This window comes from Streptomyces sp. NPDC031100, from assembly GCF_055570785.1.
Genome location: NZ_JBVIGN010000004.1, coordinates 501250 through 556070, shown reverse-complemented (window position 1 = coordinate 556070; position 54821 = coordinate 501250). Strand labels below are relative to the sequence as shown.

At 70.8% G+C, this 54821-nt stretch carries 53 protein-coding genes, 3 pseudogenes and 2 riboswitches (1 of these 58 running past the window's edge); of the genes and pseudogenes, 26 read left to right on the top strand and 30 right to left on the bottom strand.

What is annotated here, in order from left to right; all coding sequences use genetic code 11:
- Positions 1–463: the 3' portion of an alpha/beta fold hydrolase gene (locus ACZ5DS_RS14440; RefSeq protein WP_468237583.1), read on the top strand. 320 nt of this gene lie to the left of the window's left edge; 463 of the gene's 783 nt are visible here — the last part of the coding sequence; its start codon lies beyond the left edge, outside the window; its stop codon occupies positions 461–463.
- A gap of 30 nt (positions 464–493) precedes the next feature.
- Here the strand turns inward: ACZ5DS_RS14440 and mnmA are convergent, their stop codons facing one another.
- Complete coding sequence (mnmA, locus tag ACZ5DS_RS14435; protein ID WP_468237580.1) at positions 494–1624, bottom strand: tRNA 2-thiouridine(34) synthase MnmA; 1131 nt, start codon at positions 1622–1624, stop codon at positions 494–496.
- Between the two features lie 60 nt (positions 1625–1684).
- Between mnmA and ACZ5DS_RS14430 the strand changes: the two genes are divergently transcribed.
- Entirely contained in the window at positions 1685–2356 is a 672-nt protein-coding gene (locus ACZ5DS_RS14430) for an N-acetylmuramoyl-L-alanine amidase (RefSeq protein WP_468237577.1), read from the top strand.
- Positions 2357–2404: 48 nt separating this feature from the next.
- Here ACZ5DS_RS14430 and ACZ5DS_RS14425 read toward each other — a convergent pair whose 3' ends face one another.
- From ACZ5DS_RS14425 to ACZ5DS_RS14415, 3 genes are all read right to left on the bottom strand, one after another.
- Positions 2405–3574, bottom strand: coding sequence for a cysteine desulfurase family protein (locus tag ACZ5DS_RS14425; protein ID WP_468237574.1), 1170 nt, complete (start codon positions 3572–3574; stop codon positions 2405–2407).
- A gap of 103 nt (positions 3575–3677) precedes the next feature.
- Positions 3678–3950: a DUF4190 domain-containing protein gene (locus ACZ5DS_RS14420; RefSeq protein ID WP_468237572.1), complete on the bottom strand. Its 273-nt coding sequence runs from the start codon at positions 3948–3950 to the stop codon at positions 3678–3680.
- 32 nt (positions 3951–3982) lie between these two features.
- Entirely contained in the window at positions 3983–4150 is a 168-nt protein-coding gene (locus ACZ5DS_RS14415; RefSeq protein WP_468237569.1) for a hypothetical protein, read from the bottom strand.
- Positions 4151–4295: 145 nt separating this feature from the next.
- Here ACZ5DS_RS14415 and ACZ5DS_RS14410 point away from each other — a divergent pair, with 145 nt between their 5' ends.
- Positions 4296–4922, top strand: coding sequence for a TetR family transcriptional regulator (locus ACZ5DS_RS14410; RefSeq protein WP_468237567.1), 627 nt, complete (start codon positions 4296–4298; stop codon positions 4920–4922).
- 51 nt (positions 4923–4973) lie between these two features.
- Here ACZ5DS_RS14410 and ACZ5DS_RS14405 read toward each other — a convergent pair whose 3' ends face one another.
- A complete protein-coding gene (locus tag ACZ5DS_RS14405; protein WP_468237565.1) occupies positions 4974–5363 on the bottom strand; it encodes a hypothetical protein in 390 nt (129 codons plus the stop codon).
- Positions 5364–5503: 140 nt separating this feature from the next.
- On the bottom strand, positions 5504–6484 hold the full coding sequence (locus ACZ5DS_RS14400) for a helix-turn-helix transcriptional regulator (RefSeq protein WP_468237562.1): 981 nt from the start codon (positions 6482–6484) through the stop codon (positions 5504–5506).
- 104 nt (positions 6485–6588) lie between these two features.
- On the opposite strand from ACZ5DS_RS14400, the gene ACZ5DS_RS14395 reads away from it, so the two are divergent.
- On the top strand, positions 6589–7170 hold the full coding sequence (locus ACZ5DS_RS14395; RefSeq protein WP_468237560.1) for a TIGR03086 family metal-binding protein: 582 nt from the start codon (positions 6589–6591) through the stop codon (positions 7168–7170).
- A gap of 82 nt (positions 7171–7252) precedes the next feature.
- Positions 7253–7843: a TIGR03086 family metal-binding protein gene (locus tag ACZ5DS_RS14390; RefSeq protein ID WP_468237557.1), complete on the top strand. Its 591-nt coding sequence runs from the start codon at positions 7253–7255 to the stop codon at positions 7841–7843.
- Here the strand turns inward: ACZ5DS_RS14390 and ACZ5DS_RS14385 are convergent.
- Positions 7830–8720, bottom strand: a complete 891-nt coding sequence (locus ACZ5DS_RS14385; protein WP_468237554.1) for a thioesterase family protein — start codon at positions 8718–8720, stop codon at positions 7830–7832. The genes ACZ5DS_RS14390 and ACZ5DS_RS14385 overlap by 14 nt on opposite strands.
- A gap of 196 nt (positions 8721–8916) precedes the next feature.
- Here ACZ5DS_RS14385 and ACZ5DS_RS14380 point away from each other — a divergent pair, with 196 nt between their 5' ends.
- Positions 8917–10179: an alpha/beta hydrolase gene (locus ACZ5DS_RS14380; RefSeq protein WP_468237552.1), complete on the top strand. Its 1263-nt coding sequence runs from the start codon at positions 8917–8919 to the stop codon at positions 10177–10179.
- Here the strand turns inward: ACZ5DS_RS14380 and ACZ5DS_RS14375 are convergent.
- The 10 genes from ACZ5DS_RS14375 to ACZ5DS_RS14330 all read right to left on the bottom strand — a co-directional run bounded on the left by ACZ5DS_RS14375 (position 10088) and on the right by ACZ5DS_RS14330 (position 21398).
- Positions 10088–10747 (bottom strand): trimeric intracellular cation channel family protein, encoded by a 660-nt coding sequence (locus ACZ5DS_RS14375; protein WP_468237549.1) that lies wholly within the window; start codon positions 10745–10747, stop codon positions 10088–10090. The genes ACZ5DS_RS14380 and ACZ5DS_RS14375 overlap by 92 nt on opposite strands.
- 47 nt (positions 10748–10794) lie before the next feature.
- Complete coding sequence (locus ACZ5DS_RS14370; protein ID WP_468237547.1) at positions 10795–12186, bottom strand: M1 family metallopeptidase; 1392 nt, start codon at positions 12184–12186, stop codon at positions 10795–10797.
- 99 nt (positions 12187–12285) lie between these two features.
- Positions 12286–13653 (bottom strand): ABC transporter ATP-binding protein, encoded by a 1368-nt coding sequence (locus ACZ5DS_RS14365; RefSeq protein WP_468237544.1) that lies wholly within the window; start codon positions 13651–13653, stop codon positions 12286–12288.
- A complete protein-coding gene (locus ACZ5DS_RS14360; RefSeq protein WP_389182036.1) occupies positions 13650–14738 on the bottom strand; it encodes an ABC transporter ATP-binding protein in 1089 nt (362 codons plus the stop codon). Before ACZ5DS_RS14360 ends, ACZ5DS_RS14365 begins: the two co-directional genes overlap by 4 nt.
- Positions 14735–15745 carry an ABC transporter permease gene (locus ACZ5DS_RS14355; RefSeq protein ID WP_389182033.1) on the bottom strand — a complete coding sequence of 337 codons (1011 nt, stop codon included), beginning with the start codon at positions 15743–15745 and terminating at the stop codon, positions 14735–14737. Before ACZ5DS_RS14355 ends, ACZ5DS_RS14360 begins: the two co-directional genes overlap by 4 nt.
- A 90-nt stretch (positions 15746–15835) precedes the next feature.
- Positions 15836–17584, bottom strand: a complete 1749-nt coding sequence (locus ACZ5DS_RS14350; RefSeq protein WP_468237540.1) for an ABC transporter substrate-binding protein — start codon at positions 17582–17584, stop codon at positions 15836–15838.
- 29 nt (positions 17585–17613) lie between these two features.
- Positions 17614–18612 carry an ABC transporter permease gene (locus tag ACZ5DS_RS14345; protein ID WP_468237537.1) on the bottom strand — a complete coding sequence of 333 codons (999 nt, stop codon included), beginning with the start codon at positions 18610–18612 and terminating at the stop codon, positions 17614–17616.
- Positions 18613–18910: 298 nt separating this feature from the next.
- Positions 18911–19678 carry an enhanced serine sensitivity protein SseB C-terminal domain-containing protein gene (locus tag ACZ5DS_RS14340; RefSeq protein WP_468238230.1) on the bottom strand — a complete coding sequence of 256 codons (768 nt, stop codon included), beginning with the start codon at positions 19676–19678 and terminating at the stop codon, positions 18911–18913.
- A gap of 186 nt (positions 19679–19864) precedes the next feature.
- Positions 19865–20656, bottom strand: a complete 792-nt coding sequence (locus tag ACZ5DS_RS14335) for an enhanced serine sensitivity protein SseB (protein ID WP_468237535.1) — start codon at positions 20654–20656, stop codon at positions 19865–19867.
- A 73-nt stretch (positions 20657–20729) separates the two neighbouring features.
- Complete coding sequence (locus ACZ5DS_RS14330) at positions 20730–21398, bottom strand: AAA family ATPase (RefSeq protein ID WP_468237532.1); 669 nt, start codon at positions 21396–21398, stop codon at positions 20730–20732.
- 177 nt (positions 21399–21575) lie between these two features.
- Positions 21576–21676, top strand: a riboswitch (glycine riboswitch).
- A riboswitch (glycine riboswitch) is annotated at positions 21677–21789 on the top strand. It abuts the riboswitch before it with no gap.
- A gap of 41 nt (positions 21790–21830) precedes the next feature.
- On the opposite strand from ACZ5DS_RS14330, the gene gcvT reads away from it, so the two are divergent.
- From gcvT to ACZ5DS_RS14300, 6 genes are all read left to right on the top strand, one after another.
- Entirely contained in the window at positions 21831–22949 is a 1119-nt protein-coding gene (gene gcvT / locus ACZ5DS_RS14325; protein WP_468237530.1) for a glycine cleavage system aminomethyltransferase GcvT, read from the top strand.
- A 115-nt stretch (positions 22950–23064) separates the two neighbouring features.
- The gene (gene gcvH / locus ACZ5DS_RS14320; protein WP_468237527.1) at positions 23065–23442 is read left to right on the top strand and encodes a glycine cleavage system protein GcvH; all 378 of its coding nucleotides are present in this window, start codon (positions 23065–23067) and stop codon (positions 23440–23442) included.
- Between the two features lie 14 nt (positions 23443–23456).
- Positions 23457–24722: a serine hydroxymethyltransferase gene (gene glyA / locus ACZ5DS_RS14315; protein WP_468237525.1), complete on the top strand. Its 1266-nt coding sequence runs from the start codon at positions 23457–23459 to the stop codon at positions 24720–24722.
- A gap of 84 nt (positions 24723–24806) precedes the next feature.
- A complete protein-coding gene (locus tag ACZ5DS_RS14310; RefSeq protein WP_468237523.1) occupies positions 24807–26174 on the top strand; it encodes an L-serine ammonia-lyase in 1368 nt (455 codons plus the stop codon).
- 253 nt (positions 26175–26427) lie between these two features.
- A complete protein-coding gene (locus ACZ5DS_RS14305; protein WP_468237521.1) occupies positions 26428–26700 on the top strand; it encodes a hypothetical protein in 273 nt (90 codons plus the stop codon).
- Positions 26697–27089 carry a type II toxin-antitoxin system VapC family toxin gene (locus ACZ5DS_RS14300; protein WP_468237519.1) on the top strand — a complete coding sequence of 131 codons (393 nt, stop codon included), beginning with the start codon at positions 26697–26699 and terminating at the stop codon, positions 27087–27089. Before ACZ5DS_RS14305 ends, ACZ5DS_RS14300 begins: the two co-directional genes overlap by 4 nt.
- Before the next feature lie 127 nt (positions 27090–27216).
- On the opposite strand, the gene ACZ5DS_RS14295 is transcribed toward ACZ5DS_RS14300, so the two are convergent.
- Complete coding sequence (locus tag ACZ5DS_RS14295) at positions 27217–27612, bottom strand: immunity 7 family protein (protein ID WP_468237516.1); 396 nt, start codon at positions 27610–27612, stop codon at positions 27217–27219.
- A gap of 7 nt (positions 27613–27619) precedes the next feature.
- Positions 27620–28585: pseudogene (locus tag ACZ5DS_RS14290) on the bottom strand (restriction endonuclease fold toxin); the annotation flags it as partial.
- Here ACZ5DS_RS14290 and ACZ5DS_RS14285 point away from each other — a divergent pair.
- The 3 genes and pseudogenes from ACZ5DS_RS14285 to ACZ5DS_RS14275 all read left to right on the top strand — a co-directional run.
- A pseudogene (locus ACZ5DS_RS14285) lies at positions 28576–28785 on the top strand (roadblock/LC7 domain-containing protein); the annotation flags it as partial. The pseudogenes ACZ5DS_RS14290 and ACZ5DS_RS14285 sit on opposite strands and share 10 nt — an antisense overlap.
- A 117-nt stretch (positions 28786–28902) precedes the next feature.
- Entirely contained in the window at positions 28903–29934 is a 1032-nt protein-coding gene (locus tag ACZ5DS_RS14280) for a phosphatidylinositol-specific phospholipase C domain-containing protein (protein WP_468237513.1), read from the top strand.
- Between the two features lie 106 nt (positions 29935–30040).
- Positions 30041–30595 carry a GH25 family lysozyme gene (locus ACZ5DS_RS14275; RefSeq protein ID WP_468237510.1) on the top strand — a complete coding sequence of 185 codons (555 nt, stop codon included), beginning with the start codon at positions 30041–30043 and terminating at the stop codon, positions 30593–30595.
- Between the two features lie 15 nt (positions 30596–30610).
- Here ACZ5DS_RS14275 and ACZ5DS_RS14270 read toward each other — a convergent pair whose 3' ends face one another.
- The 3 genes from ACZ5DS_RS14270 to ACZ5DS_RS14260 form a co-directional block, all read right to left on the bottom strand.
- The gene (locus ACZ5DS_RS14270) at positions 30611–31273 is read right to left on the bottom strand and encodes an NADPH-dependent F420 reductase (RefSeq protein WP_468237507.1); all 663 of its coding nucleotides are present in this window, start codon (positions 31271–31273) and stop codon (positions 30611–30613) included.
- Positions 31274–31420: 147 nt separating this feature from the next.
- Positions 31421–31633, bottom strand: coding sequence for an EF-hand domain-containing protein (locus ACZ5DS_RS14265; RefSeq protein ID WP_468238228.1), 213 nt, complete (start codon positions 31631–31633; stop codon positions 31421–31423).
- 59 nt (positions 31634–31692) lie between these two features.
- Positions 31693–32607, bottom strand: coding sequence for a MerR family transcriptional regulator (locus tag ACZ5DS_RS14260; protein ID WP_468237504.1), 915 nt, complete (start codon positions 32605–32607; stop codon positions 31693–31695).
- A gap of 46 nt (positions 32608–32653) precedes the next feature.
- Between ACZ5DS_RS14260 and ACZ5DS_RS14255 the strand changes: the two genes are divergently transcribed.
- A complete protein-coding gene (locus ACZ5DS_RS14255; protein ID WP_468237501.1) occupies positions 32654–33313 on the top strand; it encodes a GNAT family N-acetyltransferase in 660 nt (219 codons plus the stop codon).
- Here ACZ5DS_RS14255 and ACZ5DS_RS14250 read toward each other — a convergent pair.
- The 6 genes from ACZ5DS_RS14250 to ACZ5DS_RS14225 all read right to left on the bottom strand — a co-directional run bounded on the left by ACZ5DS_RS14250 (position 33280) and on the right by ACZ5DS_RS14225 (position 39799).
- Positions 33280–34470, bottom strand: coding sequence for a YVTN family beta-propeller repeat protein (locus ACZ5DS_RS14250; RefSeq protein WP_468237498.1), 1191 nt, complete (start codon positions 34468–34470; stop codon positions 33280–33282). The genes ACZ5DS_RS14255 and ACZ5DS_RS14250 overlap by 34 nt on opposite strands.
- Entirely contained in the window at positions 34470–35261 is a 792-nt protein-coding gene (locus ACZ5DS_RS14245) for a polysaccharide deacetylase family protein (RefSeq protein ID WP_468237496.1), read from the bottom strand. The genes ACZ5DS_RS14250 and ACZ5DS_RS14245 overlap by 1 nt, the downstream gene beginning before the upstream one ends.
- A 264-nt stretch (positions 35262–35525) precedes the next feature.
- Positions 35526–36029, bottom strand: coding sequence for an ATP-binding protein (locus tag ACZ5DS_RS14240; RefSeq protein WP_468237493.1), 504 nt, complete (start codon positions 36027–36029; stop codon positions 35526–35528).
- Positions 36030–36315: 286 nt separating this feature from the next.
- Positions 36316–37083, bottom strand: a complete 768-nt coding sequence (locus tag ACZ5DS_RS14235) for an enoyl-CoA hydratase/isomerase family protein (RefSeq protein WP_468237491.1) — start codon at positions 37081–37083, stop codon at positions 36316–36318.
- A 106-nt stretch (positions 37084–37189) separates the two neighbouring features.
- Positions 37190–38419, bottom strand: coding sequence for a L,D-transpeptidase (locus tag ACZ5DS_RS14230; RefSeq protein ID WP_468237488.1), 1230 nt, complete (start codon positions 38417–38419; stop codon positions 37190–37192).
- 156 nt (positions 38420–38575) lie between these two features.
- Complete coding sequence (locus ACZ5DS_RS14225; RefSeq protein WP_468237486.1) at positions 38576–39799, bottom strand: L,D-transpeptidase; 1224 nt, start codon at positions 39797–39799, stop codon at positions 38576–38578.
- A 219-nt stretch (positions 39800–40018) separates the two neighbouring features.
- Between ACZ5DS_RS14225 and glgX the strand changes: the two genes are divergently transcribed.
- From glgX to ACZ5DS_RS14180, 9 genes and pseudogenes are all read left to right on the top strand, one after another.
- Positions 40019–42265: a glycogen debranching protein GlgX gene (gene glgX, locus ACZ5DS_RS14220; RefSeq protein WP_468237483.1), complete on the top strand. Its 2247-nt coding sequence runs from the start codon at positions 40019–40021 to the stop codon at positions 42263–42265.
- A gap of 114 nt (positions 42266–42379) precedes the next feature.
- Positions 42380–42886: a SigE family RNA polymerase sigma factor gene (locus tag ACZ5DS_RS14215; RefSeq protein ID WP_468237480.1), complete on the top strand. Its 507-nt coding sequence runs from the start codon at positions 42380–42382 to the stop codon at positions 42884–42886.
- Positions 42887–42896: 10 nt separating this feature from the next.
- A complete protein-coding gene (locus ACZ5DS_RS14210; RefSeq protein WP_468237478.1) occupies positions 42897–43436 on the top strand; it encodes a hypothetical protein in 540 nt (179 codons plus the stop codon).
- A gap of 129 nt (positions 43437–43565) precedes the next feature.
- A pseudogene (locus ACZ5DS_RS14205) lies at positions 43566–44285 on the top strand (dolichyl-phosphate beta-glucosyltransferase); the annotation flags it as partial.
- A gap of 29 nt (positions 44286–44314) precedes the next feature.
- On the top strand, positions 44315–45559 hold the full coding sequence (locus ACZ5DS_RS14200; RefSeq protein ID WP_468237475.1) for a hypothetical protein: 1245 nt from the start codon (positions 44315–44317) through the stop codon (positions 45557–45559).
- On the top strand, positions 45531–45722 hold the full coding sequence (locus tag ACZ5DS_RS14195) for a putative leader peptide (RefSeq protein WP_468237473.1): 192 nt from the start codon (positions 45531–45533) through the stop codon (positions 45720–45722). The genes ACZ5DS_RS14200 and ACZ5DS_RS14195 overlap by 29 nt, the downstream gene beginning before the upstream one ends.
- Positions 45723–45806: 84 nt before the next feature.
- Positions 45807–47213, top strand: a complete 1407-nt coding sequence (locus tag ACZ5DS_RS14190; RefSeq protein ID WP_468237470.1) for a sulfatase family protein — start codon at positions 45807–45809, stop codon at positions 47211–47213.
- Positions 47214–47379: 166 nt separating this feature from the next.
- On the top strand, positions 47380–48282 hold the full coding sequence (locus ACZ5DS_RS14185) for a hypothetical protein (protein ID WP_468237467.1): 903 nt from the start codon (positions 47380–47382) through the stop codon (positions 48280–48282).
- Positions 48267–49376: a zinc ribbon domain-containing protein gene (locus ACZ5DS_RS14180; RefSeq protein ID WP_468237465.1), complete on the top strand. Its 1110-nt coding sequence runs from the start codon at positions 48267–48269 to the stop codon at positions 49374–49376. The genes ACZ5DS_RS14185 and ACZ5DS_RS14180 overlap by 16 nt, the downstream gene beginning before the upstream one ends.
- Here the strand turns inward: ACZ5DS_RS14180 and ACZ5DS_RS14175 are convergent.
- Both ACZ5DS_RS14175 and ACZ5DS_RS14170 read right to left on the bottom strand, forming a co-directional pair.
- On the bottom strand, positions 49355–51232 hold the full coding sequence (locus ACZ5DS_RS14175; RefSeq protein ID WP_468237463.1) for an ABC transporter ATP-binding protein: 1878 nt from the start codon (positions 51230–51232) through the stop codon (positions 49355–49357). The two genes, ACZ5DS_RS14180 and ACZ5DS_RS14175, sit on opposite strands and share 22 nt — an antisense overlap.
- Positions 51229–53025, bottom strand: a complete 1797-nt coding sequence (locus ACZ5DS_RS14170; RefSeq protein WP_468237460.1) for an ABC transporter ATP-binding protein — start codon at positions 53023–53025, stop codon at positions 51229–51231. The genes ACZ5DS_RS14175 and ACZ5DS_RS14170 overlap by 4 nt, the downstream gene beginning before the upstream one ends.
- A gap of 161 nt (positions 53026–53186) precedes the next feature.
- Here ACZ5DS_RS14170 and ACZ5DS_RS14165 point away from each other — a divergent pair.
- Positions 53187–54821 (top strand): ABC transporter ATP-binding protein (locus ACZ5DS_RS14165; RefSeq protein ID WP_468237459.1); only part of this gene is annotated, 1635 nt, incomplete at its 3' end.

Genomic DNA, 54821 nt, shown 5'->3' with positions numbered 1-54821 from the left:
GCTGCCGGTCCGTCAGGTGGCCGTGTATGAACCGCCGTTCGCCGTCTACGAGGGCGGTGCCAAGGAGCGCGCCGAGTACACCCGGAACCTGACCGAGGCGCTCGTGCAGGGGCGCCGTGGCGACGCGGTGGAGCACTTCCTGCGGCTGACCGGCCTGGCCGAGGAGATGATCCAGGGCGCCCGCCGGTCCCCCATGTGGGCCGGCATGGAGGCGATCGCGCCCACGCTGGCGTACGACAACGCCGTGATGGGCGACGGTCTGGTGCCCCGGGAGCGGCTGGCCGCGATCACCGTGCCCGTGCTCGCCGTCGCAGGCGGGGAGAGCCCCGCCTGGCTGCGGGAGGCGGCCCAGGCCGTGGCAGAGACGGCGCCCCAGGGGACGTACCGCGTCCTGGACGGTCAGAACCACATGGTGGACCCGGACGTCCTCGCGCCCGTGCTCACGGAGTTCTTCGCCCCCTGACGAAAACCCGCCCGTGGACCGCCGCTGCCGCTAGACCGCCGCTGCCGTCGCGCGCGTGGTCGAGGCGATCGTCGCCGAGCCCACCACGCGCGTGCCGTCGTAGAGCACGATCGCCTGGCCCGGGGCCACGCCGCGGACCGGCTCGGTGAACCGGACGCGCAGTTCGCCGTCGACCAGTTCCGCAGTGACCTCGGTCTCGCCGCCGTGGGCGCGGAGCTGGGCGGTGTAGGTGCCGGGGCCGACCGGGGCGGTGCCGCACCAGCGCGGCTTGATCGCGGTCAGCGCGGTGACGTCCAGGGCGGCGGCCGGGCCGACGGTCACCGTGTTGGTCACCGGGGAGATGTCGAGGACGTAGCGCGGCTTGCCGTCCGCGGCGGGGGTGCCGATGCGCAGGCCCTTGCGCTGGCCGATGGTGAAGCCGTAGGCGCCCTCGTGCGTGCCCACCTTGGTGCCGGACTCGTCGACGATGTCGCCGTCCGCCTTGCCGAGCCGCTGGGCCAGGAAGCCCTGGGTGTCGCCGTCGGCGATGAAGCAGATGTCGTGCGAGTCGGGCTTCTTGGCGACGGCCAGACCCCGGCGCTCGGCCTCCGCGCGGATCTCCTCCTTGGTGGTGACCGTGTCGCCGAGCGGGAACATCGCGTGGGCGAGCTGCTTCTCGTCCAGGACGCCGAGCACGTACGACTGGTCCTTGGCCATGTCGGAGGCGCGGTGCAGCTCGCGGGAGCCGTCCTCGTGCGTGATCACCTTCGCGTAGTGACCGGTGCAGACGGCGTCGAACCCGAGGGCCAGCGCCTTGTCCAGCAGCGCGGCGAACTTGATCTTCTCGTTGCAGCGCAGGCAGGGGTTGGGGGTGCGGCCGGCCTCGTACTCGGCGACGAAGTCCTCGACGACGTCCTCACGGAAGCGGTCGGCGAGGTCCCAGACGTAGAACGGGATGCCGATGACGTCGGCCGCGCGGCGGGCGTCGCGCGAGTCCTCGATGGTGCAACAGCCCCGCGCGCCGGTGCGGAAGGACTGGGGGTTCGCGGAGAGCGCGAGATGGACGCCGGTGACGTCGTGGCCGGCTTCCGCGGCGCGCGCGGCGGCGACGGCGGAGTCCACCCCACCGGACATGGCGGCGAGGACGCGGAGGGGGCGGGGGCGCTGCGAGGTGTCAGTCATAGCCCTTCCAGAGTACGGGGGCGCGGGAACCGGGGCCGCCGGATATCCGTTGACGATCACATGGGGGCGACGAGTGGGACGACTGAGGCGGCAGCGAGGGACGGGGACCGGCGGCTGGGGCGGCGGGCCCTGCTCGTCGGCGGGGCCGCGGCCGCGGTGGGCACAGCCGTGCTGGCCCGCGGGGAGCTGTCCCGTCTGTGGTGGCGGCTGCCCGGGGTGGAGAAGCCACGGGTGGCGGGGGCCGTCGACTTCCGGGGCGCACGCTGGGTGGCGGCCGCGCCGGAAAACTACCGGCGCGCGGACCGGCCGGACGACTATCGGATCGACCGGGTCGTCATCCACGTCACACAGGGCGACTACGGCTCGGCGGTGAAGGTCTTCAAGGACCCGGCGCACGGTGCCGCGGCGCACTACATCGTGCGCAAGGACGGCCGGATCACGCAGCTGATCCGCGAGCTGGACGTGGCCTTCCACGCGGGCAACCGGGAGTACAACGAGCGCAGCGTCGGCATCGAGCACGAGGGCTTCGTGGAGGACGCCTCCTGCTTCACGGACGCGATGTACGCGGCCTCGGCACGGCTGACGGCCGCGATATGCGGACGCTACGGCATACCCCCCGACCGGGAGCACATCATCGGGCATGTGCAGGTGCCGGGCACGGATCACACGGACCCCGGGCCGCACTGGGACTGGGGGCGCTACCTGGGACTGGTGGGGCAGGCGCGGACCTGAGGCGGCGCGCGGCAGCCGGAAACTGCCGCACAGGCCCTACGACAAGCCCTACGTCAGGCCTGCCGCCCGGGCCCGCTCCACCGCCGGTCCGATCGCCTTCGCCACGGCCTCGACGTCCGCCTCCGTGGAGGTGTGGCCGAGGGAGAAGCGCAGGGTGCCGCGGGCCAGGTCCGGGTCGGTGCCGGTGGCGAGCAGGACGTGGCTGGGCTGGGCGACACCCGCGGTGCAGGCGGAGCCGGTGGAGCACTCGATGCCCTGGGCGTCCAGCAGGAGCAGCAGGGAGTCGCCCTCGCAGCCGGGGAAGGTGAAGTGGGCGTTGGCCGGGAGGCGGCCCTCGGGGGCCGGGTCGCCGCCGAGGATCGCGTCCGGGACGGCCGTACGGACGGCGTCGATCAGCCGGTCGCGCAGGGAGCCGATCTCGCGGGCGAACCACTCGCGCTGCCCGGCGGCGTGCCGTGCGGCCACCGCGAAGGAGGCCACGGCGGGGACGTCGAGGGTGCCGGAGCGGACGTGGCGCTCCTGGCCGCCGCCGTGCAGGACGGGTACGGGGGTGTACTCGCGGCCGAGGATCAGCGCGCCGATGCCGTACGGGCCGCCGATCTTGTGGCCCGACACGGTCATCGCGGCGAGGCCGGAGGCGCCGAAGTCGACCGGGAGCTGGCCGATGGCCTGGACCGCGTCGGCGTGCAGCGGAATGCCGAACTCGGCTGCTACATCGGCGAGTTCACGGACCGGCATGACCGTGCCGATCTCGTTGTTGGCCCACATCACGGTGGCCAGGGCGACGTCGTCGGGGTTGCGGGCGATGGCCTCGCGCAGGGCCTCGGGGTGGACGCGGCCGTAGGAGTCGACGGGGAGGTACTCGACGGTGGCGCCCTCGTGTTCGCCGAGCCAGTGCACTGCGTCGAGTACGGCGTGGTGCTCGACGGGGCTGGCCAGGACGCGGGTGCGGGCCGGGTCGGCATCGCGGCGGGACCAGTACAGGCCCTTCACCGCGAGGTTGTCGGCCTCGGTGCCGCCCGAGGTGAGGACGACCTCGCTGGGCCGGGCGCCCAGCGCTTCCGCGAGGGTTTCGCGGGACTCCTCGACCGTACGGCGGGCTCGGCGGCCCGCGGCGTGCAGGGAGGACGCGTTGCCGGTGATGCTCAGTTGGGCGGTCAGCGCCTCTGCCGCCTCCGGGAGCATCGGGGTCGTGGCGGCGTGGTCGAGGTAAGCCATGGTGTGGCCGATTCTACGGGCCCTTGCAGTCGGCGTTGGCTGCGCGTGGGTGCCTATGGCGGGATGGCTGTGCCCCGTCGTCCTCGGGGCTCTCAGCCGTTGGTCACAGACTCCAGGACACCGTGTGGGACAGCTGCATGGCGATCACCAGGACTGCCAGGTCGGCCACGCCCAGGGCCAGGCCCAGGTACGCGCGGCCGCGGCGGGTCGTGCCGCGCCAGAGGGCGACGGCGGCGAGGACGATGGCGACCGGGCCGAGGAAGACGTTGAGGACGAGCAGGCCGAGGAGGCCGAGGATGAAGGACGCCACGGCCATGCCGTCGGCGTCGCGCGGACGCGTTTCGGTGCGGCCCGTGGCCGGTGCGGTCAGTTGCATGGTGCTCAGCTCCTGGAAGTCGTGTCGGACGGTCAGTTGGCCGAGGCGCGGCGACGGCGGCCGTGGCGCTCGCGCAGTGCGAAGACGGCGAGCCAGACGGCGATGCCTGCGGCGGCGGCGAGGGTGACGGGCAGCGGCGCGTGGGCGACGGTGCCCAGCACGACGCCGAGCAGCATGAGTGCGGCGACGAGAATCACCATGGGATCAGATCCCCCCTCCGAGATGCCTGATGTTGGGACTGTGTGAAGTCTCGGTGAACAGTTGTAGTAACAGTCGTTCACTGACTTCGAGTCTAGCGCCTCGTGCGACTTTCCAATTCCAGAGAACAGTTGTTAACTGGATGATATGAGTCACACCCTCGGCATCCGGCAGGCCCAGAAGCAAAAGACCCGGCAGGCTTTCCTGGACGCGGCGCTCGCGCTGCTGGCGGAGCAGAGCCTGAGCAGCCTCGGCCTGCGCGAGGTCACCCGCGCCGTCGGTGTCGCCCCGACCGCCTTCTACCGGCACTTCCGCTCCACCGCCGACCTCGGCGTGGCCCTGGTCGACGAGGCGCTGGGCAGCCTGCACCCGATGGTGCGCACGACGGTGTCCACGGCGGGCGACAGCGAGGAACGGATCACGCGCGCGATCGAGCTGATCGCGCGCCACGTGGACACGCATCCCGCGCACATCCGGTTCATCGCCCGCGAGCGGAACGGCGGGGTCCAGCCCGTGCGCGAGGCCATCCAGGCCCAACTGGCCCGGTTCGCCGAGGAGGTGAAGGCCGAGCTGGCCAAGGACCCGCAGGCCGAGGGCTGGAACGAGGACGACCTGCTGATGCTCGCGCACCTCTACGTGGACCAGATGCTCATCACCGCCTCGCTCTTCCTGGAGGCACTGGACGGCCCCCGGGAGGAGCGGGAGCGCATCGCCCAGCTCGCCACCCGGCAGATGCGGCTCATCAGCATCGGCCGCAAGCACTGGCTGGACTGACACGCTCCCGTCGTCCTCCGGCGCCCCCGTCGCCCCTGCACTCCCGTCCCGTCAGCCCTGCTGGGCCTGGCCCCCCACCTGGCTCCCCGCCTGACCCCCGGCCCGGCCGCCCCCGAAACCGCCGCAGCCCCCGCCCTGACCGCCACCCGGACCGCCCTGGCCGCCGCCGGGCGCGCCGCTCGGCATGCCCGAAGGCGCCCCGGACGGCCTGCCGCTCGGCTTCACGGTGGACCCGGCCGAGGGCGCGCCGGACGGTGCCCCGCTCGGACGGTTCCGGCGGCCGGACGCACCGCCGGTCGGCATGCCGGACGGCGCCTGGCAGGCCTGCTGCCCGGAGGTGCCGCCGGTCGAGGAGGACGAGTCGCCCGAGCCGCACGCGGTCAGCAGCAGCGGGGACAGGGCCAGCAGGGCGACGGCGGGGACGAGACGTGCACGCTTCATGAGAGTCAGCTCCGCGGAAGATGAGGGAATCCTGAGGCGGGCACTCAACCAACGGCGGCTGGGGCGTCCTTGGGACCGCCCTGTCCCACGCCTGTCAATCGGGTAAAACGCACCTCAAGTACCGCTGCCCACCTGGGATTTCACCCGTCGCTGCCGGCCGTCCCCTGGTACAGGGCCGTGACAGAGCGGATCCCCCGCACCAGCTCCGCGCGCGCCTCGGGCGGGTCGAGGACCTCCACCTGGTCGGAGAACGCGAGCAGTTGGCGCACCGCGCGCAGCACCGGGTACGAGAGCCGGGCGGTGACCCAGTCGCTCTCGCCGTCGTCGTCGGGGAGTTCGGTCAGCTGCGCGGCGACCATGCGCTGGAACATGTCGAGGCGCTCACGCCGGATCCGCACCGTGACGTCGATCCCGTCCTCCGGCCGCTCCTCCACCTGGCGGCGCAGCACCTCCCAGGCGTCGGCGAGTTCGACACCGGGACGGCGCCGCACGGGATCGTCGAGCAGCCGTGCCGAGCGCACCCGGTCGGCGCGGAACAGCCGCGGTGTGCCGCGCCGGTCGGCGACCAGGTACCAGACCCCGGCCTTGGCGACCAGGCCGTAGGGGTCCACGGTGTACGTCCGCGGCTCCTGCTCCCCGCTGTGCCGGTAGCGCAGCCTCAGCCGCCGGTCGGAGAACACCGCGTCCTGGAGCACCTCCAGGTCGACGGCCTGGTGCGGGCCGCTCCGCCAGCGGGTGGCGTCGACCAGGATGCGGCGGCTGGTGACCTCGGCGGCGGGCCGGTGCGGGGCCGGCAGGGCCGCCATCACCTTGCGCAGGGCCGAGCCGAGCGCCGCGTCCAGACCGAGCGCGGCATGGGCACCCTGGGCGGCCAGGATGAACAGGGCGCGGGACTCGTCCGCGGTCAGGCCGGTGACGTCCGTGCGGAATCCGGCGAGGAGTTCGATGCCGCCGTGCCGGCCGCGCTCGGCGTACACGGGCACGCCGGAGGCCGACAGCGCCTCGATGTCCCGGTAGATGGTGCGGACCGACACCTCGAGCCGGTCGGCGAGTTCGTGCGCGGGGACCCGGCCCCGGGTCTGCAGGAGCAGCAGGATCGACAGCAGCCGGTCGGACTTCACACCGAAAGGATCCCGCCGAGCGGGTGGCCGGAGCAATTGCCGACGACGGTGTCAGGTGATCCGGGGAAAGCCTCTCCTCGGCACCGACCCGAAGAGAGGCCGCCATGACCACCGATCCCCGCCCCTTGTACGCCCGGGCCACCGCACAGGCGGCCGCGCTCATCCGGACCGTACGGCCCGAGCAGCTGACCGGTCCCACACCCTGTACCGACTTCGACGTGCGCACCCTGCTGAGCCACATCGTGGGCGGCACCCGGCGGATCGCCCTCGTCGGCGAGCGCGGGGAGGGGCAGACCGTGCCGCTGTTCGTCGACGACGTCGAGGGCGACCGCTGGGCGGCGGCGTACGACGAGGTCAGGCAGCGGGTTCTGACGGCCTGGGAGAGCGACGACCGAATGACGTCGCCGGTCCGCGTGCCGTGGGGCGAGATTCCGGGGCGGGCCGCCCTGTCGGCGTACGTGATGGAGATCGTGATGCACACCTGGGATCTCTCGGAGGCCGTGGGCCGCCCGCTCGCGCTCGACCCGGAACTGGCCGAGTTCTCCCTCGCCGCCGCGCACGAGGCCGTGCCCGGGGAACCGCGCGACGGACGCCCCTTCGACCCGGCGCTGCCGGCCGCCGAAGGAGCCGACAGCTACGGGCGACTGGCCGCCTGGCTCGGCCGCAGACCGCTCGGCCGATCCTGACCCGAGCCGGATATAAATCCTGACGGAATCTGTCAGGTTATCGCGGGAACCTCGCTGCATCGACTCACGAAAGAGGTACCCCATGAACCCCATCGACCCGCGTCCCGTCTACACCCGTGCCACCGAGCAGGCGGCCGCGCTCATCAAGACGGTGCGCCCCGAACAGCTCGACGGCCCCACGCCCTGTACCGAGTTCGACGTACGGACCCTGCTGAGCCACATCGTGGGCGGCACCCGGCGGATCGCCGTCGTCGGCGAGGGCGGGGACGGGCAGGCGATCCACTCCTTCACCGAGGGCGTGGCGGACGACGACTGGGCCGCGGCCTACGACGAGGTGCGCGTGCGCGTCCTGAAGGCCTGGGAGAGCGACGAGCGGATGACGACGCCGGTACGGGTGCCCTGGGGCGAGGTCCCCGGGCACGCGGCACTCTCCGGATACGTGATGGAGCTCGTGACCCACACCTGGGACCTCGCCGAGGCCCTCGGCCACCCCCTCGAACTCGACCCGGAGCTGGCCGGGTTCGCGCTCGCCACCGCCCGCCAGGTCCTGCCCGACACCCGCCCCCGCGAAGGCGAGACGCCCTTCGACGCCCGCCGGGAGGTACCCGAAGGGGCGGGTGCCTACGAGGAGTTGGCCGCCTGGCTGGGGCGCGCGCCGCTCAGCCGAGCCTGACGCGGGCGAGCTGCCGGGACTGGGCGACCAGGCGGTCCTCGCTGTCCCAGACCTCGGCGTCCTCCTCCAGGAAGCCGCCGGCCAGGTTGCGCGTGGTGATGGACACGCGCAGCGGGCCGGGAGCCGGGCGGTGGCGGACGTGGACGGTGAGTTCGACCGTGGGCACCCAGCCCTGGATGCCGATCTCGAAGGCGGTGGGCGGCAGGGCGTCCACCGCGAGGAGCAGGGAGAGCGGATCGGCGTCGCGGCCGTCGGCCAGGCCGAACCAGGCCCGCATCTCCCCCTTGCCGGAGGGCGCGCCGAGCGCCCAGCCGAGGGTGGCGGGGTCGAGCTTGAGCATCAGCCGGTCGGCGATGGCCGAGCTGCCGGGCACCGGAGCCGGGCCACCCGACGGTAGTCGGATATCAGATGCAGAGTCGGGGCCGAAGCACTGCTCCAGCGGCGGGATCGCGGGCGGGGTGGCCGTCGTACGGACGTCGTCGGGGAGGGTGGCGAGGTCGCCGTAGGAGGCGAGGACGCGGATGCGTTCGACCTCGTTGCCCTCGTCGTCGTACTGGAAGAGCGAGGCCTGGCCGGTGGAGAGGGTGCGGCCGGTGCGGACGGTGTCCGTGCGGATCACGGCCGGGCCCGGCTGGGACGCGGTCAGGTAGTGCGCGGAGACGGTGTACGGGTCCGGGTGCGGCAGGGTGTCCGCGAGGGCCCGGCCGAGGACGGCCAGCAGATAGCCGCCGTTGACGGCGCTGATGATCGTCCATCCGGCGGAGAGGTCGATGTCGTAGACCCCGGGCTCGCGCCGGGTGACCGCGGTGTCGCGGTCGAACTCGCTGTCGCCGATCACGGCCCGCGACGGGGAGGGTGCGGAAGCTGCTTCTGGCATGGCTGAACGGTACAACAGGAAATTACTAAGCGGTAGCTTTGGGGATTGCGGGGTGGTGACAAGATCGGGTCGGGGGGATGAGAGGATGGGGTAAGAGCCCCTGCCGGCCCCCCCTCCGGGTGAGGATCCGGCAATTTCTAGGTAAGTGTCCGGACACGTCCACAACCTCGGGCCCCTGTTTTCCCTCTATGAGGACATGAGCCTCACCGGGACTCCGTTCCTCTACACGACCATCGTGCTGTCCGTGGTCGCCCTGATACTGCCGTTCGTCCTCTGGTCGAGGATGCGGGGGCCCAAAGCCCTGCGCGCAGCGGCCCGTGCGCTGATGCTGCTGTTCGCCCAGGGAACGGCCGTCATGCTGGTCTTCGTACTGGTCAACAACCAGAACAACCTGTACGACAACTGGGCCGACCTGCTCGGCACCGGCAACCACGTCCAGCAGGCCGCCGACCTCGGCAAGGACGGCACCGGCGGCATAGCGTTCAAGAAGCTGCCCAAGGTCAAGCAGCACTTCGAGCAGGCCGACGGGCCCGGCATGCACGCGGCCGGCGGGGTGCAGGTCACCCAGCTCAAGGGCCGGGTCTCCGGAGTGAACGCCGAGGTCTACGTCTGGCTGCCGCCCCAGTACAACGACCCGGCCTACCGTCACAAGAAGTTCCCGGTCGTGGAGCTGCTGCCCGGCTACCCCGGCTCCGCGAAGGCCTCGTTCGGCTCGATGAAGGTCCACGAGCAGCTGCTGCCGCTGATGCAGAGCGGCCAGGTCGCCCCCTTCATCCTGGTCGCCCCGCGCACCAACCTGCTGGCCGGCGTGGACACCGGCTGCGCCAACATCCCCGGCACGGTCAACGCCGACAGCTGGCTGAGCATCGACGTGCCGAAGATGGTCATGGACAACTTCCGCGCCCTGCCGGCACCTCAGGGCTGGGCGGTGTCCGGCTACTCGGCGGGCGCGCACTGCGCGGTCAAGCTGGCCGTGGCGCACCCGGACCGGTACCGGGCCGCGGTGGGCATGTCCGGGTACAACGACCCGATCGGCGAGCGCAACTCCCTCGCCTCGCAGAACCCCACCCTGCGCGCCCAGAACAACCCCTTCCTGCTGCTCAAGAAGGCGCACGTACCGCCCCGGATCGCGCTGTACATCTCCGGCGAGTCCGGCGACGGCTACCAGGCGGGCGTGGCGCTGGAGTCCGTCGCCAAGGCGCCGACGACCGTGCACGTGGTGTTCCTGCCGCGCAGCATGGGCGGACACACCATGGCGCTGTGGCGGCCGCAGGTGCCCGACGTGTTCCGCTGGCTGACCCTGCAGATGGGCCAGAACCACGCCAAGGGCCAGGACCGGTCCCTCGCCGGGTCCACCTCCACCGGGTCTACTCCTCTGACACCGTCGAACGACGGTTCCAGGCGCGCGGCGCTCGCCAGTGGAACCTCATCGCCAGCAGACGCAGAACGAAAGCGGTGACGACGGCGAGTCCGCTGGTGAACGGAGTCAGCACGTCGTAGTGGATGGAGAGCACCACCATGGTGGCGCCGACCATCGCCGGGACTGCGTACAGGTCGCGGTCCCAGCGCAGCAGCGAGGGAACCTCGTTGGCGAGCACGTCCCTGAGCACGCCGCCGCCGACCGCGGTGGCGAGGCCCAGGGTCGCGGAGGCGGTCAGGTTGAGGCCGTAGGAGTACGCCTTCGTCGTACCGGTCACACAGAACAGGCCGAGGCCGGCCGCGTCGAAGACCAGGACCGCCGACTGGATGCGCTCCACGTGGGGATGCAGGAAGAAGACGACGAGCGCGGCGAAGAGCGGGGTGACGAAGTAGCCGAGGTCCGTGAAGGCGGCCGGGGGTACGGCCCCGATGACCAGGTCGCGGAAGAGCCCTCCGCCCAGCGCGGTGACCTCGGCGAGCACGGCGATGCCGAACACGTCGAAGTTCTTCCGGACGGCCAGCAGCGCGCCGGAGATCGCGAACACGAAGATGCCGATGACATCGAGCGTGTGCTGGACGGAGGGACTGAAGAGTTGCTGCAGCTGCACCCTGACATTCTTACCTGTCAGGGCGCGTGAACCTTACAAAGCCAGGCCTACACGCTGGGCTTGCCTGTCGTGAACAGCCAGGTGTCGAAGAGGTCGTCCAGCTGCTGTCCGCTGATCCGCTCGGCGAGGCGGATGAAGTCGTCCGTGTCCGCGTTGCCGTACCGGTGGAGCCGGGTCCAGGTGGGCAGCAGCCTGAAGAACGCCTTGTCGCCGATCCGTTCCCTCAGCATCTGCAGGGTCATCGCGCCGCGCTGGTAGACGGCCGAGGCGAACATCGTGTCGCGCTGCGGGTCGGCCACCGTGATCTGCCAGAAGGCCGCGTCGGCGGGGCGGGCGTTGTAGGCGGCGAGGAAGGAGTCGTGGGCCGTGCGGGTGCCCTGGTGCTCGGCCCACAGCCACTGGGCGTAGGTGGCGAAGCCCTCGTTGAGCCAGATGTCCTTCCACCGGTCCACGCTCACCGAGTCGCCGAACCACTGGTGGGCCAGCTCGTGCACGATGGTCGTCTCGTTGCGCACGGCCGAGTAGACGGGCTTGCTCTGCACCTCCAGCGAGAACCCGGCCTCGGGCATGTCGTCGACGATCGCGCCGGTCTCCTCGAAGGGGTAGGGCCCGAAGACCTGCGACCAGTAGTCGGTGGCGGCGGCCGTGACGCCGTACACGTCGACGTTGTTGCTGTTCTGCAGGACGGGGTCGATGGCGACGTAGATCGGGATGCCGCCCGGGGTGCGGCCGGTGCGCACGTCGAACTTCCCGATGGTGGCGGTGGCGAGGTAGGTGGCCATCGGCCTGCTCTCGCGCCAGTGCGTGTACGTCGAACCGCCCCAGTCGTACGTCGACACGAGCCGGCCGTTGGAGACGCCGGTCAGGCCCTTTGGCGCCTTGATCCGGATGTCGTACGTGGCCTTGTCGGCGGGGTGGTCGCTGGACGGGAACCAGGTGGAGGCGGCGTTGGGCTCGCAGGCGACGAAGACGCCGTCGGCGGTCTTCATCCAGCCGTACTTGGAGCCGAAGACGATGGGTCCGCCGAGGGGCTCGGGTATGCCGCCGTAGGTGACGGACACGGTGAACTCGCGGCCCTTGGCGAGGGTGCCGCGCGGGGTGACGGTGACCTCGTCGCCGTCGCGGGTGAACTGGGCCCGTCTGCCGTCGACTTCGACCTTCGTGATCTCCAGCTGCTGCAGGTCGAGGTCGAAGGAGGAGAGGTTCTGGGTCGCGCGCGCGGTGAGGGTCGTACGGCCGTCCAGGCGGCCGGTGTCGGGGGCGTAGGCGATGTCCAGGTCGTAGTGGCGGGCGTCGAAGCCGCCGTTGCCGAGCTGGGGGAAGTAGGGGTCGCCGATGCCGGGTGCGCCCGCGGTGGGGGCGGGAGAGGCGGCGATGACCAGGAAGGAGGCCGCCGCGGTGGCGAGGGCCCCTAAGCGTGCCGAACGGGAGAGTGCCATGGTCGTCCCTTTCGAGCGTGTGCCGGTCGGTGGACGGACACGGACGACTCTGCACTCTCCCGTTCCTGCATGTACATGACTTTGCCCAGTTGTCATGCGCTACTTGTCGGTTGACTCCTGGGACTTGGGGGCCGGAGCCTCGGATTCCGTAGCGGCGGCCTCGGGCTCCGCCTCGGATTCCTCGACCTCGGCATCGGCATCGGCATCGACCGACGCCTCCTCAGCCACCTCCTCAGCCGACTCCTCGGCCGACTCGGCCGGCTCCGCAGCCGCGACCTCGGCGGCCAACGCCGCCGACGTCTCCGCCGACTCCTCCAGGACCGCTTCACCGACCAGTTCGGAGGCCTCCTTCGCCGCCGTGAGCAGGACCGTGTCCTGCGGGGCCTGGTCGGCGAAGTTCTCCGGGTGGTGGCAGGCGACCCGCTGACCGGGCTTCAGCTCCAGCAGCTGCGGCTCGGTCGTCTTGCAGATCTGCGTCGCCTTCCAGCACCGGGTGTGGAAACGGCAGCCGGAGGGCGGCGCGATGGGCGACGGGACGTCACCGCGCAGCAGGATGCGCTCGCTCTTGGTGCCCCGCCGCTTCGGGTCGGGAATCGGCACTGCCGACATCAGCGCCTTGGTGTACGGGTGCATCGGCGCCTCGTACAGCGAGGAGCGGTCCGCCAGCTCGACGATCTTGCCGAGGTACATCACCGCGATCCGGTCCGAGACGTGCCGGACGACGGACAGGTCGTGCGCGATGATCACGTACGTCAGGCCCAGCTCCTCCTGGAGGTCGTCCATGAGGTTGACGACCTGGGCCTGGATCGACACGTCCAGCGCGGACACCGGCTCGTCGGCGACGACCAGCTTCGGCTTCAGGGCGAGCGCGCGGGCGATGCCGATGCGCTGGCGCTGACCGCCGGAGAACTCGTGCGGATAGCGGTTGTAGTGCTCGGGGTTGAGGCCGACCAGCTCCAGGAGCCGCTGGACCTCCTTCTTCACCCCGCCCTCGGGCTCCACGCCCTGGAGCCGGAAGGGCGCCGCGACGATCGAGCCGATGGTGTGCCGGGGGTTCAGGGAGCCGTACGGGTCCTGGAAGATCATCTGGACGTCGCGGCGCATCGGGCGCATCTTCCCGGTGCTCAGCCGCGTGATGTCCCGGCCCTCGAACTCGATCGTGCCGCTGGTCGGGTCCTGGAGCCGGGTGATGACCCGGCCCATGGTCGACTTGCCGCAGCCCGACTCGCCGACGACGCCCAGGGTTTCGCCCTTGCGCACCTCGAAGTCGATGCCGTCGACCGCCTTCACGGCGCCGACCTGGCGCTGCAGGAGGCCCTTCTTGATCGGGAAGTGCTTCGTCAGGCCCTTGACCCTCAGCAGTACCTCACGCTCGTCGGAACCGTCCTCGGGAGCCGACGCCTGCTGCGGGACCTCTGCCTTGCCGGCGGCGTCCCCGACGGTGTCTGTCTTCTTCGTCTCACTCACAGCTTCGGCGCAATCTCTTCGGTCCAGATCCGCGTGCGGTCCTCGGCCGAGAGGTGACAGGCGGACCAGTGGCCGCCCTCCACCTGCTGCAGCTCGGGGCGCACCGTGCGGGTGACGTTCCCCTTGGGGAGGTCCGCGTACGGGCAGCGCGGGTGGAAGGCACAACCCGAGGGGACGTTGATGAGGCTCGGCGGCTGGCCCTTGACCGGGATGAGCCGGTCGGCGGTCTCGCGGTCGATGCGCGGCATCGAGCCGAGCAGGCCCCAGGTGTAGGGGTGCTGCGGCTGGTCGAAGATCTCCCCGACCGGTCCGCGCTCCACGCACCGGCCGCCGTACATCACCAGGACGTCGTCGGCGATCTCGGCGACCACGCCGAGATCGTGCGTGATCATGATGACCGCGGAGCCGAACTCCTTCTGCAGATCCCGGATCAGGTCGAGGATCTGCGCCTGGACGGTGACGTCGAGGGCGGTGGTCGGCTCGTCCGCGATGAGCAGTTCGGGGTTGTTGACCAGCGCCATCGCGATCATGGCGCGCTGGCGCATACCGCCGGAGAACTCGTGCGGGTAGCCGTCGATGCGCTTGGCGGGCTCGGGGATGCCGACCCGGTCGAGCATCTCGATGGCGCGCGTGCGGGCCACCTTCTTGCTGACCTTGTTGTGGACCCGGTAGGCCTCGATGATCTGGTCGCCGACCTTGTAGTACGGGTGCATCGCGGACAGCGGGTCCTGGAAGATCATCGCCATCTTGCGGCCGCGCAGCCGGCGCACCTCGTCCGGGTCGGCGCCGATCAGTTCCTGGCCGTCCAGCCACACCTCGCCGGAGACCTTGGCGTTCGCCGCGCGGTGCAGACCCATGAGGCCGAGGGACGTCACGGACTTGCCGGAGCCCGACTCGCCCACGATGCCCAGGGTCTGGCCGCGCCGCAGGTCGAAGCTGACACCGTCCACCGACTTGACCAGACCGTCGTCGGTGTTGAAGTGGATGCGCAGATCGCGAACGGAGAGGAACGCGTCTTGGGCGTCGGAAGGGGCGGCGACGTCCTCGGCCGGTTCGCCCAGCGCCGCCTTTTCGAGCTTGCTCACGAGTACCTCACGCGGGGGTCGATGGCTGCGTACACCAGGTCGACGACCAGATTGGAGAAGACGATGAAGAAGGCGGCGACCAGGGTCACGGCCATCACGATGGGCAGGTCGTTCTCCTGGATGGCCTTGATCGAGTACGCACCGACGCCCTGGAGGGAGAAGACCGTCTCGGTGAGCACCGCGGTACCGATGAGGGTGCCGAAGTCGATGCCGAAGATGGTGACGATCGGGGTGAGGGTCGCGCGCAGGCCGTGCTTGGTGACGACCGTGCGCTCCTTGAGGCCCTTGGCCCGGGCCGTCCGGATGTAGTCCTCGCTCATCGTCTCCAGCATGCCCGCCCGGGTGAGCCGGGCGTAGGTGGCGGAGAAGAGGAACGCGAGGCTGACCCAGGGCAGCAGCAGGTGCCAGGCCCACTCACCCGGGTTCTGGGTGAAGGGCACGTAGTCGGTGCTGTCCCAGATGGGCCACTGGTAGATGAACAGCGCGTTGATGACCTGGCCGGTGAAGAAGATCGGGAGCGAGACGCCGGCGAGCGCGATGAACATCGAGATGCGGTCGACGGGCTTGCCCTTGCGCAGCGCCGAGATGACACCGGTGGTCACACCGAAGATCAGCCAGATCACGGCCGCGCCGACGGCCAGCGAGAAGGAGACCGGGATGCGCTTGGAGAGCTCCGGCCACACCTCGATGTGATTCTTGAAGGAGTACCCGAAGCAGGGGGCGCTGCAATGCGTCGCGTCGGGACCGAACTTGTAGTCGGCGCCTACGAACAGGCCCTTGATGTAGTCCCAGTACTGGATGTAGATGGGCTGGTCGAAGCCCAGGTTCTTCTTGATCGCGGCGATGGACTCGGGGTTGGCGTCCTTGCCGACGTACTGGGTGGCCAGCTGGGTGGCCGTCTGGCCGCCCAGGCGGGGGACCAGGAAGAAGATTGCGAAGGTGACTGCGCTGACCACCAGCAGCAGCACCAAGGCGCCGAAGACGCGTCGGATGATGTACGCAGCCACAGCTGTGCGGCTCCGGGGGGCCGGGACGGAGTGTGTCCGTCCCGGCCGCCCGGCGCCTTCACCTGCCTTTCAGGGGTATCCGGCCTGCTGTTACTTGGAGGAGCCCAGCAGCGTGTAGTCGTACATGCCGAGGTACGCCTGCGTGACCGTGACGTTGGTCGCGGACGTAGGCCTGATCAGCAGGTTCTTGCGGTAGATCAGCGGGACGACCGAGGCGTTGTCCAGGACCATCTTGTCGATCTCGCCCCAGGCCTTGGTGCGGGCCGCGGAGTCGGTGTTCGAGATGGCGTCCGACAGGGCCTTGTTGATCTTCGGGTCGTTCAGCTCCATCAGGTTGTTGCCGCCCGAGGGCTTGATGGCCGAACCGTCGATGATCTGGTCCAGGAAGCCGTAGCCGGTCGGCCAGTCGGCGCCCCACGCCATCATCATCATGCCGAGCTTGTGCTGGTGGACGTAGCTCGGGACACCGGCGAAGTTGGAGAAGTACTTGCCGGAGGGGAACTGCTTGATGTCGACCTTGATGCCGACGCCCTTGAGCGAGTTCTGGATGGCCGTGGCGGCCGCGACCTCGGCGGGGCGGTCGGCGCGGGCCGTCAGCGTGGTGGAGAAGCCGCTCGGCTTGCCGCACTGCTTCAGCTCGTCCTTGGCCTTGGCCGCGTCACCCTTGTGGCCCGCCGTGGCGTAGGTGTCGAACTTCGTGTAGCCGTTGACCGACGGCGGCAGCAGCGTGGTGGCCACGTCGCCCTTGGGCGATCCGCCCATGGCGTCGATGACCGACTGCTTGTCGAGGGCCCACTGGACGGCCTTGCGGCAGTGGGCGTTGTCGAACGGAGCGACGTGCAGGTTCAGGGCCATGTAACCCGTGGCACCCGCATACGAGTTGTCCGTCTGCTTGGCGTACTTGCCGTTCAGGATCTTCGGCTGGGTCTGCGGCTGCACACCGGCGCCGGTGATGTCGGCCGTGATCTTGTCGGCGAGCAGGTCGTTGTCGACCGTGACCGGGTTGACCTTGAACTTGATGTTGATCTTGTCCGGCAGCGCCTTGCGGATCGGGTCCGACTTCGGGTCCCAGTTCGGGTTGCGGACGAGGGAGGCGCTGGCGCCCTCCTCGTACGAGGCGAACTTGTAGGGGCCGGAGGACACGATGTGCTGGACGTACTTCGCGCCGTCGTCCTTCGCCTGCGGCACGGGGGCCGTCTGGGAGAAGGTCGCCAGGTAGTCGAAGTCGGCGAAGGGCTTGGCCAGGTGGAAGACGATCGTCTGGTCGTCCGGGGTCTCGATCGAGTCGAGACCCTTCTTGTCCTTGTAGGGGCCCTTGTACTTGTCGCCGCCCTTCAGGTACGCCTTGAAGTACGTGGGGCCGTTGGACAGGGCCTCGGGCGCGAAGTTGGAGCGCTCGACCGCGTACTTGACGTCCTTGGACGTGATCGGCGTGCCGTCGTCGAACTTCAGGCCCGAACGCAGGTGGTACGTCCAGGTCTTGGCGTCGGCGCTGGCCTTGCCGAGGGAGTCGGCGAGGTCGGGGACGACGGTCAGGCCGTCCTTGCCGGCAGCCGGCTTGAAGGTGACGAGCGTACGGGCGTACAGACGCGAGAAGTTCTGCACGAAGCCGTAGTACGTGTTGCCCGGGTCCAGGGAGTCCGGAACGTCGGAGTCCTCGAGGTTGACCGTCCCTCCCTTCTTGCTCGACGCGTTGACGATGGAGTTCAGCGCCGCGTCCTTCTTGCCGGCGCCACCACCGCTGTTGTCGTTGCTGTCTTTACCGCCGCCGCACGCGGCAGCGCCGAGCGAGACCGCCAGGACCGTCGCAATAGCGGCGGTAACCCTTCTCGTCTTCACGTGAGGAATGCCCCCTCGATCGATGTGGATCACTTGCTGCGAGGGTCGAGCGCGTCACGCAGCCCGTCACCCAGCAGGTTGAATGCCAGGACGGTGATGAAGATCGCCAGTCCGGGCACGAACATGAACTGCGGATCCGCTGTGTAGAGATCCACGGCGTTGCTGAGCATTCCGCCCCAAGAGGCCTGCGGCGGTGCGATACCGACTCCGAGGAAGCTCAGCGCGGCCTCGAAGAGGATGTTCGTCGGGATGATCAGCGTCGAGTAGACGAGGATCGGCGCGACGAGGTTGGGGAGCAGTTCGCGGAACAGGATGTACGGGCCGCGGGCGCCCAGGCTGGTGGCGGCCTCCACGAACTCGCGCCGCGCGAGGCTCATCGTCTGGGCGCGCACGATACGGCCGATGTACGGCCAGCTGAAGAAGCCGATCACGAAGATCAGCACGCCGATGCGCAGCGACAGACCGTTGAACCCGAAGAAACCGTCCTGCACAGAGGCCGAGATGGCGATGGCGAACAGCAGCAGCGGGAACGCCAGGAAGGTGTCCATCAGCCGGCTGATGACGCTGTCGACCCAGCCGCCGTAGTAGCCGGCGACGACGCCGAGCACGGTACCGATGAGCACGGACAGCAGGGTGGCTCCGCCGGCGACCAGCAGCGAGACCCAGGAGCCCTCGATGATGCGGGCGAGCATGTCACGGCCGTACTGCGGCTCCACGCCCAGCGGGTGGTCCCAACTCATGCCGCCCCAGCTGCCCTTGGGGGCCAGCAGTGCCGGATCGATGAGGTCCTGGTGGAACTGGTTGGGGTCCAGCCCGAAAGCCCACTCGATCGGCTTCGCGAGCACCGCCATCAGCACGAGCAGGATGACGACGACGCCGCCCGCCACGGCCAGTTTGTCCCGTTTGAACCGGGTCCAGGCGATCTGTGAAAGTGAACGCCCTTCGATCTGGGCCTTCTTGACCCCGGCGAGCACAGCCTCGGGCGGGGTCTCGGCCTCGGCTCCGGTGGTCTCGATCGGTGCGGTCACTGTGAACCCGACCCCTCTAGCCGGTTGTTGCCCGGCCCGCGTCTGCCGCGAAGGTTTGCGGCTTTATCGACTTGCACTCGACCACGAGGTGAGCACCTCGTGTCTTGAGTGGGGAGTCTTCAACCTGGCCGCGATCACCCGCCAGAGTCCAAGGCGAAAGTATGCATAACCGTGATGCGGCGATGGGGATTCCGTTATCCGAACCTACGGACCCGGCTCCCGGACGCGCTGATCACACCCGGTGACCACGCACTCGTCGCCGTCGACCCGTCGCACACGGCAGGGCGGGGTATGCCGCTCAGTAGGCGCCGTGCACGGGCGGATATCCGTAGCCGGCAGCCGGGGCCTGCGGCTGGGGCTGGGGTGCGACCGCGTGGGCCTCGCGGTCGTAGAAGGGGCGGGCGTTGGCCCGCATCCACATCACGACCGGGTCGTAGTCGTCGGTCATCGCGACCGTCGACACCGGCAGCCCGTCCGGGACCGCGCCGACGGACTGCTGCATCATCGCGCGCACCGAGTCGACCGCGGCCGGCGAGGTGTCGTACACGTCCAGGCCGATGGCGAGATACGGCGCCCCGAGCGCGGGCTGCACCCAGGCGCGGCGCAGGGAGCGCAGCGCCGGGGTGCGGTGGGCGTTCTGCGCGAGCAGGGCGTAGAACTGCGGGATGTCGATACCGGGTTCCGCGAGCCGCAGCGGGCCGGCGGGCTGGCGGTCCAGGCCGGTGGCGATGCGGCGCAGGTCCAGCCAGGGGATGCCGACGCCGCCGCCCGGTGCGTGCGGGTTGAGCCAGAGGCCGTAGTGGTCGGGGTAGAGGGTGCGGGCGACGTCCAGTCCGTCGACCACTTCGTAGGAGCGGTTCCAGCCGCTGGCCGAGAGTTCCTGTGCGGAGGTCACACAGGGGGCGTAGCTGAAGCCGTCGACCTCCATGTTCCCGTACTGGGCGTCGGGGGAGCCGGCCTGGCCGTGCCACAGGAGCATCCAGATCTGGCCGGAGGAGGGGGTGGCGAGGGCGCGCAGCAGTGCTTCGTAGGCGTCGTAGCGGCCGGGGGTGACCTGGCGCAGCATGTGCTCGACGCTGCCGCTGTGGCTCGCGCTCACCTGTCGTGCCCTTCTCTTTTCAGTGCCCCTCGTTTGGGGACAGCTTAAGCGCCTACCGGGTTGGAGCCCGATGTCTGTGCGCGGGTGCCGGTGCGTTGTGGCTTGTCGCGCAGTTCCCCGCGCCCCTGGGTCAGCTGCCCCTGGGGTCGGCTTCTAGTGGCCGTACTCGTAGAAGGGTCGGACGTTTGCCCTGAGCCATTCGGCCACCGGGTCGTCCGTCACGTCCAGGAGGACCAAGTTGACCGGCCACTGGACGGGGACGGTGCCGAGGGCGCGGCCCAGGGCTTCCAGGGGGAGGGCCCGGATGTCGCCCTCGTACTGGGTGAGCTCGACGCCGACGAACATCACCGGGTCGGCCGTCTCGACGGCGGCCAGGCAGCGGCGGGCGCTGAGGACCACGCCCGTGGCGGCGAACTCGGCGGAGGCGGCGGAGAGGAAGTCGACCGGGTCGTCCTGCCAGTCGGGCTCGAAGAGGCGGACCCGGCCCCCGGTGCTGGGTCCGTCCAGCGGCGTGCGGCCCGCGCGGCACAGCTCGGCCACCGCCTCGGGCGGCAGCGGCACGCCGACCACGCCGTCGGGGTTGACGGCGATGCCGACCTGCGGGGGCAGACCGCGGGCGAACTCCACCGCCGGGGCGATGGTGTACGACATGTGGGAGCCGGTCGCCTGGCGGAGCTGCTCCTCGGAGCTGAAGACCGGGACGTACACCTGGCCCTCGATCTCCAGGGTGGGCAGGTCGAGCGGGCCGCTCTGCGGGCCGCCCCCGTTCGGCAGCGGGATCCAGAGGAAGCTCCGGCCCAGGACCTCGATGATCCGGCCGCCGGCGGCGGGTATGCCGAGGGAGGCCGAGAGCACCTCCTCCAGCTCGTTGCCGGGCCAACCGCCGTGCGGGTGGGGGTGCGCCTGTGCCGGGAAGTCCGCGGGAGTGTCCGCCGGGAAGTCCATCTGCCTACCGCCTGCTGGGAACCATGCTGTGGATCAAAAGGCTAGCGGGTGCCTGTGACAGCGGCGGCTCCGCTCAGCCGGTGAAGGCTATGCGGTGCAGGACGTCCGCCGCGTCCCGGTCCAGCAGCACGGCCGAGCCGCAGCCGGCGGGCAGCTCGCCCCGCTCCACCGCGCGCAGCAGGCGGCCGGTCGTACGGCGGTGGCGGCGGAAGGCGTACCGGGACACGCCGCGGCCGCGCTCGCGCTGGCCGTCCCGGGCGGTGCCGGGGGTGACGTCGAGGAGCAGCAGGTGCAGGGTGCCGCCGCGGCGGCGGGCCTCGCGGGCGAGCCAGGCGCGCACCCAGGACTGGGTGCCGCAGTCGTGCACGACGACCCCGTCACCGGTGCGCAGGGCGCGGCGCAGCCCGGCGTAGTGGGCGAGGCGGACCAGCGGGCGGTAGAGCGCGTAGGGCAGGAGGCGGGGCATCCGGGCGTCCCAGCGGTCGCGGGTGTCCTGCGAGTCGATGCGGTGGCCGGGGACCGCGCGGTGCATCAGGGTGGACTTGCCGCTGCCGGGCAGGCCGGTGATCACCACCAGGTCACGGGCGCCGAAGAGCAGGGCGTGCGGGCTGTGGCCGGCACGGTCGCGCAGGTCGCGGACGACCGGGGCCGGGCGGTCGGCGCAGCGCTCGCGGGCCGGGGCGGAGGGCTGCTTCGGCACCGCGACGCCGGTGGTGGCGGCGTAGGCCGTGGTCCTGTTCACCGTGATCGTCCTCCCCTGTGTGCGTAGAGACCCCTTGCCCTTCGGATGTAAAGAGAAGGTAATGCGCCGTGTCCAGTGGTTCGGTGCGCGTACTGCCACAGCTCGGTTACAGATGCGGCCCTGACGGGTGGGGGCGCGGCGTGCAATGATGTGCCCGCCAACTGCATACCGGCCGCTTGAATCCGCGCGGGAGAGTCCCTGGCAGCACTGATGCCGGGGCGCCGAAGGAGCAAGTCCCTCCCTTGAATCTCTCAGGTCCCCGTTACCGCGCGGGCGAGGCACATCTGAAAAGCGGGCCGCTGTGTCAGCGGCTCCACCCAAGGTGCAAGCCGTGATCGTCCCTGTGGCGGTCTCGGCGAACCTCTCAGGTTCCGATGACAGATGGGGAGGAACTTCCTCGCCCGTCAGCCTGCCCTGGGAGACGACCGACCGATGAGCAGTACCGAACTCCGTCACACCGCGCTCGATGCCCTGCATCGCTCGCTCGGCGCGACGATGACCGACTTCGCCGGCTGGGACATGCCCCTGCGCTACGGCTCCGAGCGCGACGAGCACCTCGCGGTGCGCACCAAGGCCGGTCTCTTCGACCTCTCCCACATGGGCGAGATCACCGTGACCGGCCCGCAGGCCGCCGCCCTGCTGAACTTCGCCCTGGTCGGCAACATCGCCTCCGTCGGTGTCGGCCGCGCCCGCTACACCATGATCTGCCAGGCCGACGGCGGCATCCTGGACGACCTGATCGTCTACCGCCTCGCCGAGACCGAGTACATGGTCGTCGCCAACGCCTCCAACGCCCAGGTGGTGCTGGACGCGCTGACCGAGCGTGCGGAGGGCTTCGACGCCGAGGTGCGCGACGACCGGGACGCGTATGCCCTGATCGCCGTCCAGGGCCCGGAGTCCCCCGGCATCCTGAAGTCCCTCACCGACGCCGACCTGGACGGCCTGAAGTACTACGCGGGCCTGCCCGGCACGGTCGCCGGCGTCCCCGCGCTGATCGCCCGCACCGGCTACACCGGCGAGGACGGCTTCGAGCTGTTCGTGAAGCCGGAGCACGCGGTGGAGCTGTGGCAGGCGCTGACCAAGGCCGGCGAGGGCGTCGGCCTGGTGCCGTGCGGCCTGTCCTGCCGGGACACCCTGCGCCTGGAGGCGGGCATGCCGCTGTACGGGCACGAGCTGACCACGTCCCTGACGCCGTTCGACGCCGGGCTCGGCCGGGTGGTGAAGTTCGAGAAGGAGGGCGACTTCGTGGGGCGCGAGGCGCTCACCGAGGCCGCCGCCAAGGCTGAGGAGAACCCGCCGCGGGTGCTCGTCGGGCTGATCGCCGAGGGTCGCCGGGTGCCGCGCGCCGGGTACGCCGTGGTCGCGGGCGGCCAGGTGATCGGCGAGGTCACCTCCGGCGCCCCCTCCCCCACCCTGGGCAAGCCGATCGCCATGGCCTACGTCGACGCGGCGCACGCGGCGCCGGGCACCGAGGGCGTCGGTGTGGACATCCGGGGGAGCCACGAGCCGTACCAGGTCGTGGCACTGCCCTTCTACAAGCGCCAGAAGTAGACACTGGGCGCGGTCCGTCCCCGGGACGTGACGCTGCGCACATTCACCTGCTCATCAGCAGGTCCAGCAGTCCCCCATTCACCAGCACTCCCGCGCGTACAGGAGAATTCAGGCCATGAGCAACCCCCAGCAGCTGCGCTACAGCAAGGAGCACGAGTGGCTGTCGGCCGCCGAGGACGGCGTCTCGACGGTCGGCATCACGGAGCACGCGGCCAACGCGCTCGGCGATGTCGTCTTCGTCCAGCTCCCGGAGGTCGGTGACACGGTGTCCGCGGGCGAGTCCTGCGGCGAGCTGGAGTCGACCAAGTCGGTCTCCGATCTGTACTCCCCCGTGACCGGTGAGGTCACCGCGGTCAACCAGGACGTCGTCGACGACCCGTCGCTGGTGAACTCGGCCCCCTTCGAGGGCGGCTGGCTGTTCAAGGTACGCGTCACGGACGAGCCGGAGGACCTGCTCACCGCCGACGAGTACACCGCCTTTTCCGCCGGCTGAGGAGTCGTAGCCGTATGACTGTCCTGAACACGCCTCTGCACGAGCTGGACCCGGAGATCGCCGCCGCGGTCGACGCCGAGCTGAACCGCCAGCAGTCCACGCTGGAGATGATCGCGTCCGAGAACTTCGCGCCGCTCGCGGTGATGGAGGCCCAGGGCTCGGTCCTCACCAACAAGTACGCCGAGGGCTACCCGGGCCGCCGCTACTACGGCGGCTGCGAGCACGTCGACGTCGCCGAGCAGATCGCCATCGACCGGATCAAGGAGCTGTTCGGCGCCGAGTACGCCAACGTGCAGCCCCACTCCGGCGCCTCCGCCAACCAGGCGGCCCTGTTCGCGCTGGCCCAGCCCGGGGACACGATCCTCGGCCTGGACCTCGCCCACGGCGGCCACCTGACCCACGGCATGCGCCTGAACTTCTCCGGCAAGCAGTTCAACGTGGTCGCGTACCACGTGGACGCCGAGACCGGTCTGGTCGACATGGCCGAGGTCGAGCGGCTCGCCAAGGAGCACCGCCCCAAGGTGATCATCGCCGGCTGGTCGGCGTACCCGCGTCAGCTGGACTTCGCCGAGTTCCGCCGGATCGCCGACGAGGTCGAGGCCTTCCTGTGGGTCGACATGGCGCACTTCGCGGGCCTGGTCGCCGCCGGTCTGCACCCGAACCCGGTCGAGTACGCGGACGTGGTCACCTCCACGACCCACAAGACGCTGGGCGGCCCGCGCGGCGGCATCATCCTCGCGAAGAAGGACTTCGCGAAGAAGCTGAACTCGTCCGTCTTCCCGGGCTTCCAGGGCGGCCCCCTGGAGCACGTGATCGCGGCCAAGGCGGTGTCCTTCAAGGTCGCCGCCTCGGAGGAGTTCGCCGAGCGCCAGCGCCGTACGGTCGAGGGCGCGCGGATCCTCGCCGAGCGGCTGACCTCGGCCGACGCCCGTGAGGCCGGCGTGAACGTGCTGTCCGGCGGCACGGACGTGCACCTGATCCTGGTCGACCTGCGCGAGTCCGAGCTGGACGGGCAGCAGGCCGAGGACCGCCTCCACGAGGTCGGCATCACGGTCAACCGCAACGCCGTCCCGAACGACCCGCGCCCGCCGATGGTGACGTCCGGTCTGCGGATCGGCACGCCCGCCCTGGCGACCCGCGGCTTCACGGCCGAGGACTTCGCCGAGGTCGCGGACGTGATCGCCGAGGCGCTCAAGCCGTCATACGACGCGGAAGGCCTGAAGGCCCGGGTCAAGGCCCTGGCCGACAAGCACCCGCTGTACCCCGGTCTGAGCAAGTAGTTCCTTTTTGTAGGGTGCCCCGCACACTGGTAGGTGAGTGGGGCACCCTCCCCCGCACCACCCCCCGTATTGAGGAGTCCCCCCGTGGCCATCTCGGTCTTCGACCTGTTCTCGATCGGCATCGGCCCGTCCAGCTCCCACACGGTCGGCCCGATGCGCGCGGCGCACATGTTCGCGCGGCGACTGCGCAACGAAGGGCTGCTGGAGTCCGTCACGTCGATACGCTCCGAGCTGTACGGCTCACTCGGCGCGACCGGCCACGGCCACGGCACGCCCAAGGCGGTGCTGCTCGGCCTGGAGGGCGCCTCGCCGCGCACGGTGGACGTGGAGACGGCGGACCAGCGGGTGGAGGACATCAAGACGACCGGGCGGCTGAGCCTGCTCGGCGAGCACGAGATCGCGTTCGACTTCGACGCGAACCTGAAGCTGCACCGCCGCAAGGCGCTCCCCTACCACGCCAACGGCATGACCCTGTGGGCGTACGACGCCGCGGGCACGGAACTGCTCTCCAAGACGTACTACTCGGTCGGCGGCGGCTTCGTGGTCGACGAGGACGCGGTCGGCGCGGACCGCATCGTGCTGGACGACACGGTCCTGAAGTACCCCTTCCGCACCGGCGACGAGCTGCTCCGCCTCACGAAGGAGACCGGCCTGTCGATCTCCTCGCTGATGCTGGAGAACGAGCGGGCCTGGCGCACGGAGGAGGAGATCCGGGCCGGCCTGCTGGAGATCTGGCACGTGATGCGCGCGTGCGTTACGCGCGGCCTGTCCCGCGAGGGCATCCTGCCCGGCGGTCTGAAGGTCCGCCGCCGCGCGGCCGTCACGGCCCGCCAGCTGCGCGCCGAGGGCGACCCGCTGGCGCACGCCATGGAGTGGCTCACGCTCTACGCGATGGCGGTGAACGAGGAGAACGCGGCGGGCGGCCGCGTGGTCACGGCCCCCACGAACGGCGCGGCCGGAATCATCCCGGCGGTCCTGCACTACTACATCAACTTCGTGCCCGGCGCCGACGAGGACGGCGTGGTCCGCTTCCTCCTCGCGGCCGGCGCCATCGGCATGCTCTTCAAGGAGAACGCCTCCATCTCCGGTGCCGAGGTCGGCTGCCAGGGCGAGGTCGGCTCCGCCTGCTCCATGGCGGCCGGCGCCCTCGCGGAGGTCCTCGGCGGCAGCCCGGAGCAGGTCGAGAACGCCGCCGAGATCGGCATGGAACACAACCTCGGCCTCACCTGCGACCCGGTCGGCGGCCTGGTCCAGATCCCCTGCATCGAGCGCAACGGCATGGCCGCGGTGAAGGCGGTCACGGCCGCGAAGATGGCGATGCGGGGCGACGGCTCCCACAAGGTGTCCCTGGACAAGGTCATCAAGACCATGAAGGACACCGGGGCGGACATGAGCGTGAAGTACAAGGAGACGGCGCGGGGCGGGCTCGCGGTGAACATCATCGAGTGCTGACGAAGTAGGTCCTGACCAGCGCGTTCGTGTCTTTCGGCGCTGTCAGGGCCTTCCCTGCTTACGCGGCGGAAAGTCCCCGGAATGTCCCTGGGACAGTCGTGAAAGTCCCCGAAAAGTCCCCAGGAAAACGCTAGAGGATCGGCCGCTGACCTGGGGTTCGCGGCACTCACTGCTGTCGAACCATCGGCGTCCGAGTGGTGGGGGAAGGCAGAATCCCCCAGCCCAGTAACAAGAGTCTTGTTAAACTTGCCGCATGGCTACCTCCCCGGCTCCCGGCGAAGGCCCCGTACGCCCTGTCTCCGTCTCCCTCCACGAGGGCACGATCGCCGCCCTCAAGGCACGCACCGGCAAGCGCGGCATGTCCGCCTACGTCGAAGCCCTCATCCAGCGGCAACTGGAGCGGGACCGGCTGCGCGAACTCATCGAAGGCGCGGAAACCGAACACGGCCCCGTAGACCAGGCCGCGGTCGAGGCCAAGCGAGCCATCCTGCGCGGGGACGCAGCAGGTTCGGCGGACGCCGCGTGAGCGGCACCCTCGTCCTGGACTGTGAGGGCTTGTCCAAACTCGTACGACGCACGCCCGAACTCACCGAGTGGCTGGCCGCGGCCGAGGCCGAGGACATCCCTGTCGTCACCAGTTCCGTCACCCTTGTCGAAGCCCGCGACCCCAAGACTTACCAGGCCCGCTTCGACTACGCCGTCTCCCGCGTCAACATCATCCCGCCCACCGAAGCCATCGCCCGCCACGCCAGCAAACTCCTCGCCGCAGCCGGACTGCACGGCCACAAATACGCCCTTGACGCCATCGTCGCCGCCACCGCACTCTCCTCACCCGCCCCAGTGACCGTCCTGACCTCGGATCCGGAGGACCTCCGCACGCTGTGCGGTACCGGCATCCGTGTGATCAAGGTCTGAGGCAGTGCGAGCCGGGCTGACATCGGCTGCAGGCGATGTGAATCCGGAAACGGGTGACGGCACGCGTGTCCTGGTGAAGGACGAGCCTCACCGTGCACTCCGCAGCGTCGTGTCCAGCCTAGGGCCGTCAGTCCTCGATGACCGGGCGGCACGGTGACAGGAACGGATCGAGCCGGTCCTGTACCTCGCCCCTGGCCATGACACGGACCCGAAAGGCGCCGGGCCCCGGCGGGTGGTCCATGTCGGCGGAACGTTCGTAGAGCAGGCCCCAGGAGCCGGGGAAACGGCGGGCGATGAAATGGATCAGGGCGTCCAGCTCCTCGGCCTCGTCACGGCGCCGGTTCACCAGACCGTCCGCGCGCACGAAGTACTCTCCGTTGTGGACCTTCAACGTCGCCTCGCCGGTCGCCCAGTCGATGCGGTCGATGGCCGACCGCAGTTCGGCCACGCCCTCCTCGAGGGTTCCCGCGTCCGCCTCTTCGGGGGACTCGGCGATGCCGAACCAGCCATGGAACTCGTACATGTGCCTCTCACAGCGGTGTCGTGTCGATCACGGGCTCGATACCGTACCGCCTGCCATACTCCTGGAGCTTCACGATCACTCCGGGCCCCGGCTCGCCATCGAAGTGGAAGTAGGGGGTACGGCCGGACTGTATTGCATACACGAATGTGGCTTTTGCCTGGTTTCTGAGAGCGCTGCCCATCTGCATACCCCCTGGTTTTGACTGAGCCACGTAGTCGTCGCTGATCGCGTCGATCTCCCGCCCCTTCGGGTCGTGCTCGAACTTAACCCGGGACTCGCCGCCGAGCCGCTCGGCCAGGGCATCGGCGGCGGGGTCGGGCTTGTTGACCTTGACGAGACTGCCTAGGCCACCATTCTTCTCGTACGGCGCGAGGCCGAGCGGGTCGCTGGTGGTGTGCGGGTTGTGCACGTAGCCAGCCGGGTCGGGGGCCGGCGCCAGACCGAGCGGGTCGGGGGTGACGTAGCGCGGGGTGTACGGGTCGTAGTAGCGGTGGTGGTTGTAGTGGAGGCCGGTCTCGGGGTCGAAGTACTGGCCGGGGAAGCGCAGGGGGGTGTACGCGGTCGCGTTCGCGTTCCACGTGGTGACGCCCCACAGCGTGGTGCGACTGTGCCAGGCGATGCAGCCTTGTTCGTCGATGAGTTCGGTGGGTGTGCCGATCAGGTCGGTGGCAACGGCGAAGAAGCGGGCGTCGATCTCGTCCTGCGTGGCCGCGTCGATGAGCCGCTCGGTCTGAGCGACGGGCGCCAGACCGTCATAGTCCCAAGTGAGAGTGGTGCAGTGGGGCACCTGTCCGGTGGGAGCCGTGGACTGCTCGGCCAGGACAGGTCCGTCCCAGACGAACTCCGTGCGCTCGACGACCCGATCGCCCTCGACTGACAGCCTCTCCTTTGCGGTGCGGCGGTCCAGCGGGTCGTAGCGGTACCGCCAGACGGTGCCGTCGGGCGTGGTGACGGAAGTCAGACGGTCTTCGGCACGTCATGATCGAGATGCTCGGCGGCTTCCTCATGGTCGGCCGCATCCGCGACGGAAGCTGCCTCGGCGTCCTGGCTGCCGAGGGGTGCGATGTCGGTCTGGTCGGCTACGAAATGGCCGTCCTCGCCGATCGCGCCGGCGAACTGCTCACCCCGCAGTTGGTGCGCGAACTCAACTCCGCGCCCGCGACCGCGGGATAGGCGCGGCCACGCCTTCCGCGAGCGTTCCCGCGTCACTGTTCCTCCGGAGGCTACCGCAGAGTAACCACCTGCCCTTACGCTGCCGCCAACTTGGCGACAGCAAAAGGGAGTTCAGGCATGCGCATAGCGAGACGGCTGGCGGCGCTCGTGGGCGCCGCCGCTCTGTTGGCGGCGGTACCGGCACACGCCCACGCGGCGTCGCCCAGGTTCTCCGAGACGACGGCCATCGGGACGCACAACGCATACGAGAAGACCAAGTACACGTACTTCGCCCAGGCGTTGGACTCCGGCGCCTCGCTGCTGGAGCTGGACGTGTACGTGGACAGCCTGACCCACCGGTGGCGGGTGAGCCACAGCAATCCGCTCGGCAACGACAACAACTGCGAGGCCGCGAAGACGCCGAGCGAGCTGTACAGCAAGAGCCGCAACCAGGACCTCGGCAGCTGCCTGGACAACATGGCGGCCTGGAACCAGCTCCACCCGGACCACGCCCCGATCGTCGTCAAGGTCGAGATGAAGGTCGGCTTCAACAACAACCGGGGCCTCGGCCCGGACGAGTTCGACACCCTGGTGTCGCAGAAGCTCGGCAGCAGCGTGTACAAGCCGGCCGACCTACTGGGCGGCACCTACTCCTCCTTGGACGCGGCGGCCAAGGCCAACGCCTGGCCCACGCGCGACTCCCTCAGGGGCAAGTTCCTCTTCGAGCTGATCCCGGGCACGGTCGAGCAGGCCAACCCGTTCGACCACTACTGGACGGACGAGGAGTACGGCGACCACCTTCGCGACCTGTACGCGGCGGGGACCATCGGCCGGGCGCAGGCCTTCCCCGCGGTGCTCGGCGCCGAGAGCGGCGACCCGCGCACCGGCCGTTACGACGCCTCGATCCGGCCCTGGTTCGTGTTCTTCGACGGCGACGCGGCGACGTACGTGAACAACGGGTACGACACCTCGTTCTACTCCGCGAACCACTACATCCTGATCACGACGGACGCGAACAACGTGTCCCCGGCGATCTCCTCGACCAACCCCACGGACGCCGAAGTCGCCTCCCGGCTGGCCCTGTTGGCCAAGGACCACGCGAGTCTCATCACCTCGGACTGGTCGGCCGAGCCGGCTTCGGTGCTGGGGTCGGTGACGACTCGGGGCTGACCTTGGGAGAAGCCGAGGTTCCGGGCGCGGCGAGGGATCGCCCGTGCCAAGGTGGGGCATACACCAGTCAACTCCTGTCACCCCACTGACACTCAAGGAGTGCCCCATGCTCCACGGCATAGACGTCAGCGCGTACCAGTCGGCGTCATACGACACGGACGGCCTCTCCTTCGTCTTCATCAAGGCGACGGAGGGGCGTTCGTACATCAACCCGAGACTCACCGCCCAGGCCAAGACCGGCCGCGATGCCGGACTCGTCGTCGGCTTCTACCACTTCCTGTGGCCGGGCCATACCAAGGCCCAGGCCGAGTACTTCGTCCAGCACGCCCCCGAGAAGGCGGGTGACCTGCTCGCCGTCGACTGGGAGACCACCAGCGACGGCACCCACGCCAGCAACGCGGAGAAGGACCTGTTCATCCGGACCGTGAAGGAACTCCGCCCCCACAACAAGGTCCTGCTCTACGCGAACCGGGAGTACTGGCTGAACGTGGACGTCACCTCGTACGCCGGCGACGGCCTCTGGATCGCCGACTACGTGACCGCGGGCAAGCCCCGCATCAAGGCCAAGTGGCGTTTCCACCAGTACACCAGCGAGCCCCACGACAAGGACGTGGCCGACTTCGCCGACCGGGCCGCCCTGCGCAGGTGGGCCACGTCCTAGCGGGGTGCGGGCAGCCTAGCCGCGGAAGTCCGCCGGACGTTCCGGAGAGGCCTCCGCCAGGGCCTTGCGTACGGCCTCCAGGCCCGCCTGGAGGCCGTACACCGGGGTGCCCGGCTGCTGGCGCCAGGAGTCGTCGATGCCGCCCGCGTCGACCGTGTCGAAGCCCAGTTCGTCGATGAGGTCGCGCACGACCCGCTTGGCGGCCTCGTCGTCGCCGGCCACCGGCAGGGCCATGCGCTCGGGGTCGCCGGCCGGGCGGGGGCGGTCCAGGATGTCCTGGGCGTAGGTGCCGTTGAAGGCCTTGATCACGGGATGTCCGAGGTGCCGTTCCGTCCAGCGGCTCTCGGTCAGGCCCTCGTCCTCGATGCCGGCGATCCGGCCGTCCCGCTGCTGCGGGTAGTAGTTCCCGGTGTCGATCACGGCGACGCCCTCGGCGGCGCCGTCCAGCAGGCCGGCGGGGAGGTCGGGGACCCGCTTCAGTGGGACGGTGACCACGACGACCTGGGCGCCCTTGGCCGCCTCCGCCGCCCGGACCGGGGTCGCGCCGGTCTCCTCGGCCAGTTCCCTGAGGGTCTCGGGGCCCCGCGAATTGGCCACGGACACGTCGTGGCCGAGGGCCGTGAGCCGCCGGGTGAGGTTGCCGCCGATGTTGCCCGCGCCGATGATGCCGATCTTCATTGCACGCCCTTCAGGATCGATGCATGTGCATGCTTCCGTTGCGGGCGACAACCTTGCGCGGAACGAGCCTATTCCGGTGGCTACGGCGAATGGATGACAGACGAAGGGGGTGCCCTCCCCACGGGACGGGCACCCCCTTCGATCGCGTCACTTGCTCAGGTAGGCCCAGAACTCGTCGAACGACAGGACCTTGTCGCCGTTGAGGTCCCGCTGCTTGATGATGGCCTCGGCGACCGCCTCCGTGACGTTCCAGTCCCCCTCCTGGGCCAGGGCGGACTTGAACTCGGCGGCGGTGATGAATCCGTCACCGTCCGCGTCGATCCGCTGGAACTGCTTGCGTGCTTCCTCGATGTCCGCCACCGATCCGCCCCTTTTGTTCGCGTTTCTCATGCCGTACCGGCGTACTGTCGCTGGTCAGATTAACGGCACGCGCGAGCGCGGAGTGCGGCGACCACCCAGGCGAAGTCCTGCTCGTGCCCCGGCTGCGGCTCCAGCCCCCTCACCACGGCCGCCAGCTCGCGATACCGCGCCACCCGCGTGTTCTCGGCCGCCTCCAACCGCTCCAGTACGGCGGCCCGGTCGGCGTCGCCCAGCAGCTGCCGCAGCAGCTCCTCGGCCTCGGGCGCCTCGGGGGCGATCCCGTCGCGGCGAGCCCCGCTCGCGAGCTGCACCAGCCGGCTCATGAACCACAGGGAGGTGCCCGAGGGGACGCCGGGACCCCGGTCCGCCGCGTTGAACTCGATCATCCTGCGCATCAGGGCCCGGAACTCCGGGTCCTGGATCAGCTCCGCCAGCTCCACCCAGGCGTCGACCTGCTCGGGCGTCGGATCGTCGGGCAGGTCGGCCGGGGCGAAGCGCAGCCGCGTCCGGATGTCGGGGTCGGCGGTGTCCAGGCCCTCGAAGATCTCCGCCATGAAGTCCTCGACGATCCGGGCTCGCTCGGCGGCCGAAAGCCGCGCCAGTCTGTTCAGCAAGGTTGTCTCCTCCGCGCTCGAACCGCGTCGTGCCACACTCGACAGCACCGCGCGAGTCACCTTGAGCGCGCGGATCTGCGCGTCCAGGGCCGCCACATGCGCGGCCGCGACCTGCGCCACCGTCCGCTCCCCGGCCAGCACCCGCCGCACGTCCTCCAGGCCGAGCCCCAGCTCGCGCAGGGTGCGGATCAGTTCCAGGCGGGCCGCGGACGCGGTGTCGTAGAGCCGGTAGCCGCCCGCGGACCGGCCCACCGGGGGCAGGACGCCCTCGTCGGACCAGTAGCGGATGGTGCGCACCGTCAGGCCGGTGGCCCGGGCCAGCTCGCCGATGGTGAAAAGTCCGGTGCCGTTGTCGATCACGTCTGCGAGTCTGGGCCTTCCAGTCGGTGGAGACTCAAGGAGCGCGGTGGAGACCTTGCGGGACATTCTCGACGGTGCGGCGCAGGGCGTCTTCCCACCGCCGGACGGCGGCACGACGGTCATTCCCCAGCCCTCTCCCCGGGACGCCGGTGTGCTGGCCTTCACCGCCCACTCGGTCGTGTTCACCGACGAGGATCCGGACTGGGTGCGCGAGGCGCTGCGCGCGGTCGGGGACGAGGCCGACGCGCTGGCCGCCACGATGAACGCGCGTTTCCTGACCGCCCTCATGGACCGCACGGGGCGCCGTGCGGACACGATCGACGTGATGCTCGTCGGATCGCCGCTGCCGGGGCGTCCGGCGCTCGGGCTGCGGCAGATCGCCGACCCGTCCCATCCGCGGGTGGTCAGCTCGCGGCGGCGGCGCGACGACGTCCGGGTGTGGGCCGCGGACGGCGGTGTGCTGGTGCTGGGGCGCGGGGTGGCGGGCCGGCTGGAGGCGGCGGTCGAGGTGGACGACGCGGTACGGCACCGGGGGCTGGGCCGGGCCCTGGTGACGGCGGCGCGGCAGCTGGCCGGGGAGCCGGTGTGGGCCCAGGTGTCGGCGGGGAACGCCCGCAGCATGCGGGCGTTCCAGGCGGCCGGGTACCGTCCGGTGGGTTCGGAGCTGTTGCTTCAGCGGAAGATACCGGTGTGCCCGAGTGAGTAGCGGCCGGGCTGCGGGTAGACGGCGAGGCCGTGGGGGCCGCTGCCGACCCTGATGCGGGCCAGTTCGGTGCCGGTGCGGGCGTCGATGGCGTACACCTCGGAGTTGTAGCGGCCGGAGAGCCACAGCACCTTGCCGTCGGCCGAGACCCCGCCCATGTCGGGGCTGCCGCCGCCGGGCAGGTGCCACTTCTTGGTGAGCCGGTTCCGGGCGAAGTCGAAGACGGAGATGGTCCCCTCGCCGCGGTTGGAGATGTACATCTCACGGGAGTCCCGGCTGACGTACAGCCCGTGGGCGCCCTTGCCGGTGGCGAGGAACGTCGGCTCGGGGAAGGTGTCCCCGTTCACGATCCACAGGCCGTTCGCCACCATGTCGGCGATGTAGAACAGCTTGCCGTCCGGGGAGACCTTGACGTCCTGCGGCATCGCGCCGTGCAGGGGCAGTTTCCGCTGGGCCAGGACCTGCATCCGCGCGGTGTCGACCTTCAGCAGTTCGCCGCTGAACTCGCAGGAGACGATGAAGTACCGGCCGTCCCTGGAGAAGTCGGCGTGGTTGACGCCGTAGCAGCTGACCGGGACGGACTTGACGACCTTCATGGTGTGCGCGTCGCGGAAGACGAGCTGACGGTCCATGGAGGCCATGACGATCGCGTACTTGCCGTCGGGCGTGAAGTACAGGTTGTACGGGTCGTGCACGGCCACCGGCCGGCCGGCCTTCCCGGTCCTCGGGTCGATGGGGGTGAGGCTGTTGCCGAGGTCGTTGTTGACCCACAGGGTCTTCAGGTCCCAGGACGGCACCACGTGCTGGGGCTGCCGGCCGACCGGGATGGTCTCGAGGATCCGGTAGGTCGCGGGGTCGATGACGGTGACGGTGTCGGAGTTGGTGTTGGGGACGTACACCCGGGACGGGAAGTCCCTGACGACCGGAGACAGCTGGTTCGGGCGGTCGGCCGCGTAGACGTCCTTCGGGTCCTGCACCGGTGGCATCCCGGGCAACACGTCCACCTGCTGCTTCTTCACCTGCGGCTGAACCGGTGGCGCCTTGCTGCCGAGGGCCTCGTTCTCGTGGTGCGCGGTGCCGCCGCCGCATGCGGACAGCAGGGCCAGGGCGGTGAGGGCGGTCCCGGCGGCCAGGAGGCGGACGGCTTTCGTTGGTTGCATCAGCTCAGCAGCTCCGTGGTGGTGACCGCGTGCAGGTGACGACGGTCGAGTTCGTGGAGTACGGCGGGGAGGGCGGCGACCGTGTCCGGGTACCCGAAGTGCAGGCTCACCACCGATCCGCTGCGCACGTCGGCGAGAACCTTGCGGGTGACGGCGTCGGCGCCGGGGCGGGTGTAGTCGAGCGAGTCGACGTCGTACGACAGCACGTGCGGGTAGCCGGCGGCGCGGGCGAGACGGGTGACCAGAGGGGAGGCGGTCGGGGAGCGGGAGGGGCGGAACCAGGTGCCGATGGAACCGGTGAGCCGCTTGAGGCGCTCGGCGCAGTCGGTGATCTCCTGGGCGGCCTCGCTTTCGGCCATGGCGTTGACGGAGAGGTGCCGCTGGGTGTGGTTGCCGAGGTCGTGGCCGCCGTCGAGGATGCGGTGGGCGAGGCCCGGGTGTTGGTCCAGCCAGGTGCCGACGGCGAGCACGGTGAGCCGGGCGCCGCGCTGTTCGGCCGCGTTGAGCAGGGACTCGGCGAGGTCCGGGTCACCCTGGCCGTGGAAGGTGAGGGCGACCCGGGCGCGGGTGCGCGGGCCGTGGGTGATCTGGGCGGGCTGCCCGGGGTAGGCGCGGGGTGCGGGTGCGGTGCGGGACGTGGCCGCAGGGTGGCCGGACGCGCGGGCGGACGCGGCGGTCGCGAGCGGGCCGCCCTGGCCTGCACCGCACCCGGCGACGAGCGCACCCCCGGCGACGAGCCCGGCACCCGCGCGCAACGCCCCGCGTCGGTTGGTCGTGGTCACGCGCACCATTTAAGGGGCGATGGGTGAGAAAACCGCCGATTAGCCTGTTCGAGGGACGATTTCGGGTCGCGGTGACGCACGGCGCCCTAGGGCCTGTCGGGCGGATCATGCCGGAGACGCGGGGCCTGGCACGCCCATCTGCCGCGTTGTCGTCAGTTGCCGACGCTCCGCGTCGCCGCCCTCCTCCGCCTTGCAGCTGGACGCACCAGGCCCCGCTCACCAGCGCTGATAAGGCGCCGTAGACTCCCTGCGACCTGATCCGCCGGACAGGCCCTAGCGGTCGGCGACCCTCATCTCGAACCAGGTGGTCTTGCCGCGCGGCAGGAGGTCGACGCCCCAGCGGTCGGAGAGTTTGTCCACCAGGAACAGGCCGCGGCCGCTGACGTCCATGTCCTGAACCGGCATCAGACAGGGCAGCCCCCGGGAGGGATCGCGGACCTCGACGCGGATCCAGCCGCGGCGGCGGCGCATCCGGAGGCCGAAGACCCGGGCCCCGGTGTGCCGTACGGCGTTGCCGACGAGTTCGGAGACGAGTAAGACCGCGTCCTCGGTCATCTTGGGGGTCAGCCCCCACTGCCGCAGCACGACGACCTGGGCCAGCCGGCGCGCGGTCGCGGCGGACTCCGGGAGGGACGGCAGCGGGACCTCCGCCTCCGTCGGGTCACCGAACAGTTCGAGCGCCTGGAGCGCCCGTTCGTCCTCCACCGCGGGCGACCAGCGCGCCGCGGCCGCACGGCTGTGTCCCCGCGGCTGTTCGATGCCCTCCAGCCCCGCCATGCCCCCATGATGGCCGTCCGGGGCCGTCTCCGTGGCCGTTCCGGAGGAATACGCCCCCCGTGCGCCCCCGTTCCACCCCGGCCCGCGGGCATATGCCGACGGCATGTCAGGGTCTACGGCAGCCCCATCGACCTGCGACGACGGCTCGCTTCCGGGCAATCGACAGACTCCCTCGACGAGGCAGGCTTAAGGGTGCCTTAAGGCTCCCATAAACCGCCCCATCGAGGGACCCGGATCAGACAAGGCGTCAACTACAAGCCCTGCCGGGATAGTTAGCCGGTGAAGTTCACAGGAACTTCGCCTTGCCCGGACCCTCCTCCACGAAGCTGCGCATGCCCCGCTCGCGGTCCTCGGTGGCGAACAGACCGGCGAACCAGTTCCGCTCGACGGCGAGCCCGGTGTCGATGTCGGTCTCCAGTCCGGTGTCGATCGACTCCTTCGCCGCGCGCAGCGCGATCGCCGGTCCCTGGGCGAGCCTGGCCGCCCAGGCGTGCGCCTGCTCGTACACCTCGGCGGCCGGGACGACCCGGTCCACCAGACCGATCGCGAGGGCCTCGTCGGCCTTCACCTGACGGCCCGTGAAGATCAGGTCCTTGGCCTTGGAGGGGCCGACCAGCCGCGGCAGGCGCTGGGTGCCGCCGGCACCGGGGATGAGGCCGAGCAGGATCTCGGGCTGGCCCAGCTTGGCGTTGTCGGCGGCGATCCGGTAGTCCGCGCACAGGGCCAGCTCGCAGCCGCCGCCGAGCGCGTACCCGGTGATGGCCGCGACGACGGGCTTGGGGATGCGGGCCACGGCGGTGAAGGAGTCCTGCAGGGCGCGGGCGCGCAGGACCATCGCGGTGTGGTCCATGTCCTGCATCTCCTTGATGTCCGCGCCCGCCGCGAACACCCGCTCGCCGCCGTAGATCACCACGGCGCGTACGTCCTCGCGGCGCGTGGCCTCCTCGGCGAGCTCCTTCAGCCGGTCCTGCGTGGCGACGTCCAGCGCGTTCATCGGCGGCCGGTCCAGACGCAGGATTCCGACACCTTCGGCGACTTCGAGATTCACGGTCATGCGCAGCAGGTTAACGGGGACTAACGGCCAGCGGGTCGGTGGGGGATCAACGGGAGCGGGCCCGGTGCCGTGAGTCACAGCACCGGGCCCGCACCTCAGCGAGGGCTCACTTCTTCCAGTCGGCCCACGACATGTTCCAGCCGTTGAGGCCGTTGTCGGGGGCCACCGTGCGGTCGTGGGAGTTCTTCACGACCACCACGTCGCCGCTCATCGAGTGGTTGAAGAACCAGGCCGCCGGAACGTCCTTGTCGTAGCCGCCGCGCACATCGCGCAGGCCGACGCAGCCGTGGCTGGCGTTGTAGTTGCCGAAGGCGTCGCCGCCCCAGTAGTTGCCGTGGATGAAGGTGCCGGAGTCGGTGAGGCGGATGGCGTGCGGGACGTCCTTGATGTCGTACTCGCCGCCATAGCCGACGGTCTCGCCGTTCATGCGGGTCACGGTGAGCTTCTCGCGCATGACCATCTGGCCGTTCCAGGTGTCGTAGCCGGGCTTGCCCGTGGTGACCGGGATGGTCTTGATGACCTTGCCGTCCTGGGTGACCTTCATCGTGTGCTTCTTGGCGTCCACGTAGGAGACCTGGTTGCGCCCGATGGTGAACTTCACCGTCTTGTGCTGCTTGCCGTAGACGCCGTCGCGGCCCTCGACGCCGTCGAGGTTGAGGTCGACGGTGACCTTCGTGCCGGCCTTCCAGTACTTCTCGGGCCGGAAGTCCAGGCGGTCGTTGCCGAACCAGTGGCCCTCGACGTCCACGGCCGGCTCGGTCTTGATCCTGATGGCCTTCTCGACGTCCTGGGGGTTGGTGATGCCCCGGGTGAAGCGGACGGAGAACGGCATGCCCACCCCGACGGTGGAGCCGTCCTCGGGGGTGAAGGTGCCGAGGAAGGTGTTCGTCGGGGTGAGCGTGGTGAAGCTGGAGTCCTCGGCGGCCTCGCGGCCCTCGGAGTCCTTGGCGACCGCGTGCACCGTGTACTTGGTGCCGCCGGCCAGATGGATCGACGGCGTCCACGAGGCGCCGTCGCCGCTGATGGCGCCGTCGACCTTCGCGCCCTTGCCGTCCTTGACGGTGACCTCGGTCAGCTTGCCCTTGGTCACGTTCACCTTCAGCGCGCCGCTGGTGTCGACGCCCCTGGCACCGGACTTGGGCGAGATGCTGACGGCGGCCGTCGACTGCCCGCCCTGCTGCGTGGCGTCCTTGCCCTTGCCGTTCCCCGAACCGGACCCCGAGTCGTCACCGCCGCCGCACGCGGTGAGGGTCACCAGCAGGGCGCCGGCTATCAGCGCCGTCCCCTTACGGCCTCTCCCCCGCACCGATGCCCCCGATATCGGCCGCATGTTCACTTGCTCTCCCCTCGTCGGGCCAGGTCAGGCCCGCTCCCCACCACACTTGGTGTGCGCATGTTAACCGCAGGGTTTTGAGCGGAGTGTCAGGTGAAGGTCACCGTTCCGTCGCAAATTCAACCGACCGCCGCCACCCGAAACCCCGCCCCCATCTGGTTACTTGACCGCACTGCCCGCTTTCCACTCCTTCCACGCCATGTTCCACCCTCCGAGGCCGTTGTCGGGAGCGACCGTTTTGTCCTTGCTGTTGACGACTTCGACGACGTCTCCGACGAGGCTGCGGTCGAAGAACCAGCCCGCCGGGGTGTCCGAGCTGCCACCCTTGACGTCCAGGAGACCGACGCAGCCGTGGCTGACGTTGACATGGCCGGGGGCGTCCGGGGACCAGTAGTTGCCGTGCAGGAAGGTGCCGGACTCGGTGAGCTTCATGGCGTGCGGGACGTCGGGGATGTCGTACTCGCCGCCGAAGCCGACCGTCCGGCTGTTCATGCGGGTGACCTCCAGCATCTCCATCACCACCATCTTCCCGTTGTAGGTGGGGGTCTTGGGGGCGCCGGCGGTGATCGGCACGGTGGTGAGCAGCTGCCCGTCGCGCCGTACCTCCATCATGTGTTCGGCCGCGTCCACCCGGGACACCTGGCTGCGGCCGACGGTGAAGGTGAACGTCCTGCGCTGCAGGCCGTAGACGCCGGGCGCGCCCTCGACGTCCCTGAGGCCGAGGTCGACGGTGACCTCGGTGCCGGGCTTCCAGTAGGTCTCGGGGCGGAAGTCGAGGCGGGTGGTGCCGAACCAGTGCGGGCGGATCTCCACGGACGGTTTCGCGCTGACGCGTACGGCGCGTTCGACGGCGGCGCGGTCGGCGATCTCCCGGTTGAAGGAGAGGGAGACGATCATTCCGGTGCCGACGGTGGAGCGGTTCTCGGGGGTGACGTAGCCGATGAACCGCTCGTCCGGGACGTAGGTGGTGAAGGTGGTGTGCCGGGCCGAGCGGTGGCCGTGTGCGTCCAGCGCGACCACGTCGACGGTGTACTTGGCGGCGAGCGCCAGCCGTTTCTCGTCGGGTTCCCAGGTGATCCCGTCGGCGCCGACGTGCCCGGGGACCGGGGTCTCCTGCGCGTCCTGGGACTTGACGACCTTCACCTTCTCCAGGCGCCCGCCCGGCACCCGTACCCGCAGCCCGTCCCCCGGCCGGATGCCCTTGGCGCCGTCGTCCGGGGTGACCCGGATGACGTCCTCGGGGGCCGGGGGTTTGCCGAGGACCCCGTCGATGTCCAGTCCGCCGGGGCCGCCCGAGGTGCAGCCGGCCAGCAGACCCGCCCATGTCACTGCCGCGGCCAGCGCGGCCCCCGCGCGCCGTGCGCGTCCTTGTACGTGCCTCACGTGGGACTCAACGACGCGGCCCGCTCCGGGGAAACGTGAGTGCGACGCCAGTGCTGGGCAGAACTGTGGGGAGGACGACGCGAAGGGGAGCCGCCGCGCCACGTCGGAGCCGTCGGGGCGCAGCCGTACCGGGCGGCCGAGCGTGCCGGAGGGCACCCTCGGCCCTTCGGCGCGGCCGACTGCGCCCCGCGGGCGAGCCACCGAAAGAGGGGCCGACTGGTGACGAGCGCAGCCGAGCAGCGGGCACGGGCCGAGGGGCGGACCGCCGAGAGCGGGCACCGGGCGGCCGCGGTGAGCGGCGCCCGGCGCGCCGTCCCGCCGGCCCCGCCCGTGTGGCCGGGGGCGCCGACACCGCTGGGGGCCCGGTTCCGGGTCGGCCCGGACGGGGTCGCGGGCACCAACTTCGCGCTGTGGGCGGGCGGGGCGGAGGCGGTGCGGCTGTGCCTGTTCGACGAGCGCGGCCGGGAGACACAGGTCCCGCTGACCGAACTGACGCACGAGATCTGGCACGGCTTCGTCCCGGGCGTGATGCCGGGTCAGCGGTACGGCTATCGGGTGGACGGCCGCTGGGACCCGTGGACCGGCGCCCGCTGGAACCCGGCCAAGCTGCTGCTGGACCCGTACGCGCGGGCGGTGGACGGCGAGTTCGGCCTGCCACCGGAGGTGTACGGGCATGTCCGGGACTGGCCGGAGCAGCAGGTCGCCGACACCGTGCGCGACGACCGGGACTCGGCGCCGCACGTCCCCAAGGGTGTCGTCGTCGACGATGACGACGACTGGGAGGACGACCGCCGCCCCAAGACGCCATGGGCCGACTCGGTGATCTACGAGCTGCACGTACGGGGCTTCACCAAGCTGCACCCCGGCATCCCCGAGAAACTGCGCGGCACGTACGCCGGTCTGGCGCACCCGGCCGCGATCGAGCACCTGGTGCGGCTGGGCGTCACGGCCGTGGAGCTGCTCCCCGTGCACCAGTTCGCCCACGAGGACCATCTGCTGCGCCGCGGCCTGAAGAACTACTGGGGCTACAACTCCATCGGCTACTTCGCCCCGCACGCGGCCTACGCGGCCTCCGGTACGACGGGCCAGCAGGTCGGCGAGTTCAAGCGGATGGTCCGCGCGCTGCACGCGGCCGGCATCGAGGTCGTCCTCGACGTGGTCTACAACCACACCGCCGAGGCGGGCGAGCTGGGCCCCACGCTCTCCCTGAAGGGCATCGACAACCGCGGCTACTACCGCCTCCAGGACGACGCCCGCCGGTTCGCCGACTACACCGGCTGCGGCAACACCCTGCACGTGGTCCAGCCCCAGGTGCTGCGGCTGATCACGGACTCGCTGCGCTACTGGGTGACGGAGATGGGCGTGGACGGCTTCCGCTTCGACCTGGCGGCGGCGCTCGCCCGCTCGATGCACGACGTCGACATGCTGTCTCCCTTTCTCGCCGTCATCGCCCAGGACCCGGTGCTGCGCCGGGTCAAGCTCATCGCCGAACCCTGGGACATCGGCTCGGGCGGCTACCAGGTGGGTGCCTTCCCGCCGCTGTGGACGGAGTGGAACGACCGCTACCGCAACGCCGTACGGGACTTCTGGCGCCATGCGCTGCCCGACGTACGGGAGATGGGCTACCGCCTGTCCGGCTCCAGCGACCTGTACGCCTGGGGCGGCCGCCGCCCCTACGCCTCGGTCAACTTCGTCACCGCGCACGACGGTTTCACCCTGCGCGACCTGGTGTCGTACGAGACCAAGCACAACGAGGCGAACGGCGAGAACAACCGGGACGGCACGAACGACAACCGTGCCTGGAACTGCGGGACGGAGGGCGAGACGGACGACGAGCGGGTGCGGGCGCTGCGGCGCAGGCAGCTCAGGAACCTCCTGACGACCCTGCTGCTGTCCACCGGCGTGCCGATGCTGGTCGCGGGCGACGAACTAGGGCGCACCCAGCGCGGCAACAACAACGCCTACTGCCAGGACAACGAGATCAGCTGGCTCGACTGGTCCCTGCTGGACGACCCCGCCTGGCGCCCCCTGTTCGACCTGACCTCCCGGCTGATCGCCCTGCGCCACCGGCACCCGGTGCTGCGCCGCCGCGCCTTCTTCTCCGGCCGCGCCCACTCGGCGGACGGACTGCGCGACCTGGCCTGGTTCACCTCCCGAGGCGAGGAGATGACCGAAGGAGACTGGTACGCACCCGCCGCCACGCTTGGCATGTATCTGTCCGGTCGGGACATCCCGGGCCGGGACGAGCGGGGCGCGCCGGTCGTGGACGACAGCTTCCTGGCGGTGCTGCACGCGGGCGACCGGCCGACGGGTTTCGTGCTGCCGGGCCCGCCCTGGGCGGAGGCGTACGAGGTCGTGGTCGACACCTCCCGCGAGGACCAGGCCGAGGCGCCGGGCACGGTCCACCGGGCGGGCACGGAGATCACGGTCCCGGCGCGGGCCGTGCTGCTGCTGCGGGTCGACTGACACTGTGTGACTTCCGTGTGTGACGCGGATCACGCTCGCCGAGTGCAGCACGGGAGGGGGTCCAGGGCCTTTCCCCCTATGGAGAAACTGCCGGCGAGAACGGGGACCGTGGGAATGGAGCAGGCTCGGGCCGGTGAGTACGACGCGTTCGTGGCGGCCCGCTGGTCGGTGTTGTTCCATCTCGCCCGTCTGCTCACCGGAGGGGATCGGCATCGGGCCGAGGACCTGTTGCAGGAATCCTTGGTCAAGCTGTGGTTCGTCTGGCCGAAGGTCGCCGACGAGGCACCGGAGGCGTATGTGCGCAAGGTGCTGGCCCGGGCCGCGGCCCGCTCGGCCCGCCGGCGCTGGTGGGGCGAGCGGCCCGTCGAGGAGCTGCCCGAGGTGGCGGCGGCCGGCGACATGTCGGCGACCGTCGCCGAGCGCTCCCGGCTGGAGGCGGCGCTCGCACAGCTGAGCCCGCGGCAGCGGGCCGCCGTCGTGCTGCGCTACTACCAGGACCTGCCCGACCGGCAGGTCGCGGAGATTCTGGGCTGCCCGGTGGGCACGGCCCGGTCCCATGCCGCGCGCGGGGTGGCCCGGCTGCGCCGGCTCCTGGCCGACGTCATCGAGCCGGTGGGGTGAGGAAGAAGCCATGGATCACTTCGAACGGCAGCTGGCGCAGCTGATGCACAGCACCCAGGAGCACACGCCCCTCGAGGCCGGGCACCGGGAGCGGCTGCACGCGGGCGTGCGGACCCGGCGCCGGGTGCGGGCCGCGCGCCGGGCCGCCGGATCCGTCCTGGCGGTGGCCGGGCTCGGTCTCGGGCTGTTCCTGTGGCCGAGCGCGCCGGGCACCGACCGGCCGAGCGCACCCCCTCCGCAGACCTCCGTCAGCCCGGCACCCACCCCGAGCACGTCCCCGGCACCTGACGACTCGCCGAGTCCGCCGCCCAGCTCGACGCCGACCACGGGGGCGCCGAACCCGGGCGGGACGACGGAGACCTCCGTGCCGCCCGCGTCGTCGGGGAGCCCCGACCCGGGCACCGCACCGCCGCCCACCGGCACGGCCACGGAGACCGCCACCTCCCGGGGCGCGGCCTCCTCGCCGCCGCCCACGGAGTCCGAGAGCCCGCCGGACGATCCGTCGTCCACGGCGTCCACGGCGTCCACGACGGTCAGCCCGACCGGATAGCCCGCCCGCCCTCACCGCCCTGTGTGCCTTCGGCATGCCTCGAACCAGAGAACATAAGGGACTTACGTGATAAACCTCCGCCCGGGCCGGGCGACACCGGCCAGGACACCCCTGCCCCGGCGCGCGCCGCTGACGGCCCATCACGAGGAGCCCGTCCTGGACGTGGCCGTGCCGGTGTTCAACGAGGAGACGGACCTGGAGCCGGGCGTCCGGCGGCTGCACGCGCATCTGCGGGACACCTTCCCCTACCCGTTCCGGATCACCGTCGTCGACAACGCGAGCACGGACCGCACCCCGCACATCGCCGCCCGCCTCGCGGACGAGCTGGCCGAGGTGGAGTCCATACGGCTGCCCGAGAGGGGACGCGGCCGGGCGCTGCGCGCGGCCTGGTCCGGCTCACGGGCGCCCGTCCTGGCGTACACGGACGTGGACCTGTCCACCGGGCTCGCGGCGCTGCTCCCGCTGGTCGCACCACTCATCTCGGGCCACTCCGACTTGGCCATCGGCACCCGTCTCGCCCCCGGCGCCCGGGTGGTGCGCGGCCCGAAGCGGGAGGTCATCTCCCGCTGCTACAACGTCCTGCTGCGCTGCACCCTCGCCGTGGGCTTCTCGGACGCGCAGTGCGGGTTCAAGGCGGTGCGGCGCGATGTCGCCGAGCGGCTGCTGCCGCTGGTGCGGGACGGGGAGTGGTTCTTCGACACCGAGCTGCTGGTGCGCGCCGAGCGGGCGGGGCTCAGGATCCACGAAGTGCCGGTGGACTGGGTCGACGATCCCGACAGCCGGGTCGACATCCTCGCCACCGCACTGGCCGACCTGCGCGGGATCGCCCGCATGCGGCGCGAACTGGCCCACCGCCGCCGTACGGGGTCGAGCACCGCATGACCACGACCCTGCACCGCATACCCGCCCCGGCCCCGGAACACCCGCCCGCCCTCCGCGAACGCCTGCGCGCCGCCGCCCACCACCACGGCCCGGTCCTCGCCTTCTACGGCGCCCTCAAGCTGCTCGGCTTCTGCTCCTTCATGTACCTGCTGGACTCGGCCGGCGACTTCCGCACCAAGCACCCCCGGTTCGGCGGCGGGGCACACACGTGGGACGTGCTGGCCACCTGGGACGGCTGGTGGTACCAGCAGATCGCGCTGCACGGCTACGACCCGAAGCTCGTCCACATCCCCGGCGCCACCGGCCTGATCACGCTGGAGGGCAACTCGGCGGCGTTCTTCCCGCTCTACCCGGCGCTGATGCGGCTGACATCGGCGGTCACCGGACTGGGCTCGTACGGCGCCGGCCTGCTGGTCTCCGTCGTCGCCTCGTTCGTCGCCGCCCTCGGGATCTACGCCGTCGCCGACTGGTTCGCCGGCCGGCGGGCCGGTCTCACCGCGGCCGGGCTGTGGGCGGTCTGGCCCGGTTCCGGCGTGGAGTGGGCGGTCTACTCCGACTCCCTCTACGTCGCCCTCGCCGCCTGGGTCTGCTACGCGGTCATGACCCGCCGCTGGCTCACCGCCGGCGTCCTCGCCTTCGCGGCCGGCCTCAACCGCCCCACGGCCGCCGCCCTCATCGCCGCCCTCGCCGTCGCCGCCCTGTGCGCCCTGCGCGACCGCCGGGACGGCATTCTGCGCCCACTCCTCGCCATGGCCCTCGCCCCCCTCGGCCTGCTCGGCTACCTGGGCTGGGCGGGCCACCGGATGGGCGACTGGGGCGGCTACTTCGAGCTCCAGTCGGGCGCCTGGGCCCACGAGTTCGACTACGGCAAGCAGACCTTCGACGTCCTGACGTCCGTCCCGGTGGGCCACTTCACGTACCTGTCGGCGTTCCCCTTCGCGGACGTCATCGGAGTCGGAGTCGTCCTGCTGGCCTTCGCGCTGCTCCCCCTGCTGCTCCGGCTGCGGCCCCCCGCGGTGCTGGTCGTCCACACGGTGCTGACGCTCGCCCTGGTCCTCGGCAGCCAGCAGATCTTCGCCAACGTCTCGCGCTATCTGCTGCCTTGCTTCCCGCTGTTCCTCCCGCTGGCCGTGGCCATGCGCCGCCTCAGCCTGCGCGTCCTGTGCACGCTGCTCGGCATCGCCGCCGTGGCCTCCGGCTCGTACGCGGGGTATGCGCTGTTCGAACTCGGGGTGCCGTAGATCCCCGATCCCACCTGCCGGACAGCTTCTTGACGCCGCGTACGGTCCCTGGCACGGTCCTTGGATCATGAGGCCTTCCGCGGAACACCGGTGCGCGTGCGTCGCGCTCGTGGCGCGGCGTCACGTCGATCTGTGCCGGCAGGCAAGCGCCATCTGTCGCTGAGCCGGAGCCTCACTCACCCCTCTTCTTCCTTTTCTTCGCCCTGCCGTGCCCCGCCCCGGGGTACGGCTGTCTTGAGGATCCCGTATGTCCGACATTTCACGCCGTACCTTCGGCGGGCTCATCGGCGGTGGCGCGGTCACCGCCGTAGCCGGCACAGCGACCACCGCAGAGGCGGCTCCCGCCGAGCGCCCGTTCCGAGCCCGTACGACCGCCTCCCACCAGGCCCGCCCCAACTTCCTGGTCATCCTCGGTGACGACCTCGGCTGGGCCGACCTGTCCTCCTACGGCGCCCCGCACATCAGGACCCCGAACCTGGACCGGCTGGCCCGCCAGGGCGTGCGCTTCACCGACGCCTACTCGGGCTCGGCGACCTGCTCCCCCACCCGGTTCAGCCTCTACACCGGCCGCTATCCCGGCCGCGCGAAGGGCGGCCTGGCCGAGCCCATCGCCAACCGGGCGCAGGGCCTGGACCCCAACCACCCGACCCTCGCCTCCCTCCTGAAGCAGGCCGGCTACGCCACCGCCCTCATCGGCAAGTGGCACTGCGGCTGGCTCCCCGACTACAGCCCCACCAAGTCCGGCTGGGACGAGTTCTTCGGCAACCACGGGGGCGTGCTGGAGTACTTCTCCAAGCTGGGCCAGCTCGGCGCCTACGACCTGTACGAGGGCGACGCGGAGTACAAGGACCTGCGCTACTACACGACCGTACTCACGGAGCGGGCCGTGGAGTACGTGAGCCGTGAGCACGACAAGCCCTGGTTGCTGAACCTCAACTTCACCACCCCGCACTGGCCGTGGCTGGCGGAGGGCGACGAGGAAACCGGCGCCGAGATCGCGGCGAAGATCCGTGCCGCCAAGACCCAGGCGGAGGTCAGCAACGCCCTCAACCACTACGACGGCGGCTCGGTCGCCAAGTACACGGAGATGGTGGAGAGCCTCGACGCGGCCGTCGGCGAGGTGCTCGCCGCGCTGCGCCGCTCCGGTCAGGAGGACAACACCCTGGTGCTGTTCGCCAGCGACAACGGCGGTGAGCGCTGGTCGTACCTGTGGCCGCTCAGCGGTGAGAAGTTCGTCCTCCAGGAGGGCGGCATCCGGGTGCCGGCCATCGTGCGCTGGCCGTCCCACATCGACGGCCATCAGGTCAGCCACGAGCCGAACTTCTCCCCCGACTGGACCGCCACCCTGCTGGAGCTGGGCGGCGCCCGCCCCGACCCGGCCTACCCGCTGGACGGCACCAGCCTCGCGGGCTATCTGCTGCGCGGCGAGAGGCTGCCTGAACGGGACCTCTTCTGGCGGGTCCGGGCCAACCGGGCCCTGCGGCGCGGCGACTGGAAGTACTACCAGGACTCCGCCGGCAAGGACCACCTGTACAACCTGGCCGAGGATCTGCGCGAACAGGCGGATCTGGCGCCGGACAGGCCGGAGTTGCTCACCGAACTGAAGGGTGCGTGGGAGAGGATCGCGGCAGGTCTGCTGCCGTATCCGGGTTAGGCCAGGCTCCCGTGTTTCCTTCGGGATCCGTGGTGATGCGTAGTGGTGGTGTGTCACGGGGCAGGGCCGGTGTCGTATGTGGGTGCGTGGATCGAATGCGTGACCTTTCCGCAGGTGTGTCGTTGATCGGATGACAGCACGGTACGGGTGAGGGGAGGGAGTGCGGGTGAGCCGGAGGCTGCCGCTCGGTGCGGGGGAGACGGCCCGTACCGCCTGTGCCCGTGGTCTGCTGCGGACGGGCGTGGTGGAGAAGACGGGTGAGGTGCTGTCAGCCGCCGTGCCGGCCGAGCGAGTGGGCTGGGCGGCGGATCTGGTGGCCCGCATGGCCGCCGATCTGCTGGCCGCGCACTGGAACGCGGTCGATGCGCAGACACTGGCCGGTGGTGTGGATGCCGGGGGCAGGGCGTTGCCGTCGAACGCGTGGATGGCGCTACGGCGGCTGGACTGGACGGCCGGGACGCCGGAGGATGTCCGTGTCAATGACCGGATCGTGCGTATGGCCCAGGAACAGGCCGGGCGCCTGCTGCGGTCGGCGAAGTGGCGGGCCGATCTGACCGCCGGGGTCCTGGCGGCGTGGCCTGCCGATCCCGCGCGCCGCACCCCGGGCGAATGGGATGCCGTTCGCGAGGCGATCCCCGACGGCCGGCACTTGCCCTCCAGCGTCATCAGGGCCCGGACCCGGCAGATCACCGCCTTCCATCGCGGGCACGACCGCATGCCGGCCGACGTGTTTGAGCTGGAAGCCGCACCTCGCGTGGCGCGGATGCTGCTGCTGTCGGCGTGTGACCGGCAGCAGGCCACTATCGCCCGCGGTGATGATCCGAGCCGGGCACTGCTGCGGCTGCAGCTGCCCACCCGCCCCGGCCCGCGCTCGTACGCGGACTGGACGTGGGTGGCCTGCCCCATCACGTTGCCGCCGACCGTCCCGCCCGGCGCGGTACTCCACCTGCCCACCCTGCGCATCCACCGGGGCCGGGCCGGGTCCACGCCGACCTCGCCCACACACACGCCGTACCCACAGCCCGGCGTAGTGGGCACACGACCGCGCTGGGCGTGGACTGGGGCCTGAACACGCTGCTGAGCGCGGGCGCGGTCCGGCTCCACGACAACGGCACGATCACCGCGCTCGGATCCGGCGCCAAGTTCCGGGCGGCCGGGGTGCCGGCCAAACAGCACCGGCTGCGCCGCACCGGCGAGTACCTGCACGCCAAGACCACCCACTACCAGCAGCTCATCGGCGGCACCGAGAGCCACCGTCTGACCGGCAAACACGCCGTCCTGGCTCAGGAGAGCCGGCACGTGTCGGCCCGCCGCTCGAACCTGAATGCCGCGCTGGCCTGGGCTGCCGCCCGGTGGACGGTCGACCAGGCGATCGCCGCCGGCGCGAGCGTGATCTACGTCGAGGACCTGCGCTCGATGGAGGCCCAGGGCATGGGCCGCACCCTCAACACCCGCCTGTCCCAGCAGGTCCGCGGGCAGATCGTGGACCGGATGCGGCACCTGGCCGCCGAGGCGGGCATCGCCGTGGTCACCGTCCCCGCGCGGGGCACCTCCCGGCACTGCCCCCGCTGCCTCCTTCCCCTGCGGCACCGAAAAGCCCCCGACCGGCCCACCACACCCGGCTGGAAATGGGCCATCTGCCCTACTCCGGACTGCAATTGGCAGGGCGACCGCGACACGGGCGCCTGGCAGTGCATCGCCGCCCGCGGCCTCACCCACCAAGCCAAGACCGTGGTCGACCGCACGAGCGGGACCATGGTCATCCGCAGCGTGGTCGACCGGTTCGAAGCCACCGCCGTGGTCGCACCGGCCACCGCACCAGCCCGCCGGGACCGGTCCAAGACCGGACCCACCCGGCGCCGCACTCCACGCCCCGCGCCCAGGCGACGCAGGGCACCCTCCCCCACCGGCCCCTCGGGTCCGGCGGGAAAGCGTCCGGAGGGACACACTCACACGGACCAAAGTCGGCTGCCCCGCGCAGCCCACCGGCACCAGGGCGTGACGACGATCAGCACACCCACCACCGGCCACAGACACCGTCACCGGCCCCAAGGGGCAGCACTGGGCGCAGGATTCCACCTGCACACCCACGCCACCCCACCACGGTGGGAAACGATCCAACCGATCCCGCAACCCGCGGATCACATAGGATCACGTAGCTGATCAGAGACGCTGTCCCGCCAAGCCCGGTGCAGGTCGGCGAACCGGCCCGTAACCGCGATCAGTTCGTGCGGGTGGCCGTCCTCGACGATCCGGCCGTGTTCCATGACCAGCACCCGGTCGGCGATCTCCACGGTGGAGAGGCGGTGCGCGATCACCACGGCGGTACGGCCCTTCAGGACTGTCGACATCGCCCGCTGCACGGCCCGTTCACCCGGGATGTCCAGGGAGCTGGTCGCCTCGTCCAGGATGAGGACCGCCGGGTCGGCGAGCAACGCGCGGGCGAAGGCGACCAGTTGGCGCTGGCCGGCCGAGATGCGCCCGCCGCGCTTGCGTACGTCGGTGTCGTACCCGTCGGGCAGGGCGCTGATGAACTCGTGCGCGCCGATCGCCTTCGCGGCCTGCTCGATCTCCTCGCGGGTGGCGTCGGGCCGGCCGATCGCGATGTTGTCCGCGACCGTGCCGGAGAACAGGAACGCCTCCTGCGTCACCATGACCACCCCGCGGCGCAGCTCGGGCATCGCCAGCTCGCGCAGGTCGGCGCCGTCCAGCAGCACCCGGCCGTCCGAGGGGTCGTAGAAGCGGGCGAGCAGCTTGGCCAGGGTCGACTTGCCCGCGCCGGTGGAGCCGACGACGGCGACGGTCTGCCCGGCCGGAAGGGTCAGGTCGAAGCGGGGCAGCACCTCGCCGCCGGTGCGGTAGGCGAAGCGGACCCCGTCGAAGTCCACCTCGCGGCCGGGGAACTCGCTTTTCAGCGGCGGGAGTTCGCGGGGTGCCGACGGCTCCGGCACGGACGGCGTCTGCGCCAGCAGGCCCGCTATCTTCTCCAGGGAGGCGGCCGCCGACTGGTAGGAGTTCAGGAACATGCCGAGCCGGTCGATCGGGTCGTACAGCCGGCGGAGATACAGCACGGCCGCCGCCAGCACACCCAGCGCCAGCGAGCCGGAGGCCACCCGGTAGGCGCCCCACAGCACGATCGCCGCGACCGCCGTGTTGGCCACCAGCCGGGACCCGACCACGTACCGGGCCATCTCCAGCAGCGCGTCCCCGTTCGTCCGCTCGTGCCGCCGGTTCAGTACGGCGAACTCGGCGTCGTTCGCAGCCTCCCGGCGGAAGGCGCGCACCGGCCGGATGCCGTTCATCGTCTCCACGAACTTCACGATCACCGCCGCGATCGCCGTGGAGCGGGTCCGGTACACCCGCCCCGCGCGCCGCTGGTAGAGCCGTACGAGCAGGTACAGCGGCACGAAGGAGGCCACCGCGACCGCGCCGAGGCCGAGATCCAGCCACAGCAGCGTCGCCGAGATGTAGACGAAGGACAGCACGACGGTCACCAGCTCCTGGAGCCCCTCGTCGAGGAGTTCGCGCAGCGACTCGACGTCCGTCGTGGAGCGGGAGATCAGGCGACCGCTCGTGTATCGCTCGTGGAAGTCGATGCTCAGCGCCTGGGCGTGCCGGAAGATCCGGCCGCGCAGGTCCAGCAGCACGTCCTGGCTGACCCGGGCGGAGACCTCGATGAACGCGAACTGCAGCCCGCCGGAGAGCAGCGCGCACAGCAGATAGCCGACGGCGACCGCGATCAGCGGTCCGTGGTCGTGGTCCCGGAACGCCGGTACGGCGTTGTCGATGGCGTACGCCACCAGCAGCGGGCCCGCCTGCACCGCTGCCTGCTGGAGCAGGAGCAGGAGCGTGGTGAGGGCGACCCGGGCCTTCATGGGCGCGAGCAGCGAGCGGAGCAGGGAGGCGGTGGCGCCGGGCGGGGTGGGCAGGACGTCCTGGTCGAAGGGGTCGCCGGTGGCCTTGGGGCGCGGGAGATCGTCGTCGTCGGTGGCGGGGGCGGCGGTCGTCGTGGTGGTCATCGGTCGTCCTCCGGGTCGCCTTGTTCGCCGGACATCAGGTGCGCGTACTCGGGGTTGCTGCGCAGCAGTTCCTGGTGGGTGCCGACGGCGGCGATGCGGCCGCCCGACAGCAGGGCGACCCGGTCGGCGAGCAGCACCGTGGACGGGCGGTGGGCCACGATCAGCGCGGTGGTGTCGGCAAGGACCTGTCGCAGGGCGGCCTCCACGGCGGCTTCCGTGTGCACGTCCAGGGCGGACAGCGGGTCGTCCAGGACGAGGAACCGAGGCCGGCCGACGACCGCGCGGGCCAGTGCGAGGCGCTGGCGCTGGCCGCCGGACAGGCTCAGGCCCTGTTCGCCGACCTTGGTGCCGGTGCCCTGCGGGAGCGCGTGTGCGAACTCGGCCTGTGCGACGGCCAGGGCGCGGTCGAGGTCCGCCTCCGCGGCGGCGCCGTCCGCGGCCCCCATGAGCACGTTCTCGCCGACGCTCGTCGAGAAGAGGGTGGGTTCCTCGAAGGCGACGGCGACCTTGGCGCGGAGTTCCTCGCGGGACATCGCGGTGATGTCGATGCCGTCCAGGGTGATGCGGCCGGAGGTCAGCTCGTGGAGGCGTGGGATGAGGGCGGTCAGGGTCGTCTTCCCGCTGCCGGTGGCTCCGACCAGGGCCATGGATTCGCCGGGGCGTATGTGGAGGTCGATGCGGTCGAGGAGGGGCGGGGAGTCGGGTGGGGCGTCGGGGTAGCGGAAGGCGACGTTCTCGAACCGGAGTCCGACTGCGTCTGCGGATTTGTCGGTGCGGGCAGCAGCGTCGGCGCCCGCGTCTTCCGGCTCCTCGTCCATGACCTCGAAGTACCGCTCCGTAGCCGTGGCCGCCTCCTGGCTCATCGCCAGCAGGAAGCCGATCGAGTCCACCGGCCACCGGAGCGCAAGTGCCGTGCTCAGAAAGGCGACCAGCGTGCCCGTGGACAGTTCGCCGTCGGCCACCCGCAGAGCGCCCAGCACCAGCGCCGCCCCGATCGCCACCTCCGGAAGCGTCACGATGACGCCCCAGATGGTGGCCAGCAGCCGCGCCTTGCGCAGCTCCGTGCCACGCAGCGTGCCCGACAGCGCCCGGAACGCGCGGGCCTGGCTGCGGTGCCGGCCGAAGCCCTTGATGATGCGGATGCCGAGGACGCTCTCCTCGACCACCGTCGTCAGGTCCCCGACCTGGTCCTGGGCGAGCCGCGCCACCTCGGCGTAGCGGCGCTCGAAGACCACGCAGGTCCACAGCACCGGGACGGCGGGCCCGAGGACGACCAGTCCGAGCACCCAGTCCTGCATCAGCATGATCACCACGCCGACGAGGATCGTCACCGCGTTGACCAGCAGGAAGGTCAGCGGGAAGGCGAGGAACATGCGCAGCAGCATCAGGTCGGTCGTGCCGCGGGAGAGCAACTGGCCGGATGCCCACCGGTCGTGGAAGGACACGGGCAGCCGCTGCAGATGGCGGTACAGGTCCGCCCGCATGCCGGCCTCGACGTGCGACAGCGGCCGGGCCACCAGCCAGCGCCGTATGCCGAACAGGACGGCCTCGGCGATGCCGAGCAGCAGCAGATACAGCGCCCCCAGCCACACCCCGGCCGGGTCCCGGTCGGCGACCGGCCCGTCGACCATCCACTTCAGGACGAGCGGGATGACCAGTCCGGTGCAGGAGGCGACGATCGCGACGAACGCGGCCGTGAACAGCCGCGCCCGCACGGGGCGGACGTAGGGCCACAGCCGCAACAGGGTGCGGACGGAGGATCGGTGCTCGGTGGTTGCACGTGTCGTGGGCATCATCGCGAGCGTACGGATCCGCACTGACATCGCCCACCGAGTTTTGGCCGCCCGCGCTGATGGGGCGTCTTATTCGATGGAGCAACCATCCTTACGCTGAGTACGTTCGACGTCTCCGGTCAGGACCGCTGTCCCGGTGAGTCGAGCGGAACGGGGGACGGATGATCGACGCCTACGAGGAGCCTGGCACGCCCGACATCCGCGGCGGCTGGCACTACCTGTGGTGGCTGGTGATGCGGCAGCCGGTGCGGTCGTTGGTCGGGGCGTTCCTGGGCAGTGCGTGGATGGTGCTGCTGGCGGCGCAGCCGTACATGCTGGCGCGGGCGGTGGACGACGGGCTGGTGCCGGGCCGGACGGGCGTGCTGGTCCGGTGGACGGTCGCGATGTTCGCGGTCGGCGCGGTGAACGCCTGGCTGAGCATCATGCGGCACCGCACGATGACCCGGGTGCGGATGGACGCCAACTTCCGCACGGTCAAGCTGGTCGTCGGGCACGCGGCCCGGCTGGGGGCGGTGCTGCCGCGCCGGGCGGGGGCCGGTGAGGTCGTCACCATCGGGGTCGGTGACGTGCAGACCCTCGCCCAGGCGCTGACCGTGGTCGGGCCGGGAGTGGGCTCCATCGTGGTGTACCTGGTGGTGGCCGGGCTGCTGCTGGCCATCTCGGCGCCGCTGGCCGCCGTGGTGCTGCTCGGGGTGCCGGTGATCGCGCTGCTCACCGGGCCGCTGACGCTGCGGCTGCAGGGCGCGGAGAGCGAGTACCGGGAGCGGCAGGGCGTGCTGACGGCCCGCATCGGCGACCTCGCGAGCGGGCTGCGCGTCCTCAACGGCCTGGGCGGCAAGGGGCTGTTCTCGGACGCCTTCCGGAAGGACTCACAGCGGCTGCGCGTGCAGGGCTACCGGGTGGGCGCGGTGGCCAGCTGGGTGCAGGCGCTCGGGGTGGGCCTGCCCACGCTGTTCCTGGCCGTGGTGACCTGGCTCGCGGCCCGGCTGGCGGCCCAGGGGTCCATCAGCGTGGGCGAGTTGGTGGCGGTGTACGGCTATGTGGCCGTGCTGATCGGGCCGGTGGCGTTCTTCGTGCAGATGGCCTACGAGCTGAACCGGGGCGTGGTGGCCGCCCGGCGGGTGGTACGGCTGCTGCGCCTGGAGCCGGAGCCGGACGAGGGCGAACTGCCCGCGCCGGAGGGGCCGGCCGAGCTGTGCGACCCGGCGTCCGGGGTGCGAGTGCCGCCGGGCCGGCTGGTCGCGCTGGCCGCCGCCCGCCCCGCCGAGGCCGCCGCCGTGGTCGACCGCCTGGGCCGGTACGGGCCCACCGACGCCACCTGGGGCGAGGTACGGCTCGACGCGGTCCCGCTGGCCGACGTACGGGAGCGGATCCTGGTCGCGGACAACGAGGCGGACCTGTTCGCCGGGCCGCTCGGGGAGGTCGTGGCGGCCGGGCACACGGCCGACGAGGCCGCGCTGCGCCGGGCGGTGTACGCGGCCGCCGCCGAGGACGTCGTACGAGGACTGCCGGACGGACTGGACTCGGCCGTCGCCGGCCAGGGCCGCAGCCTCTCCGGCGGGCAGCGGCAGCGCATCCGCCTGGTGCGGGCCCTGCTGGCCGACCCCGAGGTCCTGCTCGCCGTCGAACCGACCTCGGCGCTGGACGCCCACACGGAGGCGACGGTCGCCGAGCGGCTACGGACGGCGCGGGAGGGTCGTACGACCCTCCTGGCGAGCACCTCACCCCTGGTGCTGGACCGCGCGGACACGGTCCTGTTCCTGGTCGACGGCAAGGTGACGGCAGCCGGACCGACG

Excerpts from the sequence above, each read along its gene's own strand:
- ACZ5DS_RS14420 (WP_468237572.1), bottom strand. The coding sequence starts at position 3,950 with ATGCAACTGACCGCACCGGCCACGGGCCGCACCGAAACGCGTCCGCGC.
- ACZ5DS_RS14370 (WP_468237547.1), bottom strand. The coding sequence starts at position 12,186 with ATGGCACTCTCCCGTTCGGCACGCTTAGGGGCCCTCGCCACCGCGGCG.
- ACZ5DS_RS14295 (WP_468237516.1), bottom strand. The coding sequence starts at position 27,612 with ATGTACGAGTTCCATGGCTGGTTCGGCATCGCCGAGTCCCCCGAAGAG.
- ACZ5DS_RS14170 (WP_468237460.1), bottom strand. The coding sequence starts at position 53,025 with ATGCCCACGACACGTGCAACCACCGAGCACCGATCCTCCGTCCGCACC.
- ACZ5DS_RS14335 (WP_468237535.1), bottom strand. The coding sequence starts at position 20,656 with ATGGACTTCCCGGCGGACACTCCCGCGGACTTCCCGGCACAGGCGCAC.
- glyA (WP_468237525.1), top strand. The coding sequence starts at position 23,457 with ATGACTGTCCTGAACACGCCTCTGCACGAGCTGGACCCGGAGATCGCC.
- ACZ5DS_RS14380 (WP_468237552.1), top strand. The coding sequence starts at position 8,917 with ATGAGCCTCACCGGGACTCCGTTCCTCTACACGACCATCGTGCTGTCC.
- ACZ5DS_RS14240 (WP_468237493.1), bottom strand. The coding sequence starts at position 36,029 with ATGGCGGGGCTGGAGGGCATCGAACAGCCGCGGGGACACAGCCGTGCG.
- gcvT (WP_468237530.1), top strand. The coding sequence starts at position 21,831 with ATGAGCAGTACCGAACTCCGTCACACCGCGCTCGATGCCCTGCATCGC.
- ACZ5DS_RS14235 (WP_468237491.1), bottom strand. The coding sequence starts at position 37,083 with ATGACCGTGAATCTCGAAGTCGCCGAAGGTGTCGGAATCCTGCGTCTG.
- gcvH (WP_468237527.1), top strand. The coding sequence starts at position 23,065 with ATGAGCAACCCCCAGCAGCTGCGCTACAGCAAGGAGCACGAGTGGCTG.
- mnmA (WP_468237580.1), bottom strand. The coding sequence starts at position 1,624 with ATGACTGACACCTCGCAGCGCCCCCGCCCCCTCCGCGTCCTCGCCGCC.
- ACZ5DS_RS14405 (WP_468237565.1), bottom strand. The coding sequence starts at position 5,363 with ATGAAGCGTGCACGTCTCGTCCCCGCCGTCGCCCTGCTGGCCCTGTCC.
- ACZ5DS_RS14385 (WP_468237554.1), bottom strand. The coding sequence starts at position 8,720 with ATGCCAGAAGCAGCTTCCGCACCCTCCCCGTCGCGGGCCGTGATCGGC.
- ACZ5DS_RS14305 (WP_468237521.1), top strand. The coding sequence starts at position 26,428 with ATGGCTACCTCCCCGGCTCCCGGCGAAGGCCCCGTACGCCCTGTCTCC.
- ACZ5DS_RS14415 (WP_468237569.1), bottom strand. The coding sequence starts at position 4,150 with ATGGTGATTCTCGTCGCCGCACTCATGCTGCTCGGCGTCGTGCTGGGC.
- ACZ5DS_RS14425 (WP_468237574.1), bottom strand. The coding sequence starts at position 3,574 with ATGGCTTACCTCGACCACGCCGCCACGACCCCGATGCTCCCGGAGGCG.
- ACZ5DS_RS14210 (WP_468237478.1), top strand. The coding sequence starts at position 42,897 with ATGGATCACTTCGAACGGCAGCTGGCGCAGCTGATGCACAGCACCCAG.
- ACZ5DS_RS14175 (WP_468237463.1), bottom strand. The coding sequence starts at position 51,232 with ATGACCACCACGACGACCGCCGCCCCCGCCACCGACGACGACGATCTC.
- ACZ5DS_RS14280 (WP_468237513.1), top strand. The coding sequence starts at position 28,903 with ATGCGCATAGCGAGACGGCTGGCGGCGCTCGTGGGCGCCGCCGCTCTG.
- ACZ5DS_RS14430 (WP_468237577.1), top strand. The coding sequence starts at position 1,685 with ATGGGGGCGACGAGTGGGACGACTGAGGCGGCAGCGAGGGACGGGGAC.
- ACZ5DS_RS14195 (WP_468237473.1), top strand. The coding sequence starts at position 45,531 with ATGCGCTGTTCGAACTCGGGGTGCCGTAGATCCCCGATCCCACCTGCC.
- ACZ5DS_RS14270 (WP_468237507.1), bottom strand. The coding sequence starts at position 31,273 with ATGAAGATCGGCATCATCGGCGCGGGCAACATCGGCGGCAACCTCACC.
- ACZ5DS_RS14390 (WP_468237557.1), top strand. The coding sequence starts at position 7,253 with ATGAACCCCATCGACCCGCGTCCCGTCTACACCCGTGCCACCGAGCAG.
- ACZ5DS_RS14410 (WP_468237567.1), top strand. The coding sequence starts at position 4,296 with ATGAGTCACACCCTCGGCATCCGGCAGGCCCAGAAGCAAAAGACCCGG.
- ACZ5DS_RS14275 (WP_468237510.1), top strand. The coding sequence starts at position 30,041 with ATGCTCCACGGCATAGACGTCAGCGCGTACCAGTCGGCGTCATACGAC.
- ACZ5DS_RS14250 (WP_468237498.1), bottom strand. The coding sequence starts at position 34,470 with ATGCAACCAACGAAAGCCGTCCGCCTCCTGGCCGCCGGGACCGCCCTC.
- ACZ5DS_RS14215 (WP_468237480.1), top strand. The coding sequence starts at position 42,380 with ATGGAGCAGGCTCGGGCCGGTGAGTACGACGCGTTCGTGGCGGCCCGC.
- ACZ5DS_RS14190 (WP_468237470.1), top strand. The coding sequence starts at position 45,807 with ATGTCCGACATTTCACGCCGTACCTTCGGCGGGCTCATCGGCGGTGGC.
- ACZ5DS_RS14395 (WP_468237560.1), top strand. The coding sequence starts at position 6,589 with ATGACCACCGATCCCCGCCCCTTGTACGCCCGGGCCACCGCACAGGCG.
- ACZ5DS_RS14245 (WP_468237496.1), bottom strand. The coding sequence starts at position 35,261 with ATGGTGCGCGTGACCACGACCAACCGACGCGGGGCGTTGCGCGCGGGT.
- ACZ5DS_RS14340 (WP_468238230.1), bottom strand. The coding sequence starts at position 19,678 with ATGCTGCGCCAGGTCACCCCCGGCCGCTACGACGCCTACGAAGCACTG.
- ACZ5DS_RS14200 (WP_468237475.1), top strand. The coding sequence starts at position 44,315 with ATGACCACGACCCTGCACCGCATACCCGCCCCGGCCCCGGAACACCCG.